Source organism: Streptomyces sp. NPDC016851 (genome assembly GCF_055562795.1).
This window is the reverse complement of sequence record NZ_JBVHEP010000029.1, coordinates 1-56,180: the sequence shown is the minus strand read 5'-3', so window position 1 is coordinate 56,180 and position 56,180 is coordinate 1. Positions and strand designations below refer to the sequence as shown.

48 protein-coding genes and 1 pseudogene (1 of these 49 running past the window's edge) are annotated in these 56,180 nt (G+C 71.2%); 26 read left to right on the top strand and 23 right to left on the bottom strand.

What is annotated here, in order from left to right; translation table 11 throughout:
• Positions 1 to 198 carry the 3' portion of an aminoacyl-tRNA hydrolase gene (locus ACZ3I3_RS34840; protein WP_467371631.1) on the top strand. 564 nt of this gene lie to the left of the window's left edge, so 198 of the gene's 762 nt are visible here — the last part of the coding sequence; the start codon falls outside the window, past its left edge; the stop codon is at positions 196 to 198.
• Positions 199 to 266: 68 nt separating this feature from the next.
• The gene (locus tag ACZ3I3_RS34835) at positions 267 to 713 is read left to right on the top strand and encodes a DUF7144 family membrane protein (RefSeq protein ID WP_467371629.1); all 447 of its coding nucleotides are present in this window, start codon (positions 267 to 269) and stop codon (positions 711 to 713) included.
• 13 nt (positions 714 to 726) lie between these two features.
• Here the strand turns inward: ACZ3I3_RS34835 and ACZ3I3_RS34830 are convergent, their stop codons facing one another.
• The gene (locus tag ACZ3I3_RS34830; protein WP_467371627.1) at positions 727 to 1,266 is read right to left on the bottom strand and encodes a potassium channel family protein; all 540 of its coding nucleotides are present in this window, start codon (positions 1,264 to 1,266) and stop codon (positions 727 to 729) included.
• Positions 1,267 to 1,468: 202 nt separating this feature from the next.
• On the opposite strand from ACZ3I3_RS34830, the gene ACZ3I3_RS34825 reads away from it, so the two are divergent.
• On the top strand, positions 1,469 to 2,908 hold the full coding sequence (locus ACZ3I3_RS34825) for a multinuclear nonheme iron-dependent oxidase (RefSeq protein WP_467371625.1): 1,440 nt from the start codon (positions 1,469 to 1,471) through the stop codon (positions 2,906 to 2,908).
• A 10-nt stretch (positions 2,909 to 2,918) separates the two neighbouring features.
• On the opposite strand, the gene ACZ3I3_RS34820 is transcribed toward ACZ3I3_RS34825, so the two are convergent.
• The 3 genes from ACZ3I3_RS34820 to ACZ3I3_RS34810 form a co-directional block, all read right to left on the bottom strand.
• Complete coding sequence (locus ACZ3I3_RS34820; protein ID WP_467371744.1) at positions 2,919 to 4,325, bottom strand: APC family permease; 1,407 nt, start codon at positions 4,323 to 4,325, stop codon at positions 2,919 to 2,921.
• A gap of 71 nt (positions 4,326 to 4,396) precedes the next feature.
• Positions 4,397 to 5,968, bottom strand: coding sequence for a GMC family oxidoreductase (locus tag ACZ3I3_RS34815; RefSeq protein WP_467371623.1), 1,572 nt, complete (start codon positions 5,966 to 5,968; stop codon positions 4,397 to 4,399).
• A gap of 24 nt (positions 5,969 to 5,992) precedes the next feature.
• Positions 5,993 to 7,459 carry an aldehyde dehydrogenase family protein gene (locus ACZ3I3_RS34810; protein ID WP_467371621.1) on the bottom strand — a complete coding sequence of 489 codons (1,467 nt, stop codon included), beginning with the start codon at positions 7,457 to 7,459 and terminating at the stop codon, positions 5,993 to 5,995.
• 384 nt (positions 7,460 to 7,843) lie between these two features.
• Between ACZ3I3_RS34810 and ACZ3I3_RS34805 the strand changes: the two genes are divergently transcribed.
• The 3 genes from ACZ3I3_RS34805 to ACZ3I3_RS34795 all read left to right on the top strand — a co-directional run bounded on the left by ACZ3I3_RS34805 (position 7,844) and on the right by ACZ3I3_RS34795 (position 11,192).
• Entirely contained in the window at positions 7,844 to 8,632 is a 789-nt protein-coding gene (locus ACZ3I3_RS34805) for a DUF4142 domain-containing protein (protein WP_467371619.1), read from the top strand.
• Positions 8,633 to 8,676: 44 nt separating this feature from the next.
• Positions 8,677 to 9,435 carry a TIGR04222 domain-containing membrane protein gene (locus tag ACZ3I3_RS34800; protein ID WP_467371617.1) on the top strand — a complete coding sequence of 253 codons (759 nt, stop codon included), beginning with the start codon at positions 8,677 to 8,679 and terminating at the stop codon, positions 9,433 to 9,435.
• Between the two features lie 137 nt (positions 9,436 to 9,572).
• A complete protein-coding gene (locus ACZ3I3_RS34795; RefSeq protein ID WP_467371615.1) occupies positions 9,573 to 11,192 on the top strand; it encodes an alpha/beta hydrolase in 1,620 nt (539 codons plus the stop codon).
• Between the two features lie 57 nt (positions 11,193 to 11,249).
• Here the strand turns inward: ACZ3I3_RS34795 and hemQ are convergent, their stop codons facing one another.
• Together hemQ and hemG are read right to left on the bottom strand one after the other, a co-directional pair.
• A complete protein-coding gene (hemQ, locus tag ACZ3I3_RS34790; protein WP_356923345.1) occupies positions 11,250 to 11,993 on the bottom strand; it encodes a hydrogen peroxide-dependent heme synthase in 744 nt (247 codons plus the stop codon).
• A 5-nt stretch (positions 11,994 to 11,998) separates the two neighbouring features.
• Positions 11,999 to 13,462, bottom strand: a complete 1,464-nt coding sequence (gene hemG, locus ACZ3I3_RS34785) for a protoporphyrinogen oxidase (protein ID WP_467371612.1) — start codon at positions 13,460 to 13,462, stop codon at positions 11,999 to 12,001.
• 158 nt (positions 13,463 to 13,620) lie between these two features.
• Here hemG and ACZ3I3_RS34780 point away from each other — a divergent pair, with 158 nt between their 5' ends.
• Together ACZ3I3_RS34780 and ACZ3I3_RS34775 are read left to right on the top strand one after the other, a co-directional pair.
• Positions 13,621 to 14,622 (top strand): DUF4349 domain-containing protein, encoded by a 1,002-nt coding sequence (locus tag ACZ3I3_RS34780; protein ID WP_467371610.1) that lies wholly within the window; start codon positions 13,621 to 13,623, stop codon positions 14,620 to 14,622.
• 27 nt (positions 14,623 to 14,649) lie between these two features.
• A complete protein-coding gene (locus ACZ3I3_RS34775; protein WP_467371608.1) occupies positions 14,650 to 16,041 on the top strand; it encodes an FAD-dependent oxidoreductase in 1,392 nt (463 codons plus the stop codon).
• Positions 16,042 to 16,165: 124 nt separating this feature from the next.
• On the opposite strand, the gene ACZ3I3_RS34770 is transcribed toward ACZ3I3_RS34775, so the two are convergent.
• Positions 16,166 to 16,498 (bottom strand): hypothetical protein, encoded by a 333-nt coding sequence (locus tag ACZ3I3_RS34770; protein ID WP_467371606.1) that lies wholly within the window; start codon positions 16,496 to 16,498, stop codon positions 16,166 to 16,168.
• Positions 16,499 to 16,632: 134 nt separating this feature from the next.
• Here ACZ3I3_RS34770 and ACZ3I3_RS34765 point away from each other — a divergent pair, with 134 nt between their 5' ends.
• Positions 16,633 to 17,451: a rhomboid family intramembrane serine protease gene (locus ACZ3I3_RS34765; protein WP_467371604.1), complete on the top strand. Its 819-nt coding sequence runs from the start codon at positions 16,633 to 16,635 to the stop codon at positions 17,449 to 17,451.
• Between the two features lie 121 nt (positions 17,452 to 17,572).
• Here ACZ3I3_RS34765 and ACZ3I3_RS34760 read toward each other — a convergent pair whose 3' ends face one another.
• Both ACZ3I3_RS34760 and ACZ3I3_RS34755 read right to left on the bottom strand, forming a co-directional pair.
• Entirely contained in the window at positions 17,573 to 18,607 is a 1,035-nt protein-coding gene (locus ACZ3I3_RS34760) for an ABC transporter permease (protein ID WP_467371602.1), read from the bottom strand.
• Entirely contained in the window at positions 18,604 to 19,590 is a 987-nt protein-coding gene (locus ACZ3I3_RS34755) for an ABC transporter ATP-binding protein (RefSeq protein WP_467371600.1), read from the bottom strand. Before ACZ3I3_RS34755 ends, ACZ3I3_RS34760 begins: the two co-directional genes overlap by 4 nt.
• Positions 19,591 to 19,970: 380 nt before the next feature.
• Between ACZ3I3_RS34755 and ACZ3I3_RS34750 the strand changes: the two genes are divergently transcribed.
• Both ACZ3I3_RS34750 and ACZ3I3_RS34745 read left to right on the top strand, forming a co-directional pair.
• Positions 19,971 to 21,125, top strand: coding sequence for a sensor histidine kinase (locus tag ACZ3I3_RS34750; RefSeq protein WP_467371598.1), 1,155 nt, complete (start codon positions 19,971 to 19,973; stop codon positions 21,123 to 21,125).
• Positions 21,122 to 21,778 (top strand): response regulator, encoded by a 657-nt coding sequence (locus ACZ3I3_RS34745; protein ID WP_467371596.1) that lies wholly within the window; start codon positions 21,122 to 21,124, stop codon positions 21,776 to 21,778. Before ACZ3I3_RS34750 ends, ACZ3I3_RS34745 begins: the two co-directional genes overlap by 4 nt.
• Before the next feature lie 145 nt (positions 21,779 to 21,923).
• Here ACZ3I3_RS34745 and ACZ3I3_RS34740 read toward each other — a convergent pair whose 3' ends face one another.
• Complete coding sequence (locus ACZ3I3_RS34740; protein ID WP_467371594.1) at positions 21,924 to 23,138, bottom strand: amidohydrolase family protein; 1,215 nt, start codon at positions 23,136 to 23,138, stop codon at positions 21,924 to 21,926.
• 102 nt (positions 23,139 to 23,240) lie between these two features.
• Here ACZ3I3_RS34740 and ACZ3I3_RS34735 point away from each other — a divergent pair, with 102 nt between their 5' ends.
• Entirely contained in the window at positions 23,241 to 23,708 is a 468-nt protein-coding gene (locus ACZ3I3_RS34735; RefSeq protein ID WP_467371592.1) for a MarR family winged helix-turn-helix transcriptional regulator, read from the top strand.
• 91 nt (positions 23,709 to 23,799) lie between these two features.
• On the opposite strand, the gene ACZ3I3_RS34730 is transcribed toward ACZ3I3_RS34735, so the two are convergent.
• Positions 23,800 to 24,105, bottom strand: coding sequence for a helix-turn-helix domain-containing protein (locus tag ACZ3I3_RS34730; RefSeq protein ID WP_467371590.1), 306 nt, complete (start codon positions 24,103 to 24,105; stop codon positions 23,800 to 23,802).
• 66 nt (positions 24,106 to 24,171) lie between these two features.
• Here ACZ3I3_RS34730 and map point away from each other — a divergent pair, with 66 nt between their 5' ends.
• On the top strand, positions 24,172 to 24,939 hold the full coding sequence (gene map, locus ACZ3I3_RS34725) for a type I methionyl aminopeptidase (RefSeq protein ID WP_467371588.1): 768 nt from the start codon (positions 24,172 to 24,174) through the stop codon (positions 24,937 to 24,939).
• A 164-nt stretch (positions 24,940 to 25,103) separates the two neighbouring features.
• Positions 25,104 to 26,702, top strand: a complete 1,599-nt coding sequence (locus ACZ3I3_RS34720) for a TIGR03086 family metal-binding protein (RefSeq protein ID WP_467371586.1) — start codon at positions 25,104 to 25,106, stop codon at positions 26,700 to 26,702.
• A 102-nt stretch (positions 26,703 to 26,804) separates the two neighbouring features.
• Here ACZ3I3_RS34720 and ACZ3I3_RS34715 read toward each other — a convergent pair whose 3' ends face one another.
• Positions 26,805 to 27,665, bottom strand: a complete 861-nt coding sequence (locus ACZ3I3_RS34715) for a helix-turn-helix transcriptional regulator (RefSeq protein WP_467371584.1) — start codon at positions 27,663 to 27,665, stop codon at positions 26,805 to 26,807.
• Between the two features lie 159 nt (positions 27,666 to 27,824).
• Between ACZ3I3_RS34715 and ACZ3I3_RS34710 the strand changes: the two genes are divergently transcribed.
• From ACZ3I3_RS34710 to ACZ3I3_RS34695, 4 genes and pseudogenes are all read left to right on the top strand, one after another.
• Positions 27,825 to 28,595, top strand: coding sequence for an SDR family NAD(P)-dependent oxidoreductase (locus tag ACZ3I3_RS34710; protein WP_467371582.1), 771 nt, complete (start codon positions 27,825 to 27,827; stop codon positions 28,593 to 28,595).
• Between the two features lie 53 nt (positions 28,596 to 28,648).
• Complete coding sequence (locus ACZ3I3_RS34705) at positions 28,649 to 29,404, top strand: SDR family NAD(P)-dependent oxidoreductase (RefSeq protein WP_467371580.1); 756 nt, start codon at positions 28,649 to 28,651, stop codon at positions 29,402 to 29,404.
• Positions 29,405 to 29,507: 103 nt separating this feature from the next.
• Positions 29,508 to 30,500: an immunity 49 family protein gene (locus ACZ3I3_RS34700; protein WP_467371578.1), complete on the top strand. Its 993-nt coding sequence runs from the start codon at positions 29,508 to 29,510 to the stop codon at positions 30,498 to 30,500.
• 30 nt (positions 30,501 to 30,530) lie between these two features.
• Positions 30,531 to 30,686, top strand: a pseudogene (locus tag ACZ3I3_RS34695) (rhomboid family intramembrane serine protease); the annotation flags it as partial.
• A 1-nt stretch (position 30,687) separates the two neighbouring features.
• Here ACZ3I3_RS34695 and hemE read toward each other — a convergent pair.
• Complete coding sequence (gene hemE / locus ACZ3I3_RS34690; protein WP_467371576.1) at positions 30,688 to 31,755, bottom strand: uroporphyrinogen decarboxylase; 1,068 nt, start codon at positions 31,753 to 31,755, stop codon at positions 30,688 to 30,690.
• Positions 31,756 to 31,856: 101 nt separating this feature from the next.
• Here hemE and ACZ3I3_RS34685 point away from each other — a divergent pair, with 101 nt between their 5' ends.
• The 3 genes from ACZ3I3_RS34685 to ACZ3I3_RS34675 all read left to right on the top strand — a co-directional run bounded on the left by ACZ3I3_RS34685 (position 31,857) and on the right by ACZ3I3_RS34675 (position 34,996).
• Complete coding sequence (locus ACZ3I3_RS34685) at positions 31,857 to 32,531, top strand: DUF3000 domain-containing protein (protein ID WP_467371574.1); 675 nt, start codon at positions 31,857 to 31,859, stop codon at positions 32,529 to 32,531.
• A gap of 323 nt (positions 32,532 to 32,854) precedes the next feature.
• Positions 32,855 to 33,517 carry a response regulator transcription factor gene (locus ACZ3I3_RS34680; RefSeq protein ID WP_003993737.1) on the top strand — a complete coding sequence of 221 codons (663 nt, stop codon included), beginning with the start codon at positions 32,855 to 32,857 and terminating at the stop codon, positions 33,515 to 33,517.
• 186 nt (positions 33,518 to 33,703) lie between these two features.
• Entirely contained in the window at positions 33,704 to 34,996 is a 1,293-nt protein-coding gene (locus ACZ3I3_RS34675) for a ribonuclease D (RefSeq protein WP_467371572.1), read from the top strand.
• 83 nt (positions 34,997 to 35,079) lie between these two features.
• Here the strand turns inward: ACZ3I3_RS34675 and ACZ3I3_RS34670 are convergent, their stop codons facing one another.
• From ACZ3I3_RS34670 to ACZ3I3_RS34660, 3 genes are read right to left on the bottom strand one after another with little or no spacing between them, the layout of a single operon-like run.
• Positions 35,080 to 35,910, bottom strand: a complete 831-nt coding sequence (locus ACZ3I3_RS34670; protein ID WP_467371570.1) for a carbohydrate ABC transporter permease — start codon at positions 35,908 to 35,910, stop codon at positions 35,080 to 35,082.
• Entirely contained in the window at positions 35,907 to 36,857 is a 951-nt protein-coding gene (locus ACZ3I3_RS34665) for a carbohydrate ABC transporter permease (RefSeq protein WP_467371568.1), read from the bottom strand. Before ACZ3I3_RS34665 ends, ACZ3I3_RS34670 begins: the two co-directional genes overlap by 4 nt.
• A complete protein-coding gene (locus ACZ3I3_RS34660; RefSeq protein ID WP_467371566.1) occupies positions 36,857 to 38,170 on the bottom strand; it encodes an ABC transporter substrate-binding protein in 1,314 nt (437 codons plus the stop codon). Before ACZ3I3_RS34660 ends, ACZ3I3_RS34665 begins: the two co-directional genes overlap by 1 nt.
• A gap of 164 nt (positions 38,171 to 38,334) precedes the next feature.
• On the opposite strand from ACZ3I3_RS34660, the gene ACZ3I3_RS34655 reads away from it, so the two are divergent.
• The 4 genes from ACZ3I3_RS34655 to ACZ3I3_RS34640 all read left to right on the top strand — a co-directional run bounded on the left by ACZ3I3_RS34655 (position 38,335) and on the right by ACZ3I3_RS34640 (position 45,272).
• The gene (locus ACZ3I3_RS34655) at positions 38,335 to 40,704 is read left to right on the top strand and encodes a glycoside hydrolase family 2 protein (protein ID WP_467371565.1); all 2,370 of its coding nucleotides are present in this window, start codon (positions 38,335 to 38,337) and stop codon (positions 40,702 to 40,704) included.
• Positions 40,701 to 41,735 (top strand): LacI family DNA-binding transcriptional regulator, encoded by a 1,035-nt coding sequence (locus tag ACZ3I3_RS34650; RefSeq protein WP_467371563.1) that lies wholly within the window; start codon positions 40,701 to 40,703, stop codon positions 41,733 to 41,735. Before ACZ3I3_RS34655 ends, ACZ3I3_RS34650 begins: the two co-directional genes overlap by 4 nt.
• 193 nt (positions 41,736 to 41,928) lie before the next feature.
• Entirely contained in the window at positions 41,929 to 43,146 is a 1,218-nt protein-coding gene (locus tag ACZ3I3_RS34645; protein ID WP_467371561.1) for a thiolase family protein, read from the top strand.
• Positions 43,143 to 45,272 carry a 3-hydroxyacyl-CoA dehydrogenase NAD-binding domain-containing protein gene (locus ACZ3I3_RS34640; RefSeq protein ID WP_467371559.1) on the top strand — a complete coding sequence of 710 codons (2,130 nt, stop codon included), beginning with the start codon at positions 43,143 to 43,145 and terminating at the stop codon, positions 45,270 to 45,272. The genes ACZ3I3_RS34645 and ACZ3I3_RS34640 overlap by 4 nt, the downstream gene beginning before the upstream one ends.
• 105 nt (positions 45,273 to 45,377) lie before the next feature.
• On the opposite strand, the gene ACZ3I3_RS34635 is transcribed toward ACZ3I3_RS34640, so the two are convergent.
• The gene (locus ACZ3I3_RS34635) at positions 45,378 to 46,394 is read right to left on the bottom strand and encodes a PLL family lectin (RefSeq protein WP_467371557.1); all 1,017 of its coding nucleotides are present in this window, start codon (positions 46,392 to 46,394) and stop codon (positions 45,378 to 45,380) included.
• A gap of 83 nt (positions 46,395 to 46,477) precedes the next feature.
• Between ACZ3I3_RS34635 and ACZ3I3_RS34630 the strand changes: the two genes are divergently transcribed.
• Complete coding sequence (locus tag ACZ3I3_RS34630; protein ID WP_467371555.1) at positions 46,478 to 46,849, top strand: PIN domain-containing protein; 372 nt, start codon at positions 46,478 to 46,480, stop codon at positions 46,847 to 46,849.
• 459 nt (positions 46,850 to 47,308) lie between these two features.
• On the opposite strand, the gene ACZ3I3_RS34625 is transcribed toward ACZ3I3_RS34630, so the two are convergent.
• From ACZ3I3_RS34625 to ACZ3I3_RS34600, 6 genes are all read right to left on the bottom strand, one after another.
• Positions 47,309 to 48,808 carry an amino acid permease gene (locus ACZ3I3_RS34625; RefSeq protein ID WP_467371554.1) on the bottom strand — a complete coding sequence of 500 codons (1,500 nt, stop codon included), beginning with the start codon at positions 48,806 to 48,808 and terminating at the stop codon, positions 47,309 to 47,311.
• A gap of 149 nt (positions 48,809 to 48,957) precedes the next feature.
• Positions 48,958 to 50,889, bottom strand: coding sequence for a 1-deoxy-D-xylulose-5-phosphate synthase (gene dxs / locus ACZ3I3_RS34620; RefSeq protein WP_467371552.1), 1,932 nt, complete (start codon positions 50,887 to 50,889; stop codon positions 48,958 to 48,960).
• A 255-nt stretch (positions 50,890 to 51,144) separates the two neighbouring features.
• Positions 51,145 to 52,437: a sugar ABC transporter permease gene (locus tag ACZ3I3_RS34615; RefSeq protein WP_467371550.1), complete on the bottom strand. Its 1,293-nt coding sequence runs from the start codon at positions 52,435 to 52,437 to the stop codon at positions 51,145 to 51,147.
• Positions 52,434 to 53,225, bottom strand: a complete 792-nt coding sequence (locus tag ACZ3I3_RS34610) for an ATP-binding cassette domain-containing protein (protein ID WP_030244550.1) — start codon at positions 53,223 to 53,225, stop codon at positions 52,434 to 52,436. The genes ACZ3I3_RS34615 and ACZ3I3_RS34610 overlap by 4 nt, the downstream gene beginning before the upstream one ends.
• Positions 53,226 to 53,413: 188 nt before the next feature.
• Complete coding sequence (locus ACZ3I3_RS34605) at positions 53,414 to 54,514, bottom strand: ABC transporter substrate-binding protein (protein ID WP_467371742.1); 1,101 nt, start codon at positions 54,512 to 54,514, stop codon at positions 53,414 to 53,416.
• A gap of 133 nt (positions 54,515 to 54,647) precedes the next feature.
• Entirely contained in the window at positions 54,648 to 55,859 is a 1,212-nt protein-coding gene (locus tag ACZ3I3_RS34600) for an ROK family transcriptional regulator (RefSeq protein ID WP_467371740.1), read from the bottom strand.
• Between the last annotated feature and the right edge of the window lie 321 nt (positions 55,860 to 56,180).

Below are 56,180 nucleotides of genomic sequence, written 5' to 3'. Positions count from 1 at the left end.
GACGCGGGCTTCCCGCTCTCCGTACGGACGGCCGACCCGGCCCGCTGGCCCGGACTGACGCGCAGCGGCCTGCCGTTGGTCCGCGACGCGGGGTTCACGGAGATCGCGCCCGGCTCGTGCACGGTGGTCGCGGACCACCCGGCGCTGCGCCGGGAGACCTACGCTCCGGGCGGCCCGGCGGCCACCCGTTCGGAGTAGCCGCAGGCGCGCCGGTCGCGGCCGGGTGCTCCAGTGGGGTTACCAGACAACCCGACCAGGAGGCAGCCATGACCAGCGCCGCGCCCCCTCCCCCCGCTCCGCCCGCCCCCGACGACCGGAGGCCCGGCGGTTCCGGCGACCCCCTGGCGGCCGGGGGTCTCGCTCTCGGCGGCACCCTGATGGTCGTCTACGGCCTGTTCGCGGTGCTCCAGGGCATCACGGCCATCGCCGACGACGAGGTGTACACGAGCTTCGGCGAGTACGTCTTCGAGTTCGATCTGACCGCGTGGGGCTGGATCCACCTGGTCGTCGGTGTGCTCGTGGTGGCGGCCGGGTTCGGCCTGTTCACCGGGGCCGCCTGGGCCCGGGTCGTGGGCGCGGTCGTGGTCGGGCTGGCGCTGATCGCGAACTTCATGTGGCTGCCGTACCAGCCGTTCTGGTCGATCATCATGATCCTGACCGGTCTGTTCGTGCTGTGGTCGTTGTTCAACTACCGCTCCACCCGCGCAGTGTGACGAGCCGCCCGGGTCAGGAGGGCGGCGGACGCCGGTCGCGTGCTGCGACCACCGCGTGCAGCCGGCGCGAGAGCGCGGTGGCCGCCGCCGTGAGGAAGACGAACGTGTACAGGATCTGAGCGACCGCCACCAGGCGGGCCTCCTGCCCGCTCGGGGTGATGTCGCCGTAGCCGACGGTCGCGAGCGTGACGACGGTGAAGTACAGCGCGTCGACGCGGGTGCTCAGGCCGGTGAACTGGCCCGGCCGCTGGGCGAGGGCGTAGTACCCCGACGAGAACACCAGCACGGCCAGGCACATCAGCAGCGGGATCATGACGCCGGGCCGGGTGTGCGGTTTCTCCAGCACGACGTCGCGCACCTGGCGCAGCAGCAGCGCGGCCAGCAGCCCCAGGAACAGGGCGAACAGCGGCCAGCCCAGCCAGGAGCGGTCGTCGCCGAGCCCTTCCAGCGGGAGCAGGAAATAGGCGGTGCCGACGGCGCCCACCAGTCCCCCGGCGGCGGCCCACACCCACCGGGCCGAGGCCGGGGCCGCCTGTTCGCTGCCATCGCTCATGCGTCCGGTCTACGACGCTTCAGGAGGTGGCGCGACCCCGGTGCCTCCGTCGGTGGGGCCGGGGGCCGCCTGCGGAGCCGCTGCCGTCGGGGGCCCGAACCTCAAATGTTCCTCTGAAGGCGCCCGTGGCGGGGTTCGAGGGCGGGCGGCTGGGCCATACCCCCCTCACGTTCGAGGAACCGGCGGTGCGGAGGAGGGGACGATGGAGCGACTGGGGACGGGCATCGGGTGGCGACCGGAGATCGCGGACGCCGTGGAGCGCATGCCGGGTATCGACTGGGTCGAGACCGTGGCCGAGAACGTCTGCCCCGGGCATCTGCCCGACTCGCTGCGGCGGCTGCGCGAGCGCGGCGTCACCGTGGTGCCGCACGGCGTCTCGCTCGGCCTCGGGGGTGCGGACCGGCCCGACGAAGGGCGTCTGGCCGCGCTGGCCGAGCGGGTGGAGGCACTCGGCTCGCCGCTGGTCACCGAGCACATCGCGTTCGTACGGGCCGGCGGTTCCCTGACGGCGACGCCGCACCTGGAGGCGGGCCATCTGCTCCCCGTCCCCCGGACCCGGGACGCGCTCGACGTGCTGTGCGAGAACGTGCGCATCGCGCAGCAGGCGCTGCCGGTGCCGCTGGCCGTCGAGAACATCGCCGCGCTGATCTCCTGGCCGGGCGAGGAGATGACGGAGGGCCAGTTCCTGTACGAGCTGGCCGACCGCACGGGCGTCCGGCTCCTCATCGACGTGGCCAACCTGCACACCAACCACGTCAACCGCGGCGAGGACCCGGCCAAGGCCCTGGCCGAGCTGCCCCTGGAGGCCATCGCCTACGTCCATGTCGCCGGCGGCTTCGAACGCGACGGCGTCTGGCACGACAGCCACGCCCACCCCGTCCCCCGGCCTGTCCTGGACATCCTGACCGACCTCGCGTCCCGCGTGTCCCCTCCGGGGGTCCTGCTGGAACGCGACGAGAACTTCCCGGAACCGGCGGAGCTGGAGGCCGAGCTGGCCTCGATCCGGCGGGCCGTGGAGGCGGGGGCCGTCGAGCGGGTGAAGGCGGAGGTGCGCGCGGCGGGCCACGCGGTCGCCGCGCGGCAGCCGGGGGCCGCGCCCGGCGGCTGGAGCGAGGTCCGCGCCGCCGCCCCCGCGCGCGGCGACGGGGCGACGGAGCAGGGCCATGAGACCGGGGCGGCCGGGGCGACACGGGGCGCCACCGGCCGGCCCGAACACCGGGGCACCGGCGAGGCCCGGCAGCGGCTCGGGGTCGCGCAGGCCGCGCTGCTGTCGGCGCTGGTCGCGGGGACGCCCGTGCCCGAGGGGTTCGACCGGGTGCGGGTGGGCGTACAAGCACGGGCGCTCGCCGCGAAGCGGGCGGACGTCGTGGCGAAGGTCGCGCCCGAGCTGCCCGCGATCCTGGGGGCGGACTACCGTACGGCCTTCCTCGCGTACGCCCAGACGCAGCCGATGACCGGCGGCTACCGGCGCGACGCGCTCACCTTCGCCGAACACCTGCTGTCCGCCGGGCGGCCCGGGGACGCCGCGGCGCGGCGGGAGCTGCGGGAGTGGTGGCTGGAGCGGTCGGGACCCGCGCCCCGATCCCGGCGCCCGGTCCACCGGCTGGCCCGGGCCACCCGGAAGGTGCTGCTGCGGCGTTGACGCGGGGCCGTCACTTCTTCGACACGGCCTCGTCCTTCGGCACCGCGTCACCGGCGGCCGCGTCGCCACGGCCGTAGTGGTGGGTGGTGAACATGTACAGCACGCCGGTGCCGACGACGACCGCACCGCACAGCAGGACGATCCAGTTCTCGTACCACGGCTTCTCCGGGCTGCGGGCCCAGGAGATGTTGACGATGGCGAAGATGCCGTAGGCCAGCGCCCCGATGTTCACCGGCAGGCCCCAGCGGCCCAGGGTGAACTCGCCCGCCGGACGCCACCCCTTGAGCCGGGCGCGCAGCGCGGCCAGCACCACCATCTGGAAGGAGCCGTAGATCCCGAGGATCGCGAACGACACGATGTTGGTGAGGGCGTCCTCGGAGAACAGGGAGGCGAAGGCGATGAGCAGCGGCACGGCCGCGGACACGAACAGCGCGTAGCCGGGCACCGCGCGGGCATGGGCGAACCGCCGCAGCAGCCGGTGCCCGGCGATCATCTCGTCACGGGCGTAGGAGTAGATGAGCCGCCCGGCCGCGGCCTGGAGGCTGATCGTGCAGGACAGGAAGGAGATCAGCACCACGGCCATCACCAGCCGCGCCCCGGTCTCGCCCATGGCGTCGTACAGCACGTCCACCACCGGGTCGGCCACCTCGCCCGAGATGACCGCGTTGAAGTCCGTGACCGACAGCAGCAGCGACATGCAGGTGAACGTGGCCGCCGCGCCGCCGATGTAGATGGTGCGGCGCATCGCCTTCGGGATGACACGGCCCGGGTGGGCGACCTCCTCGGCGGTGTCGCCGCACGCCTCGAAGCCGTAGTACTGGTAGAAGCCGATGATGGCGGCCGCGAGGAACGCCGGCAGGTAGGAGCCGTCGCCTTCGGTGCCGTAGGTGTCGAAGATGACGCCGACACCGTGGTGACGGTGGGTGACCAGCAGATAGATGCCGACGACGAGCGCGCCGATGAGCTCGCCGCCGAAGCCGATGATGGCCGCCAGCGAGAGCGCCTTGGTGCCCATGTAGTTGATGAGGATGGCGACGACGATGAGCACGGCGGTGCACAGCACGGTGGTGTGCACGGTGGCGTCGAAGCCGAAGAGGATGGCGATGTAGGGGCCGGCGCCGTACGCGACGGAGGTGATGGTCACCAGCAGCGCCCACATGTACACCCAGCCGGTCATCCACGCCCAGCGCTTGCCCCACAGCCGCCGGGCCCAGGGGTAGACGCCGCCGGCGATCGGGTACTGGGCGACGATCTCGCCGAAGATGAGCGCGACGAGGAACTGGCCGCAGCCGGCCAGCACGAACGCCCAGATCATCGGCGGTCCGCCGTCGACGATCGCGATGCCGAAGAGGGTGTAGGTGCTCACCACCGGCGAGAGGTAGGTGAAGCCGAGCGCGAAGTTGGCCCAGGGGCCCATGTCCTTACGGAACTCCGAGCCGGGCTCTCCCGAGGAGGTGCCTGCCGCCGGGGCGGGGGGCTGCGAACCGGTCACTTCCGGGCCTCCTGTTCCTCGGGGCCGGGCCGGTCGAGGATCAGGTCGGCGGCGCGTTCGGCGGCGAGCAGGACGGTCACCATCGGGTTGATGGTGGGCATCGTCGGGAACACCGACGCGTCGACGATCCGCACGCCCTCGACGCCGAGCAGTCTCAACTCCGCGTCGCAGACGGCCATCGGGTCGTCCGGGGACCCCATGCGGCAGGTGCCCGCCGGGTGGTAGACGGTGTGCGCCGCGCGGCGGCCGTACTCCGACAGGTCGGCGTCGGAGACGACGTCCGGGCCGGGCGCGACCTCGCGGACGAGCCAGTCGCGCAGCGGGGCGGTGGCGGCGACCTCGCGGGCGACCTTCAGCCCGTCCACGATGGTGCGCTCGTCGTGCCCCTCGGGGTCGGTGAAGTACCGGAAGTCCAGGGCGGGATGCTCGGCGGGGTTCTTGCTGCGCAGCCACATGCGGCCGGTGGAGCGGGCGCGTGGCACGTTCGGCGTCATGCACACCCCGTAGGGCGGCACGGGGTAGCCCAGGCGCTCGGTGTTGACCGTGAACGGCACTTGGTAGAAGTGGAACATCAGGTCGGGGCGCGGCTGGTCCTTGTCGCGGCGCAGGAACAGGCCGGCGTCGGAGTCCATCGCGGAGTTGGGCGGCAGCGGCCCCTCGGTCTCCCAGACGATCACGGACTCGGGGTGGTCCAGCAGGTTCTCGCCCACGCCGGGCAGGTCGGCCCGGACATCGATGCCGAGACCCCGCAGGTCGCCGGCCGGGCCGATGCCGGAGAGCATCAGCAGGCGCGGGGTGTCGATGGCGCCCGCGCACAGCAGGAGTTCGCGTTCGGCCCGCACGGTGGCGGGTTCGCCGTCGGCGCCCCGGACGGCGACGCGGGTCAGCCGGCCCGACTCGTCCGGGAGCAGCCGGTGCGCCCAGGTCTCCAGCAGGAGCGTCAGGTTGGGCCGGTCCAGGACGGGGTGCAGGTAGGCGACGGAGGCGGAGGAGCGCAGGTTGCCCTCGGGCTGGTAGGCCAGGGAGAAGAAGCCGGTGCCGTCGGCGAAGGGCTCGGCGTTGAAGTCGTCGACGACGGGGACGCCGAGGGCGCGGGAGGCGGCGGTGACGAAGTCCTTGGCGATGGGATTGCGGTCGGCTTCGGCGACCGGGACGATCCGGGTGAGCAGCCGGTCGCGGTAGGGCAGGATCGTCGCCGGGTCCCAGCCGGAGCAGCCCCCGCTCACCCAGTCGTCGAGGTCCTGCGGCAACGGCAGGAAGCTGATCAGGGTGTTGTGCGAGGAGCAGCCGCCGAGGACGCGGGCCCGTGAGTGCAGGATGTGGGAGTTGCCGCGCGGCTGCTCGACGGTGGTGTAGCCGTAGTCGAACTCCGAGCCCAGCAGGTTGATCCAGTTGCGCAGGCGCAGGATGCGCTCGTCGCCGATGTCGCTGGGGCCGCCCTCGACGACGCAGACGCGGCAGTCGGAGTCCTCGCTCAGGCGGGCGGCGAGCACGCAGCCGGCGGTGCCGCCGCCGACGATGACGTAGTCGTAGGCGGACTCGGCGCCGTGCGGGGTGGTCGGGGCCATGCGGTGCCCTGCTTTCTGTGTCGTTCAGCCCTTGAACCAGCCGGAGGGTGCGGGGACGAGGTTCTGGTAGATGTGCTTGGCCTCCTGGTACTCGCGCAGCCCGGTGGGGCCCAGTTCGCGTCCGACGCCGGAGCGTCCGAAGCCGCCCCACTCGGCCTGCGGTACGTAGGGGTGGAAGTCGTTGATCCAGACGGTGCCGTGCCGCAGCCGCTGCGCGACGCGCTGGGCGCGGCTCGCGTCGGAGGTCCACACCCCGCCGGCCAGGCCGTAGCGCGTGTCGTTGGCCAGATCCACCGCCTCGTCCTCGGTGCCGAAGCGCTCTACGGTGACCACCGGGCCGAAGACCTCCTCCTGGACGATCCGCATCGACCGGTCGCAGTCGGCGAAGATCGTCGGCAGCAGGAAGAAGCCGCGGCTCAGGCCGGGGTCGTCGGGGCGGGTGCCGCCGGTGACGAGGCGGGCGCCCTCCTCCTGGGCGATGGCGATGTAGCGCTCGACCTTCTCCCGGTGCTCGGCGGAGCTGAGCGGGCCGCTCTCGGTGCCCTCTTCCAGGCCGTTGCCGAGCCGGATGGCCTGCGCGCGGCGGGCGAGGGTCTCGACGAACCGGTCGTGCAGCGAGTCCTGGACGAGCAGGCGCGAACCGGCCGAGCAGACCTGCCCGGAGTGCAGGAAGGCGGCGTCCAGCGCGTAGTCCACGGCGGCGTCGAAGTCGGCGTCCGCGAAGACGATGTTGGGGTTCTTGCCGCCGAGTTCGAGGGCGATGTTGCGCGGTCCCTCGGAGGCGCTTGCCATGATGGACCGCCCGGTGGTCAGGCCGCCGGTGAAGGACACCAGGTCGACCTCGGGGTGGCTGGTCAGGGCCGCGCCGACGGTCGCCCCGGAGCCCAGCACCAGGTTGGCGACGCCGGGCGGTGCGCCGGCCTCCTCGATGAGCCGGATCATGGCGATCGTGGTGAGCGGCGTGGTCTCGCTGGGCTTGAGGACGAAGGTGTTGCCGGCGGCCAGCGCCGGGGCGACCTTCCAGGAGGCCTGGAGCAGCGGGTAGTTCCAGGGGGCGATGAGCGCGCAGACCCCGACCGGCTGGTAGACGACGCGGCTGAGGACGTCCGGCCCGACGTCGACGACCCGGCCGCCGTCCTTGCCCGCCAGTTCGGCGTAGTAGCGGAAGGCGTTCGCCACGTCCTCGACGTCGATGCGGGCCTCGGTGAGGGTCTTGCCGGTGTCGAGGGTCTCGGTGCGGGCGATGTCCTCCTGGTCGCGCAGCAGCAGGTCACGGACGCGCAGCAGGACGTCGGCGCGGTGGCGGGAGGTGGCGTTCGCCCAGTCCCCCTGGTCGAAGGCGCGCCGGGCGGCGCGTACGGCGCGGTCCACGTCGGTGGCGTCGGCCTCGTCGACGGTGGTGACGACGGAGGCGTCGTAGGGGTTGACCACGTCCCGCCGGCCACCGGCCGCCGCCTGTGTCCACTCGCCGTCGATGTACAGCTCACCCACCGCGGGGCCTCCTTCGCATCCGGCTGGTGCCGATCGGCTCGACGGTCAGCAACATGGCCCATCGGGCGTGCGGCGGCCACGGGCCACACCGCCGCGACCGCGTCCCGGTGGCCCAGAGGACCCGGGTGGGCTAGTCACCCGGTCCCGCCCGTCCGCACGCGAGTGTGCCGGGGCTAACACCCGGGTCACGCCCGCCCGGAACCATGGAACGTTTTGAACCTCTTTGCCCCGGCGAGTCCCCCGGCCCGCCTCCCCCAATCGCCCCGCCCTGCCCCCGATACAATGATTCGCCCCTGTACGGAAGTTGACGTAGACCCCGCAGTAACATGTCAACTCCGCACCTGAAGCCCATTAGCGTGCGGTGCCGTACCAGGAGGCACCACCATGCGACCGCGACCGCCCGTCAAGGGCCGAGGCATCGTCAGCGGCACGGGGCTCATCGTCACGTGTCTGACGGCGACGCTCGCCGCGCTGGTCTTCTCCCTCTGGCCGTACACCGACCGGCCGGAGACGGGACCGGACGTGCTGAGCGCCCAGACTCTGCGCACGAGCTACGGCCCGCTGTCCGCGCTCGACCAGGACTTCCTCGTCAAGGTCCGGCTGGCCGGGCTGTGGGAGTTGCCGGCGGGGCGGCAGGCGCAGACGAAGGGGACCACCCCGGCCGTCCGGACGGCGGGCCGGCATCTCGTCGAGGGGCACGGATTCCTCGACGAACGGGTCCGCGAGGTCGCCGCGCGGCTGAACCTCGCCCTGCCGGACGAGCCCAGTGACCAGCAGAAGCAGTGGCTGGAAACCCTGGACGAGGCACAGGGTGCCGAGTACGACCGCCAGTTCGCCAACATCCTGCGGCTGGCGCACGGCAGGGTCTTCTCGGTCGTCGCCCAGGTCCGCGCGAGCACCCGCAACTCGCTGGTGCGCGACCTCGCCGACGACGCCAACACGACCGTCCTGGACCACATCAAGGTCCTGGAGGCCACGGGCTACGTCGACTTCGACGCCATGGCCCGCGACATGGCCGGCGCGAGCACGCCCCCGACGGCCGCCCCCGCTCCGGCCGCACCCTCGATTCCGGCCCCGGACCCGGCCACCACGCTTCCGCCGCCGACGTTCCGCCCGCCACCGGAACAGCGAAACGGAACGTCACATACCGACAACGCTCCGTCCGAATCGTGAACAAGGCATGGTGTTTTCGGGACCGTGTCACATACAAACAACATATGCTCTGGGTTCTTTTCCTGCTGGCGGCCTGGGCCGTGGCCGGCACGGCGTGCACGCGCCTGTGCCTGGCAGCCGTACGCGCCGCGGCCGGCGACACGAACACCGGCCGGATCCATGAACTCACGCTGTACGAGGCCGCGTTCCTCTCCGGCGGGCCCCGGCGGGTCGCCGACGTGACCCTCGTCGCCATGGCGCGCCAGCGCCGGCTGCTCCTGGCCCACACCGGCTGGGCGACGGTCGTCGATCCGCTCGGGCGGGACGAGATGGAGCAGTCGGTCATCGGGGCCATCGGCCCCGAGGGGCAGTCCCGGATAGCGCCGGTGCGGGCCGCCGCCGCCACGGCGGACGCGGTGCGCGGTATCGCCGACCGGCTGGTGCGCGCGGGACTCGCGGTGCCCGACAGCGCCCGTACGACGGTCGCGGCGGCCGTCCGGCAGGTGCGCTCAGCGGCCGTCGCCGTCCTCGCTCTCGGTGTCGCCGCGCTGCTGACGCCCGCTCCGCCGGACATGCCGCGTCATCTGGTCGCCCTGTGGTTCGCGCTGCCGCTCACCCTGACCCTGAGCTCCCTCGCCGTCGCCCGCATCGAGATCCACCCGTACTCGCGCTGGGCGTCCCCGGCCGGCCAGAGACTGCTCGGCGCACTGACCCGCAACGCGGACGGCACGGCCGACGACCGCACGTACCTCACCTCCGTGGCCGTGCGCGGCGTCAGCGCGATCGGCGAACCGGACCTGCGCGCCGCCTTCACGCACCGCTAGCACCTCCCCCGGGACACGACTGACCGGCCGGGGGCGCACAGGGGCATTGGCGCCGACACCGGCGGACGGTGCTTGCCTTCCCCAACCGCCGCACCAAACATCCCTTTCGTCGCCACCGTGCACCGAAGGGATACGCGATGAGAGCCGCCCTCCTCTACTCGGCCGCAGGATCCTTGCTGCTGAGCGCCCTCACCGCCGCCCCGGACACCGACGGCGCGACAGCGGCGGCCGAGCTGCGCGGCACCGCGGTGGCCGCCGCGCGGGCGAAGGCGGCCAGCATCGACTTCGGCCCCTGCCCCGACGCACAGGACCTCCCCGGCAGCATGCAGTGCGGCACGGTCACCGTCCCGCTGGACTACGCCCGGCCCGACGGCCGGCAGATCGAACTCGCCGTCGGCCGCGCCCGGGCCACGCGCAAGGACCCGCACCAGGGCAGGCGCGCGGTCCGCCACCAGGGCTCCCTGGTCTACAACCCGGGCGGTCCTGGCGCCTCGGGCCTGTACTTCCCCCTCGTCGGCCTGCTCCCCGAGTGGAAGCGGATCGCGGCCGCGTACGACCTCGTCGGCTACGCCCCGCGCGGGGTCGGCCGTTCCGCACCGCTGTCCTGCAAGGACCCCGAGAAGTTCTTCAAGGGGCCCACCCAGTCACCGACGCACCCCTCCGAGCCGTACAAGAAGGAACGCATCGCGCAGGCCAAGGCGTACGCGCGCGGCTGCGCCGAGCGGGCCGGCGGCGCGCTGCGGCACTACCACTCGCTGAACAACGCCCGCGACCTCGACGTCCTGCGCGCCGCGCTCGGCGAGGAACGCCTGACGTTCATGGGCTCGTCGTACGGCACGTACTTCGCAGCCCTGTACGCGACCCTGTTCCCCGGCCACGTACGGCGGATGGTGTTCGACTCGGCGGTCGACCCCGACCCGGAGCAGATCTGGTACCGCAACAACCTCGACCAGTCGGCGGCGTTCGAGGGCCGCTGGCGGGACTTCCGGAAGTGGATCGCCCGGCATCACGACGTGTACGGGCTGGGCAGGACCGCGCGGGAGGTGCGGCGCAGCTACGAGCGGGCGAGCGCGCGGCTGGCCGCCGAGCCGGCCGGCGGGAAGGTCGGGCCCGGGCAGTTGCAGCGAGCGTTCCTCCAGGCGGGGTACTACGACGACCAGTGGCCGCACCGGGCGCACGCGCTGTCGGCATACCTCAAGGGCGATCCCGGGCCCCTGGTCGAACAGGCCCAGCAGCACCCGGAGGCCGCCGCCGAGGCGGAGAACTCACGCGCGGTCTACGTCGCCGTCGAGTGCAACGACGCCCCCTGGCCGACGGACTGGGAGGTGTGGGACCGGGACAACACCCGGCTCGCGCGGCTGGCGCCCTTCGAGACCTGGGACAACGTGTGGACGAACCTGCCCTGCGCCTACTGGGAGGGGCCGCGGCAGCGGCCGCTCGACGTCGGCACCGGGCCGGGGGAACTGCCGCCGACGCTGATCCTGGCCGCCGAGCGGGACGCCGCCACGCCGTACGACGGGGCCCTCGAACTCCGCCGCCGCCTCAAGGGCTCGGTCCTGGTGACGGAGCGGGACGCCGGCGCGCACGGCCTGGCGGGCGGACCGAACGCCTGCGTCAACGGCCATGTGGAGGCGTACCTGCTGGAGGGCCGGCTGCCGGGACGGCGCACGGACTGCGCCGCGCATCCGGAACCCAAGCCGCAGCCCCAGCCGCGGTCGCAGTCCCAGCCACGGTCGCAGTCCCAGCCGCAGCCGTAGCCCCAGCCGCGGTCGGCGGCCCCGGAGCAGCCCGGGGCCGGCGGACCGCTCGGCTGATCAGGCCAGACCCGCGACCAGCTCGGCGATGTCCTTGCGGCGGCCCGTGAAGAACGGGACCTCCTCGCGGACGTGCCGACGGGCCTCCGAGGCGCGCAGGTGACGCATCAGGTCGACGATGCGGTACAGCTCGTCGGCCTCGAAGGCGAGGATCCACTCGTAGTCGCCGAGGGAGAACGAGGCGACCGTGTTGGCGCGCACGTCGGGAAAGCCGCGGGCCATCTTGCCGTGGTCGGCGAGCATGCGGCGGCGGTCCTCGTCGGGCAGCAGGTACCAGTCGTAGGAGCGCACGAAGGGGTAGACGCTCACGTAGTTCCGGGGCGTCTCGTCGGCGAGGAACGCCGGGATGTGCGAGCGGTTGAACTCGGCGGGGCGGTGCAGCGCCATGTTCGACCACACCGGCGTGAGCGCCCGGCCCAGCCTCGTGCGGCGGAAGAGGTTGTACGCCTCCTGCAGCGCGTCGCTGGTCTCCGCGTGCCACCAGATCATGAGATCGGCGTCGGCGCGCAGGCCCGAGACGTCGTACGTGCCGCGGATGGTCACGTCCTTGGCGGCGAGCTGGTCGAACAGCTCCTGGACCTCGTCGGCGTACCCGGCGCGGTCCTCGGGGAGGACGTCCTTCAGCTTGAAGACGGACCAGAGCGTGTAGCGGATGACCTCGTTGAGGTCCTTGGCCAGCTTGCCCTTGTTCGGGATGCGGTCGGGCTCGGCGCTGGAGGCCGTGGTGGAGGCGTCGTCACTCATGTTCCTCATTCTCCCGCTCCGCCGTGCAGGCTCTGCACCGGGTGGGCGGTGAGCTCCTGCACACCCCGCAGGTCACCGTGGATCTGGTCGACGGCGGCGTACGCGCTCGCGATGCACGCCGGGATGCCGACGCCGTCGTAGGGCGCGCCGCACACGGCAAGGCCCGGGAGCTTCGCCACGTGTTCGCGGATGCGGGCCACGCGCGCGTGGTGTCCGACGGGGTACTGGGGCAGGCCGTCGTCCCAGCGGGTGACGCGGGTGGCGACGGGTGCGGCGTCCAGGCCGGTGGCCGCCTTCAGGTCCTGGCGGGAGACCTTCACGAGCTCGCTGTCGTCGCGCTGGAGGATCTCCGTCTCGCCGTACCGTCCGACGGAGGTGCGCAGGACGACGAGGCCGGGGTTGTCGCCGGCGATCCAGCCCCACTTCTGCGAGGCGAACGTGGACGCCTTGATGGTGCGCCCGTCCACCGGCGGCACGAGAAAGCCGCTGCCCTCGGGCAGGCCCGCCTCGGCACGGCGGTAGGCCAGGGTGACCAGCGCCATGGAGGCGTACTCGACGCCGCCGAGCTCGGCGGCGGCTCCCGGGGACTCCGTGCGCAGGAGCCGGGCGGCGGCGGGGGCCGGGACGGCGAGCACCACCGCGTCCGCGCGCAGCACCCGCTCCCCCGCGACCACGCGCCATCCGCCGTCGGCCGCGCTGTGGCTCAGCTCCGTGACCGGCGTCCCCGTGAGGATCTCGCCCCCGCGGGCCCGCACCGACTCGGCCACCGCGAGGGGCAGCGTGCCGACGCCGCCCTGGATGCCCATGAACACCGGGCCGGTCTGCTGAGCGGCGGCCGCCTTCGCCTGGATCTCGCGGACCCCCTCCGTCAGGGAGACGTGGCCGCGGGCCGCCTGGAAGAGCTGCGGGACGGCCGAGCGCATCGAGATGCGGTACGCGTCGCCCGCGTAGACACCGCCCAGCAGAGGTTCCACCAGGCGGTCGACGACCTCGCGGCCGAGGCGCTCCGCCACGTACTCCCCGACGGCCACGTCGTCGCCGACCTCCGTGCGGGGCAGTTCGGCGTCGCGGTCGATGCGGGCGAGGCCCTCCTCGGACAGCACACCCGACAGGGCGGCGGCGGTGCCGGGCACGCCCATCACATGGCCCTTGGGCATGGGGCGCAGCGCGCCGCGGGTCCAGATCGAGGCCGTCGCCGTCGCGGGCGGCTGGAGCCGGTCGGCGAGGCCCACCTCCCGGGCGAGCGCCACCGCCTCGGGGCGGCGGGCCAGCATCGACTCGGCGCCGAGGTCCACGCGCGCGCCCGCGACCTCCCCGGGCAGCAGCTTGCCGCCCACCCGGCCGGAGGCCTCCAGCAGGGTCACCCGCGCCCCGCGCTCCAGCAGCCGGTGCGCCGCGGCCAGTCCCGCGATGCCCGCCCCGATGACGACGACCTGCCCCATGCCCGCACGGGCTTGAACTTCGCGCATGCCCCCAGCTTCTCAGACCCCACTGACAGCGCTCCCGCGCCCCGGTGTCCGGTACGAGTCCCGACCGTGACCGCATCGGAACCGTCCCGGACCAAACGTCCGGCACCGCCCGGGCGTCGAAGAAGCGTCAGCCGAACCGATCCCCGGGGGATGCCCACATGCGCACACGACGATCCGTCCGCCACCCCGTCCCGGCGCTCGCAGCGCTCCTGCTGGCCGCGGCTCTCGCGCTCACCGGATGCAGCGGCGCGGGAGAGGACTCCGCCGGCAGCAGTGCCGCCGACCGGGGAGTCGCCGCCCCGCACGCGAACGACAAGGCCGGCGCGAACGAGGCCGCCCCCGGCGGCGCCGGAAGCGGAGCCAGGGCGACCGCGCCGGCGAAGCTCCCCACGGCCCACATCATCCGCACGGCCTCGCTGACCGTGCAGGTCAAGGACGCCCCGAAGGCCCTGGAGGAGGCCCGCACCAGCACCGAGAACGCGGGCGGTTACGTCGGAAACGAGACCACCACCCGGGACGCGGAGGGCCGCGAGCGCACCCGGGTCGTGCTGCGTGTGCCCGTCGAGAAGTACGACGAGGTCCTCACCGAGCTGGAGGGCGCGGGCAAGCTCCTCGACCGCAGCGCCAAGGCGGAGGACGTCACCGACCAGGTCGTGGACGTGGAGAGCCGGATCAAGTCCCAGCGCGCGAGTGTGGCCCGGATCCGCAAGCTGATGGACCAGGCCACCAAGCTCAGCGACGTGGTCACCCTGGAGGGCGAGCTGAGCACCCGCCAGGCCGACCTGGAGGCGCTGCTCGCCCGCCAGGAGTCCCTGAAGGACCGCACGAGCCTGGCCACCATCACCCTGTCGCTGTCCGAGACCCCGGTGAAGAAGCAGGCGAAGGACGACGACCCGGGGTTCGTGGACGCGCTCGCGGGCGGCTGGAACGCGTTCGTGACGATGCTGCGCTGGCTCGCGGTGGCCCTCGGCGCGGTCCTGCCGTTCGCGGCGGTGGCCGCCCTGCTCGCGCTGCTGTGGCTGCGCGTCGTCCGTCCCCGCCTCCCGCGCCGCCCGCGCCCCGCGCCCGCCATGAGCGCCCTGGGCCCGCTTCCCACGGCCCGGCCGGCCCCGGGGTCCACGCCCGCGCGCACTCCTGACGAGCCTGCCGAGCAGGACTGAAATGCCCTGCTCCCGTAGCGTGTTCGCATGAACATGAGCCGTACGCGCAGGGAGCGACTGGTCGTGATCGGCGGCGACGCCGCGGGGATGTCCGCGGCGTCGCAGGCGCGCCGTCTGAAAGGCCCCGACGAGCTGGAGATCGTGGCGTTCGAACGCGGCCACTTCACGTCGTACTCGGCGTGCGGCATCCCGTACTGGGTGGGCGGCGACGTCACCGACCGGGACCGGCTCATCGCCCGCACCCCCGAGGAGCACCGCGCGCGGGACATCGATCTGCGGCTGCGCACCGAGGTCACGGACATCGACCTCGACGGGCAGCGGGTACGCGCGCGTGACGTCGACTCCGGCGCCGAGTCCTGGACCTCGTACGACAAACTCGTGATCGCGACCGGTGCCCGGCCGATCCGGCCGGACATGCCCGGCATGGACGCGCCCGGGGTGCACGGCGTGCAGACGCTGGACGACGGCCAGGCGCTGCTCGACACGCTGGCACGCACGCGTGGCCGCCGCGCGGTGGTCGTCGGGGCCGGCTACATCGGCGTGGAGATGGCCGAGGCGCTCATCAACCGCGGCTACGAGGTGACGGTCGTCAACCGCGGCAGCGAGCCCATGTCGACTCTCGACCCCGACATGGGCCGCCTGGTGCACAAGGCCATGGAGGGCCTGGGCATCACGATGGTGAACGACGCCGAGGTCACGGGAATCGTGACCGGGGACGACGGCCGGGTCCGGGCGGTGGCCACGCAGGACCGCGACTTCCCGGCGGACGTCGTCGTGCTCGGCATCGGCGTCCGCCCCGAGACGAGTCTCGCGAAGGCCGCCGGCCTCCCTCTCGGCACCCACGGCGGCCTCCTCACGGACCGCTCGATGCGGGTGCGCGGCCACGAGGACATCTGGGCGGGCGGCGACTGCGTCGAGGTCCTCGACCTGGTCTCCGGCCAGGAACGGCACATCGCGCTCGGCACCCACGCCAACAAGCACGGCCAGGTCATCGGCACCAACGTGGGCGGCGGCTACGCCACCTTCCCGGGCGTGGTCGGGACGGCGGTCAGCAAGGTCTGCGACCTGGAGATCGCGCGCACGGGACTGCGCGAGAAGGACGCCCACCGCGTGGGCCTGCGCTTCGAGGCGGTCACCATCGAGTCGACCAGCCGCGCGGGCTACTACCCGGACGCCTCCCCCATGACGGTCAAGATGCTCGCCGAACTGCGCACGGGCCGCCTCCTCGGCGTCCAGATCGTCGGCCGGGAGGGTGCGGGCAAACGGGTCGACATCGCGGCGGTCGCCCTCACGGCGGGCATGACGGCAGAACAGATGACCACCCTGGACCTGGGCTACGCCCCACCGTTCTCCCCGGTCTGGGACCCGGTGTTGGTAGCGGCCCGCAAGGCGGCGGCGAAGGTGCGCAGTTCTTTGTAGAGGACGGTGGAGCCAGGCACCTCAGGGGCGCGGGGCTGTATCAATGTGCGGCTCCGCCGCGTGGGCGCGAACGACCACGACGAACCCGCACCCGGCAACGAATCCGCACCCCTACGGCGAGCCCCTACGCGGTCCCAGCCGTTCCAGTGATCCGGTCGATGGCCTGCCGCGCCTGCTCCGCCGGCGGCCGCGACGGCAAGGACGACACCGACGCCGAAGCCGCCGTCACCGCCGGCGGCTGCTCCCCCGCCGGCTTCGCGTGGGACGCCACCCGCGTCGACCGCAACCGGTGGCTCACCGCCTCCTCCAGCGTCACGGGCCGCCGCATCTGGGCCGCCAGCCGCCCGGCCTCCTGGCCGAGGCGGGCCACGTCCTCCCACGGCAGCCGCACCACCAGCGTCAGCTCCGCCTCGCCGTCGGGCAGGGCGTGCATCGGAGGAGTAACTCGGTCGTTCATCGCCTGTTCCTCACGTCGGCCCCGCGACCCGCCTTCCCCGCGCCGCGGGCGGTTGCCGACACATACGCACGCCCTGACCGCTGCGTTCACCGGCCGGACCGATTCACCGGCGACGCCCCGGGCACACGTGGGGCGTGGTCATTCCCGTTCATGACGTGAACCCGGTGCGACGCACCCCCTGGGTGACGTACGCGCTGCTCGCCGCCTCCATCGTCGTGTTCCTGCTCACTCCCGGCATGGCCGGTTCCGTCGTCGGCGAGAGCAGCCTGGCCCAGCTGTGCCACCTCCAGGCGTTCCTCGACCAGTACGCGGCGGTCCCGCGGGAGCTGATCCACCACCGGATGCCCCGGCTGGTGCCCACGGGCGACATCGGGGTGGGCCCGCAGGGAGCCGGCTGCGTGGTCGGTCCGCCGCCCTACGGCAAGTCGCCGGAGCTGAGCGTCCTGACGGCGATGTTCCTGCACGGCAGCTGGCTGCATCTGCTGGGCAACATGCTGTTCCTGTGGATCTTCGGCAACAACATCGAGGATCGGATGGGCCACATCCGCTTCCTCCTGTTCTACGTGGCCTGCGGCTACGCAGCCGCGTATGTTTTCGCCCTCGTGAACGCCGACTCGGCCGCCCCTCTGATCGGCGCTTCCGGGGCGATCGCCGGGGTCCTGGGCGCCTATCTGGTGCTCTACCCGAAGGCCCGGGTCTGGGTACTGGTGCCCTTCCTGATCTTCCTGCCACTGCGGTTGCCGGCGTGGATCGTGCTCGGCTTCTGGTTCGGGCTCCAGGCGGTGTACTCCTCCGGCGAGGGCGTCTCCGACGCCGGCACTGTGGCCTACCTTGCGCACGTCGTCGGCTTCGTCGCGGGCATGCTGCTGGCGTGGCCGCTGCGGCCCGGCACCCCGCCGCCTCCGGAGCCGCGGGGGCTGCTGCTCGGGAGGCGGGCGCGGCCGGGATGGTGAGAACGGCAGCGCCGACTCGACGCAAGGAGAGAGTCATGCGCTCCGACGAGCACCAGGATGACGAGGCAAGGGCCCGGTTTCAGCCCGCAGGTGCCCCTGACTCCTCTCCCCTGCCGGGACGTCACAGCAGGCGCTTGCGGCCCCAGAAGATGATGAAGGTGACGACGGCGGCGGCGACGGCGAGCATGATGCCCGCTCCGAGCCACTGCATCGTGTGCATCTGGGAGATGGGGAGGTAGTCGATGGACCAGCCGATGACGTGCTTGGACTCCAGGCAGGCGGTGTGTGCCCGGTCGTTGTCGATCTTGTCGAGGCAGGCGGTCCAGTCCAGACGGGCTCCGGAGCTGGTGAGGAAGTAGGTGCCCTCGCCCTGCTGCACCGCCCCGGCGGGCAGCTTCGGCCGTGCGGCGCCGGGTCCGACTCCCTTGTCCGTGCTGACCGACAGGAGGTTGCCCAGGTCCAGCCGGAAGCGGTCCCAGACGACCCCGATCGCCACGACGATGCCGAGCGTGACCACCATCGACACCAGCGTGCGGCGCAGGAGCATGCCGACCGCTGCGCCCACGACGAACGTCAGCAGGGCGTAGGCCACCGGCATCACCCAGGTGACGTCGAAGAACGCGCCGCTGGTCCACTCCAGTGTGTCGGACCGTCCCTTGACCGGGCTCCACCACCAGTTGAAGACGGCGGCGAGTATCGCGGTGGACAGTGCGATCAGCGCGGCGGGCATGGCGATCTTCGTGGTGAGCCAGCGCAACCGGCTGACGGACTGCGAGGTCACCAGTTTGGCGGTGCCTGATTCCAGGTCGCCCGCGATGAGCGGGGCACCGAGCAGGACACCCGTGAGGAGAGGGACGTAGCCCAGGTATCCGCCGAAGCTGAAAAGCCGGGCCGTGTACTTCTCGGAATCGGGCGGCAGGCCATCGGACTTCTGCGGGTGCGCGTCCAGGTGGTCCACCACCTGCCCGCGCAGAAAGACCATCACGGCCGCGCACAGGAGGGTGAGGGCGATGAGGGTCCAGAACGCGGCGCGGTGCTGGCGCCAGACGAGCCAGGCCGTACCGCCGAGCCTCGGGCCGGCCTGCCGGGAGCCCGGTGCGTTCTGCGGGCGCCCGGCGGGCGCCGTGTGGGCCAGGTCGTCAGTGAGCGTGGTCATGCGGTCACAGCCTTCTGCCGGTCGCGGGCGATGATGTCGTGGATGTCGCCGACGCGGGCGCTGGGGGCGATCAGCGAGGGCGCGTCGGGTGCACGCAGATAGGCGAGCAGCAGCTCTTCCAGGGTGGGAGGCGTGACCGGCCCGCCGGACGTGATCGGAGCGCCCAGCCGCACCAGGACGCCCGGCCGGCCCTCGCCGCGGTGGGGCTCGATGACGGTGTGGGGTGCGACGGCGGGCATCGAGCCGCCCCCGGGGATGTCGAGCAGGGCGTGTGCGGCGCGTAGTTCGTCCACCTCGCCCGCGAGACGGAGACCTCCGTTCGCGACGACGAGGAGGTAGTCGCAGATGTACTCCAGCTCGGCGAGCATGTGCGAGGACACCAGGACCGTGGTGCCGTGCTCGGCGGCCTCCGCCGTCAGCGTGGCCATGAGTTCGCGGCGCACCAGCGGGTCCAGATCGGACATCGGCTCGTCGAGGATGAGCAGGTCGGGGCGCTTCCCGAAAGCCAGGGCGAAGGCGACGCGGGTGCGCTGCCCGCCGGACAGCGTGCCGATCCTCGCTTTCAGCGGCACCCGGCCCGCGTGGACGATGCCCTCGGCGACCTCCTGGTCCCACTGGGGGTTGAGCTCACGGCCGAGGCGCAGGGTCTCGGCCACGGTGAAGCGCCTGAACAGCGGCTTCTCCTGGGTGAGGAACGCGGTGCGCAGGACCGACTCCGTCGACCCCGGTGCCGCGCCGAACACCCGCAGGCTGCCGGCCGTCGGCCGGATCATGTTGGTGGCCAGTCCCATCAGGGTGCTCTTGCCGGCGCCGTTGGGGCCGACGAGGCCGCAGACCCGCCCGGCCGGCAGCCGGAAGGAAACGTCCCGCAATGCCCAGCCGCGCCGGTACTGCTTGCCGAGCCCATGGGCCTCGATCGCCGATTCGCCGACGGGGGGTGCGAAACCCGTTCCGTTTCCGCGATGCGTCCCTGGGTGGTCCATGTGTGGCTCCTGTGCGTGTGAGGGGAGGGCCGGCCCTGTGCGTGTGGGGAAGAGCGCCGGCTGGGTACGGTCGACCACTGCCGGGAAGCCGCCGACGCGGGCTCCAGATCCTCCGGGGCTCCCCACTAAGGTGATGTCGGCCGTGATCATGACGTGGTCCTTGCGTGATGAATGGCGAACGCCGCCCGGTGACCACGACTCTCCTCCGCGGCGTCTCGCGGCGGATCGGGTGAAAGACAGATCATGCGAGGCCGGCTCCGACTTTCGGCCGGTCCGCCGGAAGGACGGTGAGAGAGATGGTGCAGGCGGCGGACGAAGCGCCCACACCCACGGCAACAAGGGAGACGGGACGTTCGCAGTTACCGCCCGGCACGGAGTGGATGCTGCCCGTCACGGCGTGGATGCTGCTCGGCGGAGCCCTGGTCGGCCTTGTCGTGCTCGACTGGGCAGGCGGCCTCTACTGGATCCCCTACCACGGCCCCGCCAAGCTGATCGGCGCCCTCGTGATCGTCGCTCTCGCCGTCGTCTCACCCCGGCTCGACAGCCGGGCGCTGCCGGTGGCCGCCTGCGTGTGCGCGGTCGGGTCGCTGTGCCTCTCGGTCTGGATACACCTGGAAATGGTGGGCGCCTCGCAGCCGTTGGGATTCGCCGAGCCGGCGGCGCTCGTGTGGCTCCTGCTGCTTGTCGCCCGACGAGGGAAGCCCTCGTGGGGGGTGCTCGCCGTCCCTCTGCTGGGCATGGCGATCGTGCTGCGGCCGGTGTCGGTCTCGGTGCGGCAGTCCACCACCATCATGGCGCTGCTCTTCGCCCTGGCAGCGGTCACGGCGCTGGGCATCGGCCTCGGCATGCGCCTGCTCCTGGCGGACCGGCGGCGGCAGGCGGCGGCCCTCCGCCTTGAGCAGCGGACAGCGTTCGCCAGGGACCTGCACGACTTCGTCGCCCACCACGTGACCGGCATCGTCGTGCAGGCGCAGGGAGCCCAGGCGATCGCCGGCCGGCGGCCCGAGCTCGTACCGCCCGCGCTGCAGCGGATCGAACAGGCGGGCTCGGAGGCACTGACCTCGATGCGGCACATGGTGGGGATGCTGCGTGACGCCGACGGCGACGTGACACTGACGCCGCTGGCGGGCATCGGTGAAGTGCGTACGCTCGTCGAGGAGTTCTCGGCCGTCGGCGGCGCCCCTGCTCGGCTCGAACTGGAGGGGAACCTCGACGACCTGCCGGTCGAGGTGTCCACCACCGCGCACCGGGTGGTGATGGAGGCCCTCACCAACGTACGCAAACACGCCCACGGGTGCACCGAGGTGCGGGTGCGTGTGGACCGCTCGGGAGACCGGCTCACCGTACGGGTCAGCGACGACGGACGGCCGCGTCACCTCTCCCAGAGCGGCTTCGGGCTGAAGGGCTTGGCCGAGCGGGTGGGCCTGATCGGCGGAAACGTCGAGGCGGGCCCGGTGACGGCCGGCGGCTGGGCCGTCGAGGCGACGCTCCCCGTCTCCCCGGCCGCCTCCCCGGCGAAGGCGGCGGCGTCATGACGATCCGTGTGCTGATCGCCGACGACCAGGCCATGGTCCGTGCCGGGTTCGCGATGATCCTCGCTGCGGAAGACGACATCGAGGTCGTCGGCGAGGCCACGGACGGGGTACACGCAGTGGAACTCGCCGAGCGCAACCGGCCCGACGTGGTGCTGATGGACATCCGCATGCCCCGCATGGACGGGCTGGAGGCACTGCGCAGACTGACCCGCCCCGGCACCGTTGATCCGCCGAAGGTCGTCGTGGTGACGACGTTCGACGACGACGAGTACGTCCACCGCGCTCTGGGCGAAGGCGCCTCCGGATTCCTGATCAAAGACTCGGGCCCCGCCCTCCTCGTCGAGGCCATCAGGGCGGCCGCCTCCGGCGAGGCGCTGGTCAGCCCGGCTATCACCGTCCGGCTGCTGCGGCGCCTCAACAGCGCCGTGCCCGCCCCCCGGGAACCGCACACCGCACTGTCCGCACGGGAGAACGACCTGGTGCGCCTGGTGGCCAGAGGGCTGACCAACGCCGAGATCGCCACCGAACTGACCATCTCGGTCGGCACGGTGAAGACTCATCTCTCCAACGTGCAGATCAAGCTCTCAGCCCGCAACCGTGTGGAGATCGCCGCTTGGGCCTGGGAATCCGGGGTCGTCGACGGGCGAGGGTGAGAAAGCGGGCGCGCTCGTAGAGCGGGCTCGTGGAACAGTTGAGCTTGGCGGATCGCGCGTCGATGACGGCGGTCGGCTGCTCGAACGCCTCGCTCCGGGTCACCGCCGCCATGGGCGTCCCTCCCTCGAAGGGGTGGGACCGCGGTCATGCCGCCAAGCGGGTGCCGCGGCGCCAGACGGCACGGGTGTTGAGGGTGTCGCTGATGTTGCTGGTCGGGTCGCCGTCGACCAGCAGGAGGTCGGCGCGAAGGCCCTCGGCGATGCGGCCCCGGTCGCTGAGGCGGAAGCGGCGGGCCGTGGTCGCCGTGGCCGCGCGCAGGGCCCGTGCGGGTGTGAGACCGGCCGCCACCAGGTATTGCAGTTCGTGGTGCAGGCTCGCTCCGTGTGCCAGGCCCCCGAAGAACGTCTCGGGCATGGAGACGTCGGTGCCGGCCAGCACGTCGACACCGGCGGCGTCCAGCGCGCGCACGGTGTCGTACACGTCGTGGAGCTTGCCCTGCGGGTAGCGGTTGTAGCTGGAGCGCAGGGTCCGGTCCCAGTCGGCGTCGAGGCGTGCGGCGACCCGGGGGTCGTCGGCGAGCTCGCTGCCGGTGATTCCCATCATCGAGGCGTTGAGGGTGACGCAGGGGATGACGAACATGCCCGCGTCCTTGATCAGCCTGATGATCTCGGCGGTGTGCGGCTGGTCCATGAACACGTGGGTGACGCCGTCGATGCCGGCTTCGGCGGCCGTCCTGGTGGCCTCCAGGGTCAGCGCGTGGGCCACGGTCAGTGCGCCGTACTTCTTGGCTTCGGCGACACCGGCGTGCACGGTGGCCTGGTCGAGCGCGGGCAGCCCAGGGTGTCCCTCCACGCTGCCGTCGTCGATCATGAACTTGATGAAGTCGGACCCCCGGGCGAGGAGCTGAGGCACGAAGGCGGCGGCCTCTTCGGGTGTGGTGGAGAGGGGCATCAGGGGCATCACCGGGGGTAGGTCCCACTTGGGCCGGAACCCTTCGGGCATCAGCTCGCTCGGGTGACCACCGGGCGGTGTGATGGCGAAGCCGGAGGAGCGCACGTCGGCCTGTGTGTCGTCATCGGTGATGGCCCCCCGGTTCTCCCGGGTGTTCATCCCCTGCATCTCCAGTTCGGTCGTCACCCCGAACCGCAGGGCGAGCGCCAGGGAGCCCGGGGCGGAGTGGACGTGGGCGTCGATGAGTCCCGGCAGCAGTGTGGCGCCGCTGCCGTCGACGATCTCGCTGCCCTCGGGAGCGTCGCCACCGACGCGGGCGATCCTCCCGCCGTCGATGACCACGGTCCGCACGCCGACCGCCTTCTCCCCGTCGAAGATCTGCGCGTTGGTGATCGCGGTGAGCGCCATGGCGGTCCGCCTCATTCCCTAGCTAGTTCAAGATTTACATACCCGATGCTATGTACTTATTGAATGGTATGCAAATGTGCCGGGCGGACCTAGACTCGGCACATGAGCAGCACGTCCTCCTCCGAGCAGCCCCCCGACGACCCGGCGCTGGACCAGATCGGCCCGGCGCTGTCCCGTCTGCGGCGCCGCGCACCGGCATCGGGCAAGGACCTCTCGCGCAACCTCGTGCTCAACGTCATCGCCGACGCGCCGGGCGAGACGACCGTCGGCGGGCTTGCCGCCGAGATGGGCGTCGCGCAGCCGGTGGCCAGCCGGACCGTCGCCGCCTGCATAGCGGACGGGCTGCTGCGGCGGGCGGCATCCCAGTCCGACGGACGCCGCACCGTGCTCGAACTCACCGAGCACGGCGAGGCCGAACGCAACCGCTTCGCCGTCGAACAGCGGGAAGCGTTCCTGGAGATCACCGCCGCCTGGTCACCGGAGGAACGGACCCAGTTCGCCCGGCTCCTGACTCGATACGCAGCCGACGCCACCGCCTGGTCCAGGAAACAGACCACAAGCAGCGATTGAACGAGCAGCGCCCCGAGACCGAGTCACGGCCAGGAGCCGAGGCGTCGATCGCACTGTCGGGCGAGCTGCCGCCGACTCTCCGAGTGCGGCGTCACGAAGCCAGCAATGGATGCCGTGCGACAGGCAGGACCGACTGATCCTCGACGGTTCGCTCCGCCTGGCTGATCTCGGCCCAGACGGCGTCGAGAGACAGGCCGAGGGTGTCGGCGATCGCTGCGATGGTCGGGAAGGCGGGGGTGGCCACACGGCCGGATTCGATCTTCCGCAGAGTTTCCGGCGAGATGTGCGAAGCGAGCGCCACGTCCAGCATCGAGCGGCAGCCCCGGGCTCGGCGGAGCAGGGCGCCAAGGCGCTGTCCGCGTTCTACCTCGGCGGGGGTGAGCGGCAACCTGACCATGACCCCATTCTAATACCGGTACAGTAATACCGGGATAGTTATTGGAACATAGGTGAGAGGCCCCCCATGATTGAGATCCTGAACTCCGCGCAGCTCGAGCGGGCGAGGGACACCGGCGCCCTGGTCGGAAACATCCTGCACACGCTGAAGCAGCGCAGCACGGTCGGGACGAACCTGCTGGACATCGACCAGTGGGCCAAGGAGATGATCATCGAGGCGGGAGCGCAGTCCTGCTACGTCGACTACGCGCCTTCCTTCGGGCGCGGCCCGTTCGGGCACTACATCTGCACGGCCGTCAACGACGGAGTGCTCCATGGGCGGCCTCACAACTACACGCTGGCAGACGGGGATCTGCTGACTCTCGACCTCGCCGTAGCCAGGGGCGGGGTGGCCGCGGACGCCGCGATCAGCTTTCTGGTGGGCAAGGCCAGGCCGGCGGAGAGCGTCGCGATGATCGAGACGACCGAACGTGCACTCGCCGCCGGCATCGCCGCCGCCAAGCCTGGGGCCCGTGTCGGCGACCTCTCCCACGCCATCGGCACGGTCCTCAGCGAGGCGGGCTACCCGATCAACACCGAGTTCGGAGGCCACGGCATCGGCTCGACCATGCACCAGGACCCACACGTCGCGAACACCGGACGGCCCGGCCGCGGATACAAGCTGCGCCCCGGACTGCTGCTCGCCCTGGAGCCCTGGGTCATGGCCGACACTGCCACACTCGTCACCGACGCCGACGGCTGGACGCTGCGCAGCGCGACAGGCTGCCGGACCGCGCACAGCGAGCACACCATCGCCATCACCGACAGCGGAGCCGAAATTCTCACCCGACCGTAAGGGGGGTAGCGCCGAGTCCGCCAGATGCGGTTGCCGTTCGGGTGATGAGGGTGTCCACGAGCTGGTCCGCGGGGCCGACCGCCGGACGCGCAGGCAGAACACCGGTGCTACCTGTCTGCGCCCAGCCGTCGGGCGGAAGCCGGGTGCCTGTTGACTCTCCCTGCATGGGAGACCCAAGGGTGGAGCGCATGCACGTCGGTGACAACACGCTCTGGAGTATCGGGGAGGTCGCCCGGAAGACCGGGCTGTCGGTGAAGCTGATCCGGCACTGGTCGGACGCCGGGGTCGTTCACCCGGCACGTCGGACTCCGGCCGGCTACCGGCTGTACGGCACCGAGGCACTGGCCCGGCTGCAGCTGGCGCAGACACTGCGAGGGCTGGGCCTGGGGCTGGCGACGATCCGGGACGTACTGGAGCGCGAGAGCACCCTTTCAGAGGTGGCCGCGACGCACATCGACGCGCTGGAGAAGCAGATCCGCACGCTGCGAACGCAGCAGGCCGTGCTGCGCTCCGTCACCCGCCGCAACACCACTGCCGAGGGGCTCACCACCATGACCGAGCTGGCGCGCATGTCCGCCGCCGAACGCCGTGCCATCATCCAGGGCTTCGTCACCGACACCCTGGGAGAACTGGACGTACCCACCTACCGCCGGGGCCTGCTGGCGGCCACCCCTGACCTGCCCGCCGATCCCACCGACGAGCAGGTCGACGCCTGGCTCGAACTAGGCGAACTCGTCAGGAATCCGGCTCTGCGCGCCAGTGTGCGCCGTATGGCCCGCTACGCCGCCGAACACCACCCAGGCGAGCACGACGACAGCGCGTTGCGGGACGCAGAGCAGGCGACAGACGACTGGCTGCGGCGAGTGGAGACAGCGAGGGCGCAAGGCATCGCCCCGGACTCGCCGGCAGCCGATCCCGTCGTCACCGCCATCGTGGCGACCTGGATCCCCACGCAGGCCGCTCCGGACGGAAAGGAGCTCGTCGACGACGCGCAGGCCAGAAGCCTGCTCCTCGAGCAGCTCGAAGTCGCCTCCGACACCCACGTGGAGCGGTACTGGCAGCTGCTGTGCATCATCAACGGCTGGCCCGTGCGGCCCAGCATGGCGGCAGCCGGCCGATGGCTGACTGCGGCACTGCGGGCGCATCCTGAACCCGGTGCACGAGCCGCGCAACTCGCCCAGTTGTACGACGGTGGGCAGGACGTGTGGGAACCGACGGGCGTGCTCCACGCCTGTGACGAAGTCCTGGACGCCGTCGGCGGGCTCGTCTCCGCGGTGGAACCGGACCAGTTCGACCGGCCAACGCCCTGCGCCGACTGGGACGTTCGCACCCTCCTCAACCACCTGGTCTGGGAGAACCTGCTGTGGGCCGGCCTGGCCGACGGAGCTCCCCGTTCCGACTTCACCGCCGACCACCTCGGGGATGACCATGTCGCGGCATTCCGTACCGCATCCCAGGCCGCACGATCGGCCTTCAGGCGCCCGGGCATGCTCGAGCAGCGCTACGGGCCCGCTCCCGGGCGACGGCTCGTCGAGCAGTTGGTGATCGAGATGCTGGTCCACGGCTGGGACCTGGCCCAGGCCATCGGGCACCCCTACGACACCGTTCAGCACGTCGCTGAGACAGCCCTCCCCGTCGTACGCGAGATCTACGGCGACCTGCCCCGTACTACCGCCGGTTCCTTCGCTCCGCCGCAGCCGGTCCCCGATGACGCCGGCCCACTCGACCGTCTCGCCGCCTACCTGGGCCGCTCAGTCACATGACGAACGGCCAGCGCGACCACATTCCCGTGTACGCCCAGGAGGTACGCCTCGCAGCTCTGCATCGAGTTGACCACTGACCCGAAGAACTGCGCGGCGCTTCGGTCAGGGCGAACTCTGCGGGTGAGGTCGGCGCAGGGTGGCGTGGAGGGTGCCGAGCAGGCCCAGGGCCTGGGCGCTGAGGCTGCCCGGTTCGGCGTGGTAGATGACGAGCTGCTGGCCGGGCGCGTCGGTCACGTCGAAGGCCTGGTAGGTGAGAGTGAGGGGACCGACGTCCGGGTGGCGCAGGTGTTTGGCGTCCTGGGTCTTGCCGCGCACAGTGTGAGCCTTCCAGAGGCGGGTGAACTCCCGGCTGTGCTCGGTGAGGGTGCGGACCAGCGCGCGCAGCCGTGGGTCGTTCGGGTCGAAGCCCGCTGCGTGGCGCAGGTTGGCGACGGTGGCCTGGGCTGCCCGGTCCCAGTCCGTGTAGAAGTGCCGGCCCGCGGGGTCGAGGAACGTCATGCGTGCCAGGTTGTCCGCCGGGTCGAACGGGGCGTAGAGGGCGTCGGCCAGGGCGTTGGTGGCGAGGATGTCCAGGGTCCGGTCGAGGACGAACGCGGGGGTGTTCGGGTAGCCGTCCATCAGTTGGCGCAGTGCTGGACTGACCTGCTCGGCGGTGTGGGCGGCGGGCTGGTGGCTTGGTGTGGCCCCGGCCAGTCGGTACAGGTGCGCGCGGGCGTCGGTGCCGAGCCGCAGCGCGCGGGTGAGTGCGTCGAGCACCTGGGGTGAGGGGTTGCGCTCGCGCCCCTGTTCCAGGCGGGCGTAGTAGTCGGTGTTCACTCCGCTCAGGACGGCGACCTCCTCGCGGCGCAGTCCGGCGACCTTGCGGGTCCCGTAGCTCGCCATGCCGACGTCCTGCGGCCCCAGGTCGGCGCGGCATGCGCGGAGGAAGTCGCCCAAGTGGTTGTCGGCCGTGCGTTCAGGCATGCGTACCAGGGTAGGCGGGGCCCGGCGCTCTGCCTGGGTGTGCCGCACCCAGGCAGAGCGCAACCTGGCCGATGGCCGGCTGCCTGCCCATGCTCGGTGGGGCGCTACCAACGCGAGGGAAGCGCACTGATCGAGCAGTACGAAGGGGAGGAGCCCGCCATGAACGGGACCCTTGGAGGCGACCGGCAGGCCGCCGAGTTCGCCGGAAAGGTCGCCGTCGTCACAGGGGGCGCGCGGGGCGTGGGCAGGGAGACCGTAGCGCTGCTGAGCGCTCGCGGCGCCCATGTCGTCGCCGTCGACCTGCGCCCGGAGACCGAGACCTTGCCGGACGAATTTCCCGGCGTCCTGCCGGTGACCGGTGACGTGACGCGGGAGGAGACCGCCGTCCAGGCCGTTGAGCGGGCCATCGACGCCTTCGGCGGGCTGGACATCCTGGTGAACAACGCCGGGCGCACCCTGAACAAGCCCGTCACCGACACCACCGCCGAGGACTGGGACGCGGTGATGGCGGTCAACGCCCGCGGCTCCTTCTTCTTCGCCCGCGAGGCCTTCCGGGCCATGAGGGCCCGCGGTGGCGGCGCCATCGTCAGCACCGGCTCCTACACGTGCACCGTCGCGCTGCCCGAGGGCGCCGCCTACAGCGCCTCCAAGGGCGCTCTGGCCCAGCTGACCAAGGTGCTCGCGGTCGAGGGCGGGCCCTTGGGCATCCGCGCCAACCTCGTCGCCGCGGGTGTGATCGAGACCGACTTCCTCGACACGTTCCGCTCCGACAGTCGCGCATACCTGGCGTCCTTCGCCGACGCACAGCCCCTGGGCCGCGTGGCGCAGCCCGCGGAGATCGCCGAGGTCCTGTGCTTCCTCGCATCACCGCGCTCCAGCTTCGTCACGGGAGCCGTGGTCGCCGCCGACGGCGGCCTCACCGCGCTCTGATCCGGCACACGGGACACCGAGCACACCAGACAGGAATCGAGGGAATGATCGCCATGACGGGACGCCTGACAGGAAAGACAGCGCTGATCACGGGCGCGACAGGAGGCATCGGGCGGGCCACCGCGGAGCTGTTCGCCCGCGAAGGAGCACGTCTCGTGGTCACCGATGCCTCCGCCGACGCCGCGGCGGACCTGGCGGCACGGCTGGAGAGCGGTGGCGCCCAGGCCATGGGCATCGGCCTGGACGTGTCGTCGGCACAGCAGTGGAGCGAGGCCATCCCCCAAGTCGAGCAGCGCTTCGGAGGGCTGGACGTGCTGGTGAACATCGCGGGCATCGTGGACTGGCCCGGCGTCGAGGACACCGATCAGCAGGCGTGGGATCGGGTGATCGCGGTCAACCAGACCGGCACCTGGCTGGGCATGAAGACCGCCATGCCGCTGCTGCGCGCCAGCGGCAACGGCTCGGTGGTCAACACCTCGTCCGTCCTGGGGCTGATCGGCAGCGGGGCCGCCGCCGCGTACCAGGCGTCCAAGGGCGCGGTACGCCTGCTGACCAAGACCGCCGCGGTGGAGTACGCGACTCAGGGCGTGCGCGTGAACTCCGTGCACCCGGGGGTCATCGCCACTCCCATGATCCAGGAGATCCTCGACGACGAAGGGGACCAGCAGCCCGACATCGTACGCACCCCGATGCGGCGCGCCGGCCGCCCCGAGGAGATCGCCCCCACGATGCTGTTCCTGGCCAGCGACGAATCCTCGTTCGTCACCGGGGCGGAGTTCGTCGTCGACGGCGGGCTCACCGCACACTGACCCGACGGCTCCTCGCACCCGACAGACGCGGGCGACCAGTGCTGTCAGTGCCCGTTGATAACGTGCTTCGTCCAGTCGTGGAGTTCATGAAGGGACGGGGTACGTGCGGAATGTGCCATGCCATCAGGTCGGCGAGCAGCGGTTGGCCGAGGCGCTCGACGACATCGACGGGCGGGCCTACACGCGGTGGCACTCGCTGCGGTACGGCAGCATCTCGCCGACGCTGATCCGGGCCATGGCGGACGAACTGCTCGACCATGTCGCCGCGCGAACGGTGACGGAGCCGGGGCTCGACGCTGCGGCCGGCACGGTCGCCGTCACCGCCGCGGAGTGTGTGCACGGAGTGCTGAGCATCATGTGCTTCCCGAGCGGGGACCAGGAACTCCGGTTCCCCCTCGTCGGGGAGCGGATCAGCACGGACCCGGACGACGACGAGTTCGGGGACGGGCCCATCACCTTCCGGGACGTCGTCAAGGAGGCGCCCACCGCGCGGACATGGCTCGACATGTTCGAGATGTGTGTCGTCAGCGGGCATGTGTGGGACTGGGAGCGGGTCACCGGGCTGCTGCTGCGCGGCGACTACGCGCCCGCCATCCGTGACGGCGTGCCCTACAACCGGTACACCTCCGTCTCCGACCCCGCCGACCTCGCCGCCATGGACGCCCTGTGCCCCTATCTCACCGAGGCGGCCGGGCATCTGCCCCGCGACTGGCCTACGGTTCCGCTGCGCAAGCCGGACGCCGGGGAGCGCACGGAGGCCGCCCGGCGGCTCGACGAGGTCGGCGACGCACTGAGCGCGGACCAGCGGCTGCTCCGCGTACTCCTCGACGACGACCAGCACGCCTTCGAGGACGCCCTCGTCGCCCGGCTGGTCGCGTACCGGGAGAGCGTCGAGGCCGATGCCGGTGATCCCCCGCCCCGGTCCCTCCTCCCCCTCGGCACCCTCGCCCTGGCCTGCCTCGCCGTCCAGGTCCATGGGTGGGAACTCGGTGTCCGGTCCGGATATCTGCCGTACGGTCTGCTGGGATCGCCGGACGCGCCGCGCCGGGCGGCGGAGGGAAGCCGGAACAATGTGGGCTGCTGGGCCGCCAAGTAGGCCAGTACTGGCGGGCCACCCCGGCCGAGGATCTCGGACGCCGGCACGGTGGCGTACGCGAACACGTCGTGGGTTTTGTCGCCGGCATGCTGATCGCCTGGCCGCTGCGCCCCGGCACACCACCGCCGCCGGAGCCGCCCAGCATCCTATTTCGGCAGGCGGGCGCGGCCCCGGCACAGCTGGTGAGTCAGCGGGCGGTGTGCGTGTGCACGTACTCCACGAGCCGCGTCAGCGCGTCCGGGTCCGTGGACGGCATGACGCCGTGGCCGAGGTTGAAGACATGGCCCTCGAGGTCCTTCGCCGAGTCCAAGACCTCGCGGGTCTTCGCCTCGACGGCCTCCGTCGTGGCGAACAGCACGGTCGGGTCGAGGTTGCCCTGGAGCGCCTTGCCGGAGCCGACGCGGCGGGCGGCCTCGTCCAGCGGGACGCGCCAGTCGACGCCGACGACGTCCGCGCCGGCCTCGCCCATGAGCCGCAGCAGCTCACCGGTGCCGACGCCGAAGTGGATGCGCGGGACGCCGTAACCGGCCACGGCCTCGAAGACCTTCGCCGACGCGGGCAGCACCGAGCGCCGGTAGTCGACGGGGGCGAGCGCCCCGGCCCAGGAGTCGAACAGCTGCACCGCCGAGGCGCCCGCCTCGATCTGGACCTTCAGGAAGGCGGCCGTGATGTCGGCGAGGCGGTCGAGCAGGTCGGCCCACAGCTCGGGGTCGCCGTACATCATCGCCTTGGCGTTCTCGTACGTGCGGGACGGGCCGCCCTCGACGAGGTAGCTCGCGAGGGTGAACGGGGCGCCGGCGAAACCGATCAGGGGCGTGGCGCCGAGCTCGCGGGTGAGCAGGCCGATGGCCTCGGTGACGTAGGAGACGTCCTCCGGGGTCAGGTCGCGCAGCTGGGCGAGGTCCGCGCGGGTGCGGATCGGGCGCTCGACGACCGGGCCGACGCCTGGCTTGATGTCGAGGTCGATGCCGATGGCCTTGAGCGGGACGACGATGTCGCTGAAGTAGATCGCCGCGTCGACGCCGTGCCGGCGCACCGGCTGGAGCGTGATCTCGGTGACCAGCTCGGGCCGCATGCAGGACTCGAGCATCGGAATGCCCTCGCGCACCTTGCGGTACTCCGGCAGTGAGCGCCCGGCCTGCCGCATGAACCACACCGGCGTGTGCGGCACGGGCTCGCGCCGGCAGGCCTTGAGGAAGGCGGAGTCGTACGGGGCGGACGGCTGCTGGGCCCGGGGGGCGTCATTGGCACTCACGGGCCAAGTTTCGCACGCCCCCGATGGGCGTGATTCAGCCCCTGGAGGGGCGCGGGGTGTCTAGCCCGGCACGCGGGCTCCCGTCCCCGTAACCTTCCGGCATGGCTGCGGCTCAGGGACGACTGTCGGACGGCGCTGGCGGAATGGACGAAGCGAAGGACACCGAGAAAGACCGGCGGGAGGCGGACACCGCCCCGCTGCCCTTCCGGGCCGCCGTCGACGCGCTCAAGGCGGCGCGGCTGCGGCCCCAGATCGAGGTGGAGCCCACGCCTGCGCCGAAGCGGCTCGCCCCCCATGCCTACGCGCTGGAGGCCGCGGTCGTCGACGGCGACCAGGACCTGGCCGACGGCCGGCTGGTGCTGCTGCACGACCCGGCGGGACACGACGCCTGGCAGGGCACGTTCCGGCTGGTGACGCTGGTGCGCGCGGAACTGGAGCCGGAGATGGCCGCGGACCCGCTGCTGCCGGAGGTGTGCTGGTCCTGGCTGACCGGCGCGCTCCAGACGCGCGGGCTGACCTACGGGGAGCCGAGCGGAACCGTCACGCGGGCGAGTTCGCACTACTTCGGTGGCCTGTCCGCGCGTCCGGCCGCCTCGCAGATCGAGATCCGCGCCTCCTGGACGCCGCGCGAGGGCCTGGGCGGGGTCCCGGACACGGCCGCGCACCTGGCGTCCTGGTGCGATCTGCTCGCCCAGGTCGCGGGGCTGCCGCCGGCCGTCCCGGGCGACGCGTCGGTGGTGACGCTGCCGCAGCGGCGAGGCCCGCAGTCCCGCTGATCGAACCCGTTCCGACCCCGTACTGATCGAACCTGTACGGGGCGGTCAACGCTGCCCTGTCGACGATCACACCTGAGTCCCCCTCTTGGCCGAATCACTTTGTCGATACGGCCACTTTCGACCGCGTACCGACGCAGACCGAAACCGTTCGACCTTCGAATGATCGACCGCGTGTCCGAATTGCACGGATTGTTATCACCGATTCGTGATCATTCTCTAAAGGCGGACGGGTTGGGTGCCGAAGACGACTGTGACCTTGAAAGCACGGTTCGTCCCGGCTTCACCCCCACGAGCCGGCCCCGTCCCGCACCCCAGGAGGCCTGGTGTCCGTTCTCCTCGAGCAGCCCGCAAGCCTGGTCGCCTACCGCCCGAACAAGCCGACCGCCATGGTGGTCGTGGCCGACCCGCGCGTCCGCTCCACCGTCACCCGCCACCTGTGGGCGCTCGGTGTGCGCGATGTCATCGAGGCCTCGTCCATCGCGGAGGCTCGTCCCCGCATCGGCAACCCCCGCGACATCTGCGTCGCCGACGTCCACCTGCCCGACGGCTCCGGCCTCACCCTGCTGTCGGAGACCCGCGCCGCGGGCTGGCCCAACGGGCTCGCCCTCTCCGCCGCCGACGACATCGGCGCCGTGCGCAACGCGCTCGCCGGCGGTGTGAAGGGCTACGTCGTCACCGGCACGCGCACCAACGTCGGGCTCCCCACCCGACCGGGCGCCGCCCCCATCGGCGCCGCCGCCGCGCGCCTGCACCGCCGCCCCCCGGGTGCCCCGAGCCACCCGGGCGGCTACCGCGAACTGTCCGGCCGCGAGGTCGAGGTGCTGCGGCTGGTCGCGGAGGGCCAGTCGAACAAGGCGATCGGCGTCTCGATGGGCCTGTCCGCGCTGACCGTCAAGAGCCACCTCGCCCGCATCGCCCGCAAGCTCGGCACGGGCGACCGCGCCGGGATGGTCGCGGTGGCCCTGCGGACCGGAATCATCCACTGACCCGCTCCACGATGACCCTTTGTGATCATTCACTCACGTGAACGGGACCGGCGGCGGCTCCCGATCGTGTCACTCACGGTTCGCGAACCCGACACTTCCCCGACCTGACTGGTTTGCGACCCCCCGGCGCCCGTCGACGGAACGTTCCGTCGACGGGCGCTGTCCATACACGGATACCCTTGACATGTGACCGACGCCCACGAGACCGCAGCAGACAGCTCACTGCGAACCACCGGAGGCGCTCCTCCGGACGACGACGGATCTTCTGCTACGGAGGCGCCGATCCCTTTGCTGGAACCGCGCGAGGGCATTCCGCCCGTGATCGCGGACGAGGCCGCCCTGGCCCGGATGATCGCCGCCTTCGAGGCGGGCTCCGGACCGGTCGCCGTCGACGCCGAGCGGGCGTCCGGCTACCGCTACGGCCAGCGCGCCTACCTGGTCCAGCTGCGCCGCCAGGGCGCCGGAACGGCTCTCATCGACCCCGTCGCCTGCCCCGACCTGTCCGCCCTCGGCGAGGCCCTGTCCGGCGTCGAGTGGGTGCTGCACGCCGCCACCCAGGACCTGCCCTGCCTGCGCGAGATAGGCATGGTGCCGACGCGGCTGTTCGACACGGAGCTGGCCGGACGGCTCGCCGGGTTCCCCCGGGTCGGCCTCGGCGCGATGGTCGAGGGCGTCCTCGGCTTCGTCCTGGAGAAGGGACACTCCGCCGTCGACTGGTCGACCCGGCCGCTGCCCGAGCCCTGGCTGCGGTACGCGGCGCTGGACGTCGAGCTGCTCGTCGACCTGCGCGACGCGCTGGAGAAGGAGCTGGACCGGCAGGGCAAGCTGGAGTGGGCGCGCCAGGAGTTCGACGCGATCGCCTCCGCCCCGCCGCCCGAGCCGCGCAAGGACCCCTGGCGGCGTACGTCCGGCATGCACAAGGTGCGCCGGCGGCGGCAGCTGGCCGTCGTACGGGAGCTGTGGCAGACCCGGGACCGGATCGCGCAGCGGCGGGACGTCTCGCCGGGCAAGGTGCTCGGGGACGCGGCGATCGTGGAGGCCGCGCTGGCGATTCCGGCCAACGTGCACGCGCTGGCCGCGCTGAACGGTTTCGGACACCGGATGAGCAAGCGGCAGCTGGAGCAGTGGCAGGCGGCCGTGGACCGGGCGAAGGCGTTGAGCGAGGCGCAGTTGCCGCAGCCGGGGCAGCCGGTGACCGGGCCTCCGCCGCCGCGGGCCTGGGCGGACAAGGATCCTGTCGCCGCGGCGCGCCTCAGTGCGGCCCGGGCCGGGGTTTCGGCGCTGGCCGAGGAGCTCTCCATGCCGCAGGAGAATCTGATGACGCCGGACACGGTTCGGCGGGTGTGCTGGGAGCCGCCGGCGGTGGTGGACGCCGAGTCCGTGGCGGCCGCGCTCGCCGGGTACGGTGCGCGGCCGTGGCAGGTGGAGCTGGTGACGCCGGTGTTGGTGGAGGCTCTGTCCGTCAAGGACACCCCCTAGCCGCCGTAGAACTTTTCGTCGTACGGCGGCTGCGGGTTGTTTGTGGTTGTTCGCGCAGTTCCCCGCGCCCCCAAACAGGTCGCTTACTTCGTGGCGCCTTGCGTGAAACCGTTGTAGATGAACCGCTGGAGGAACAGGAAGACGATCAGCGTCGGGGCGATGACGAGGATCGCGCCGGCCGAGATGGTCTCCCAGTGGGCTCCGAAGGGGCCCTTGAAGCGGAACAGGGACGTCGATATCACGCCAAGATCTTCGGAGGGCATGTAGAGGAAGGGGATGTAGAAGTCGTTGTAGACGTTGATCCCCTTCACGATCACGACCGTCGCGATCGCGGGCTTGAGCAGCGGGAAAATGATCTTTCGGTAGACCGTGAAGGCGTTGGCGCCGTCGATGCGGGCCGACTCGTCCAGTGAGACGGGGATGGCCCGGACGAACTGCAGGAAGATGTAGATCGACACGATGTCCGTGCCCATGTAGAGCGCGATCGGCGCCCAGAGGCTGTCGAACATCCCGAAGCTGTTCACGATCTGGAAGGTGGCCACCTGGGTGGTCACCCCGGGGACCAGCGCGGCGACCAGGAACAGGGCCAGGACGAGCTTGCGGAAGCGGAACCGGAAGCGATCGATGGCGTACGCCGTCATCGAGCCGATGAGGACCGTGCCCCCGACGGCGACGACCAGGATCAGCGCCGTGTTGCCGAACGCCGAGAGCATCCGGCCGTCCTGGAACGCCGTCACGTAGTTGCCGAAATTGAGCGGGTCGTCGGGCAGCGTGAGGGCGCCGCTGTCGTCCGCCATCTCCCCGGAGGTCTTCAGCGAGGTCAGGAAGACCACGGTGAGCGGCAGGAGCACGACCAGCGTCGCGAGGACCAGGGACAGGTACACGAGGGCACGGGCCACGGCACGGCGCGTCATACGAGGTCCACCTTGTCGTCCGGGACGAGGCGCCGCTGCACCCAGGTCACCGCCAGGATGATCAGCAGCAGCACGACGGCCGCCGCCGAGGCGAGGCCCGTCTTGTTGAACTGGAAGGCCAGCTTCACGGTCTGGATCACGAAGGTCTCGGTGCCGGTCGCGCCGCCGGTCATGATGTACGGGATCTCGAAGACCGACAGCGACCCCGAGACGGACAGGATCACCGACAGGCTCAGCACGGGCCGGATCCCGGGCGCGATGATGTGACGGAACTGCTGCCAGCGGTTCGCCCCGTCCAGCTCGGCCGCCTCATACAGCTCCCCCGGGATGGACTGGATCGCGCCGAGGAAGAGGACGAAGTTCAGGCCCAGATAGCGCCAGACGGAGACGCCGGCGAGGGAGACGTTGGCCGACGTGGGTGTGCCGAGCCAGGACCGGTCACCGTCGTGGCCGAACAGGCTCAGGATCGCGTCGAGGGTGCCGCCGTCCTGGAAGAAGTACAGGAAGACGAACCCGATCGCGACGCCGTTGATCAGGTACGGGAAGAAGAGCACGCCCTTGAAGAAGCTGCGGAAGCGGACGTTGAAGCTCAGGACGGTGGCGAAGTAGAGGGCGGCGCCGATCTGCACCACGGACGCGGCGAGGTAGTAGCCGCTGACGAAGAACACCTCGAACAGCTCGGGCCGGGTGAAGAGTTCGGTGTAGTTCTCGGCGCCCGTGTAGCGCAGCTCGGGGCTGACACCGTCCCAGTCGGTGAAGCTGTACGCGACCATGTTGACGATCGGCGCGTAGGTGAAGGCGATCAGCAGGGCGAGCGGGGCGATCAGGAACAGCCAGGGGGTCACGCCCCGCCACCGCCGCGGCCCGCGCGCGGCGGACGGCGGTGGCGGCCCGGCGGGCGCGGCCTGCGACACCGGCCGCGCCGCCTTCCGGGTGGTGTCCGTCATCAGGACCCCAGGTTCTTCTGCGCCTCGGTCCACTTCTCGCCCAGCCCGGTCAGGAAGTCGTCCAGGCTGCCCTTGCGGGCACCGCGGGCGAGGTCGACGAGCTCCTGGCGGTAGTCGGGCTTGTAGATGCCGACCTCGGACTGGTTGTCAATGGACTTGACCTCGGCGCCCTTGGTGTCGTCGAGGTCGAGGAGCTTCACACCCGCCTCCTGGTACGGCCCCAGGATGTCGGGCAGCGGGGCGTCCTTGAGGGGCGAGAGGGCGAGGTTGGCGTCCGCGTAGCCGGACTTGTCGGTGAACCAGTCGATCCAGGCGCGGGCGGCGGCCTTGTGCTCGGAGTTGACGTTGACGGCCTGCTGGTAGTCGGGCGAGGTCACCGCGCAGAACGTGCCGTTCTTCTGGGCGGGGAACGGCATGAAGCCGATGTCGGCCGGGTCGGTGCCGGCCTGCTTCGCCGCGTCCTGCATCTGGATGACCGCCCAGGAGCCGAGCCACATCGTGGCGATCTCGCCCTTCGCCAACTTGGGCTTGGACGCCTCCCAGTTGGTGGTCGTCGGGTCCTTCTCGATGAGCCCTTCGCGCACGATGTCGTACAGCAGCGTGTCGGCGGTGCGCAGATCGGCGCCGTCGGCCCAGGGGTTGCCCTCGGCGAGCTTCGTGGTGGCCTGCTCGTCACAGCCGACCGAGCCGTTGACCTGCGTCCATTGGGTGAGCGGCCACATGTCCTTGAAGTTGGTGTAGTACGGGATCGCGTCGGTCTTCGACTTGATCGCCTTCAGGTCGTCGAGGAATTCGGCCGGCGTCGTGGGCCAGTCGGTGATCCCGGCCTCGCTCCACACCTTCTTGTTGTAGATGAAACCCGGGACCGCGCCGAGCGGGCTCTGGCCGTAGACCTTGCCGTCGACGGTCGTGTAGTCGGTGAAGCGGTACTTCTTGCTCCGATCGGCCTGGGTGCCGAGGGAGGCGAAGAACTTCGGGTAGTCCTTCTTCTCGATCACGGCCGGGATCATCAGGACATCGCCGTAGTTCTCCGTGTTCATACGGATCTTGACCTCACCCTCGTAGTCGGTGAGGCCGTCGAACTCGACCTTCACCTTGGGGTAGGTCTTGTTGAACTCGGCGGCGTACTTCTTCATCGTCCCGTCCTGCACGAGGTCGGTCCGGTGGGTGAGGACGGTGATGGTCCCTTCGACCTTGGCGGGATCGCCGGGGGCCTCGGCATCCGCGCCCTTGGAGGTGCCTCCGGTGCCGGTACAGCCCGAGGCCAGCAGGGCTGCGCCCACGGCGAGGGCGAGGACGGTACGGCGGTTCATGTGCATCAGCTCCGTTCGCGGAGAGGAACTCGGGACGGAAGAGCACGTGCGGTATGGCTGGTTCGGCACTCTGACAGCGCTTTCTCAACCGGTAAAGTCCCATTCCCGCCAACGCTGCGAAGACCTGTACACGACTCGTCACTGGACCGGTTAAGGGAGTGCGCATGCTGGAGGCCACACCGCTCGGCGACGGATGGATCCTGCGGCACGGGCCGGACCCGCTCCCGGCGTCCGTGCCGGGCTGCGTGCACACCGACCTGATGGCGGCCGGGGTGATCCCGGACCCGTTCCTGGGCCTGGGCGAGTCCGAGGTGGCGTGGGTGGGGCGCCGGGACTGGACGTACGAGCGCGAGCTCACGAGCGCGTCCGCGCAGGAGCAGACCGACCTGGTCTTCGACGGGCTCGACACCGTCGCCGAGGTCTCCCTGGACGGGCGGCTGCTGGGGAAGGTGCGCAACATGCACCGCTCGTACCGGTTCGACGTGACGGGGCTGTCCGGGCGGCTGTCCGTGCGGTTCGTCTCCGCCTACGCCGAGGCCGAGGCCGTACGGGGACGGCTGGGCGAACGGCCCGCCGCCTACGCCGAGCCGTACCAGTACCTGCGCAAGATGGCCTGCTCCTTCGGCTGGGACTGGGGGCCGACCCTGGTGACGGCCGGGATCTGGCGGCCGGTGCGCCTGGAGCACTGGTCGACGGCCCGGATCGCCCGGGTGCGTCCGCTGGTCACCGTCGAGGAGGGCGAGGGCGTCGTCGAGTTGGCCGTGGACGTCGAGCGGACCCGGGTCGAGGCGCCGCTCGCCCTGGAGGCGACGGTGGGCGGGGTGCGGGCCCGGGCGGAGCTCGACGGGGCGGGCGGGGTGGTTCGGCTGCGCGTACCGGACGTCCGGCTGTGGTGGCCGCGCGGCTACGGCGAACAGCCGCTGTACGACGTCGAGTTGCGGCTGCTGCACGGCGATGCCGCGCTGGACGTGTGGCGGCGGCGGATCGGCTTCCGGACCGTCGGGCTGGACCGGCGGCCCGACGCGCACGGCACCGGCTTCACCCTCGTCGTCAACGGCGAGCGGCTCTTCGCGCGGGGCGTCAACTGGATCCCCGACGACGTCTTCCCGTCCCGGATCACCCGAGAGCGCTACCGGGAGCGGCTGGAGCAGGCGGCCGGGGCGGGCGTGGACCTCGTACGGGTCTGGGGCGGCGGGATCTACGAGAGCGAGGACTTCTACGACGCCTGCGACGAACTCGGGCTGCTGGTCTGGCAGGACTTCCCGTTCGCGTGTGCGGCCTACCCGGAGGAGCAGCCGCTGCGCGGCGAGGTGGAGGCCGAGGCCCGGGAGAACGTCGTACGGCTGATGCCGCACCCGTCGCTGCTGCTGTGGAACGGCAACAACGAGAACTTGTGGGGTTTTCGGGACTGGGGCTGGGAGCCGCGGCTGGCCGGGGGCTCCTGGGGCGAGGGGTACTACCTGGGCCTACTGCCCCGCGTGGTGGCCGAGTTGGATCCGACACGGCCCTACACGGCGGGGAGTCCCTGGTCCGGGTCCTGGGACCGGCATCCGAACGATCCGGCGCACGGCACGCACCACTCCTGGGAGGTGTGGAACCGTGCGGACTACGCCGACTACCGGCTCAGCGTGCCCCGGTTCGTCGCCGAGTTCGGCTGGCAGGCGCCGCCCGCGTACGCCACGCTGCGGCGGGCGCTGCCCGGGGAGGAACTCGCGCCGGACTCCCCCGGCATGCTGCACCACCAGAAGGCCGACGACGGCAACGGGAAGCTGGAGCGGGGGCTGGCCCGGCACTTCGCCGTGCCGAAGGGGGACTTCGACCGCTGGCACTACCTGATGCAGGTCAACCAGGCACGTGCGGTCGCGGCCGGGATCGAGCACTGGCGCTCGCACTGGCCGGTGTGCGCGGGCACGGTCGTCTGGCAGCTCAACGACTGCTGGCCGGTGACGTCCTGGGCGGCGATCGACGGCGACGGACGGGAGAAGCCGCTGTACCACGAGCTGAGGCGGCTGTACGCGGACCGGTTGCTGACGCTCCAGCCGCGGGACGGCGGGCTGGTGCTGGCCGTCGTCAACCAGGCGGCCGGGGACTGGACGCCGGCGCTGACCCTGCGGCGGATGTCCGTCGGGGGCGAGGTGCTGGGGCAGGCGGCCGTGGAGGTGACGGCCGGGGGGCGGGCGGTGGTCCGTGTCGAGGTTCCGCGCGAGCTGACGCCCGACGGGCCGAAGGAGTTCCTGGTCGCCGACGCGGAGGGGCTGCGGGCGGTGCACTTCCCGGTGCCGGACCGTGAGGTCCCCTACCCCACGCCGGAGTTCGATGTCTCGCTCGCCTCCGAAGGCATCACCGTCACCGCCCGCACCCTGGTCCGGGACCTGCTGCTCCAGGCCGACCGGCTGGATCCGGGGGCGCGGGCCGACCGGGGGCTGGTCACGCTGCTGCCGGGCGAAGAGGTGACCATCGGGGTGCGCGGCTGGAAGACCCCGGACGCGGAGCGTGCCCGTGCGGCCCTGTACTGCGTGGAGCCCACCCGATGACGGCGACGCCGGCCCCCCGCGTCACCATCAAGGACGTCGCCGCGCGCGCCGGCGTGTCCAAGGGGGCCGTGTCGCTCGCGTTCAACCACAAGCCCGGGCTGTCGGAGGCGACCCGGGACCGGATCTTCCGGGCGGCGCGGGAGCTGGGCTGGGCGCCGAACCTCACGGCCCGGACGCTGGCCGGTTCGCGCGTGGACGTGGTGGGACTCGCGGTGTGCCGTCCGGCGCGGTCGCTCGGGCTCGAACCCTGGTACATGGAGTTCGTCTCGGGCGTGGAGAGCGTCCTGGCCGAGCACTCCTGCTCCCTGCTGCTGAGACTCGTACGGAATCTGGACGAGGAGCTGGGGGTCCAGGAGGCGTGGTGGCGAGGGCGGCAGATCGGCGGGTCGATCCTCGTCGACTTCCGGGCCGACGATCCCCGGGCCGCCCTGGTGGAGCGGCTCGGGCTGCCGGTGGTCGCGGTCGGGCATCCCTCGCTGACCGGCGGGCTCACCTCGGTGTGGACCGACGACGCGACGGCCGTGACGGAGGCGGTGCGGTATCTGGCGGCGCTGGGGCACCGGCGGATCGCCCGGGTGGGCGGGGCGGCGGCGCTCGGGCACACGGCCATCCGGACGGCGGCGTTCGACGAGGCGGCGGGGGCGCTGGCGCTGGCCGGGGCGTGGCAGGTGGCGACGGACTTCTCCGGGGACGCGGGGGCGCGGGCGACGCGGTCGCTGCTGACGGCCGCGCCGCCGGACCGGCCGACGGCGATCGTGTACGACAACGACGTGATGGCGGTGGCGGGGTTGTCGGTGGCGGCGGAGATGGGGTTGCGGGTGCCGGAGGATGTGTCGCTGCTGGCCTGGGACGACTCGCAGCTGTGCCGGTTGACGCACCCGACCTTGTCGGCGATGAGCCATGACGTGCATGGTTTTGGGGCGGAGGTGGCTCGGACCTTGTTCTCGGTGATCACGGGGGGTGAGGGCGGGTCGCACCCTGTGCCGACGCCTGTTCTGACGCCTCGGGGGTCCACTGCGCCGCCTCGGTGAGCGCCGTAGGGGGGTGCGGGTGCGTTGTGGCTGGTCGCGCAGTTCCCCGCGCCCCTAAAAACAGGGCGCTGCCCTACCGGAGTTTTGTGTGACCTTCGCCGCTCGCCATGTCAGGACTGGGCAGCTACGTTACTCATAAGTAGCATGGGATGAGCAAGCGCTCAGCGTCCTGGACCCCTGGAGGAGAGCCATCGTGCCTCGTACCGTCAGGGACGTCGTCTTCGTAGACGGCGTCCGCACCCCGTTCGGCAAGGCGGGCCCGAAGGGCATCTACCACGAGACCCGTGCCGACGACCTCGTCGTGAAGGCGATCCGGGAGCTGCTGCGCCGCAACCCCGGCCTCGACCCGAAGAAGATCGACGAGGTCGCCATCGCCGCGACCACCCAGATCGGCGACCAGGGCCTCACCATCGGCCGTACCGCGGGGATCCTCGCCGGTCTGCCGCAGTCGGTCCCGGGTTACTCCATCGACCGCATGTGCGCCGGTGCCCTGACGGCCGTGACCACGGTCGCCGGTTCCGTCGCCTTCGGCGCCTACGACGTCGCCATCGCCGGCGGTGTCGAGCACATGGGCCGTCACCCCATGGGCGAGGGCGTCGACCCGAACCCGCGGTTCGTCAGCGAGAAGCTGGTCGACGAGTCGGCCCTGTTCATGGGCATGACCGCGGAGAACCTGCACGACCGTTACCCGCAGATCACCAAGCTGCGCGCCGACGAGTACGCCGTGCGCTCCCAGGAGAAGGCCGCCAAGGCGTACGCCAACGGCAAGATCCAGGCCGACCTGGTGCCGGTCTCGGTGCGCCGCACCTCCCCCGAGGCCGGTGAGACGGGCTGGGGCCTGGTCACCGCCGACGAGCCGATGCGCCCGGGCACGACCCTGGAGAACCTCCAGGGCCTCAAGACCCCGTTCCGCGTCCACGGCCGGGTCACCGCCGGTAACGCGGCCGGTCTGAACGACGGCGCCACCGCCTCGGTCATCGCCTCCGAGGAGTTCGCGCGGGAGAACGACCTCCCCGTGAAGATGCGCCTGGTCTCCTACTCCTTCGCGGGTGTGGAGCCGGAGGTCATGGGCTACGGCCCGATCCCGGCGACGGAGAAGGCGCTGGCCCAGGCCGGCCTGTCCATCTCCGACATCGGCCTGTTCGAGATCAACGAGGCCTTCGCCGTCCAGGTCCTGGCCTTCCTCGACCACTACGGCATCGCCGACGACGACGAGCGCGTCAACCAGTACGGCGGCGCCATCGCCTTCGGCCACCCGCTGGCCTCCTCCGGCGTCCGTCTGATGACGCAGCTGGCCCGCCAGTTCGAGGAGCAGCCGCACGTCCGCTACGGCCTGACGACCATGTGCGTCGGCTTCGGCATGGGCGCGACGGTCATCTGGGAGAACCCGCACTTCGAGGGGGACAAGTGAGCACCACCGCCGAGCTTCTGAAGCAGGCTTCCGAGCTGTTCCCGGACGAGGTCGTCACGCAGGCGCACGTACGCCACTTCGACCTCCCCGCGGGTGCCGGGCGCTTCGCCCTGATCACCCTGGACAACGGCCTGGACCACACCAAGCCGACCACCTTCGGCCCGGCCTCGCTGGCGAACCTGAACGCCGCGATCGACCAGGTGGAGAAGGAGGCCGCGGACGGCGAGATCGTCGGCGTCGGCATCACCGGCAAGCCGTTCATCTTCGCGGTCGGCGCCGACCTCAAGGGCGTGGAGATCCTCAAGGAGCACGAGCACGCCCTCGCCATCGGCAAGGGCGGCCACGAGGTCTTCAAGCGGCTGTCCAAGCTGGCCGTGCCGACCTTCGCGTACTACAACGGCGCCGCGATGGGCGGCGGTGTCGAGGTCGGTCTGCACTGCTCCTACCGGACCGTCTCCGCGGCCCTCCCGGCGTTCTCGCTCCCCGAGGTCTTCCTCGGCCTGGTCCCGGGCTGGGGCGGCTGCACGCTGCTGCCGAACCTGATCGGCGCCGACAAGGCCGTCTCGGTGATCATCGAGAACAGCCTCAACCAGAACAAGCAGCTCAAGGGCAAGCAGGTCTACGAGCTCGGGATCGCCGACGCGCTCTTCGAGGGCGCGGACTTCCTGGAGCAGTCGCTGATCTGGACCGCCTCCGTCCTCAAGGGCGAGATCGAGGTCGAGCGCCCGGTGATCGACCGCGGCGAGGGCTGGGACCAGGCTGTCGCCAAGGGCCGCTTCATCGCGGACTCCAAGGTGCACGGCGCCGCTCCGGCCGCCTACCGCGCGCTGGACATCATCGCCGCCGCCAAGAACGGCGACCTCCAGCAGGGCTACGACGCCGAGGACAAGGCGCTCGCCGACCTGATCATGGGCGGCGAACTGCGGGCCGGCATCTACGCCTTCAACCTGGTGCAGAAGCGCGGCAAGCGCCCGGCCGGTGCCCCGGACAAGAACCTGGCCCGCCCGGTCACCAAGGTCGGTGTCGTCGGCGCCGGTCTGATGGCCAGCCAGCTCGCGCTGCTGTTCCTGCGCCGCCTGGAGGTGCCGGTCGTGCTGACCGACATCGACCAGGAGCGCGTCGACAAGGGTGTGGGCTACGTCCACGCCGAGATCGACAAGCTGCTCGGCAAGGGCCGCATCAACCAGGACAAGGCCAACCGCCTCAAGGCGCTGGTGACCGGTGTCCTGGACAAGGCCGAGGGCTTCGCGGACGCGGACTTCATCATCGAGGCCGTGTTCGAGGAGATGGGCGTCAAGCAGAAGGTGTTCGCGGAGGTCGAGGCGGTCGCCCCGGCGCACGCGATCCTCGCCACCAACACCTCCTCGCTGTCGGTGTCGGAGATGGCCTCGAAGCTGAAGAACCCCGAGCGGGTCGTCGGCTTCCACTTCTTCAACCCGGTCGCCGTGCTGCCGCTGCTGGAGATCGTCCGCGGCGAGCAGACCGACGAGGCCTCCCTGGCCACGGCGTTCGGTGTCGCCAAGAAGCTGAAGAAGACCGCGGTGCTCGTCAAGGACGCCCCGGCGTTCGTCGTGAACCGCATCCTGACCCGCTTCATGGGCGAGATCCAGAACGTCATCGACGAGGGCACCCCGGTCGAGGTCGCCGAGAAGGCGGTCGAGCCCCTGGGCCTGCCGATGTCGCCGCTGGTCCTCCTGGAGCTGGTCGGCCCGGCGATCGGCCTGCACGTCTCCGAGACGCTCAACAAGGCGTTCCCGGACCGCTTCACGGTCTCCCCGAACCTCAAGGCGGTCGTCGAGGCGGGCAAGCGCGGCTTCTACGTCTACGACAGCGGCAAGCCCGAGCTGGACCCGGAGGTCGCCGCGCTGCTGAAGCAGGGCGACAGCGTCCTGACGGAGGAGCAGGTCCGCGACCGCGTCCTGGACGCGGTGGCGCAGGAGATCGGGCTCATGCTCGACGAGGGCGTCGTCGCCGAGGCGCAGGACATCGACCTGTGCCTCATCACGGGCGCCGGCTGGCCCTTCCACCTGGGCGGCATCACGCCGTACCTGGACCGCGAGGGCGTCTCCGAGCGGGTCAACGGCAAGAGGTTCCTGGCGCAGGGCGTGGCGAGCGTCCCCGCGTAACGCGTAACCCCTGAGGGGGCGGGGCGTCCGGATCGTTACCGTACGCCCCGCCCCCTTCCGCATGCCGCCACGGCTAAGTGACGAGGCATCGGAAGGAACGGGGTGTCAGATCTCCCGCCAGGCCTCCAGGGCGAGCCCCGGCTCGTCCTTGCGGCGGGTGAGCAGCAGCTGCCCGGTCGACGGGGAGAGGGAGGCCGCGACGACCTCGTCGTGCTCGTCGAGCGCCAGCGACACCGTGGCGCCGGCGGGCAGTTGGGGGCCGGACTCGGTCCACCAGGCGCCGGCGGACTCCAGTTCGGTCGGATAGGCGGCGAAGGCGACCCGGCCGCTCGAGGACCGCTGGGCGAGCACGGTGCAGTCGTGCCCCTCGATCTCACAGCGCACGGCGGACACGGGCCCCGGCCCGGCGGAGGCGATGAGCGTGACCGGCTTCTCCCCCGGGCGCCAGGCGCACAGGTCGCCGGAGATGTCCGTGAAGAAGAGGGTGGTGTGCTCGGCGGACGTGGAAAGGGCCCGAAGCGTCCCCGCCCGGACCGCCACCTCCACGCCCTCGGTCCGCACCGGCGTCTTTCCGTGTTCCTCCTGCCGCCAGTGGACGATCCCGCCCGGCACGGCCGCGTACACCTCGACCAGCCCCGACTCCCCCGTCACGGCGGCCAACTCCCCCTCGACGTCGTGCCCCTCGAGGTCCTGCCAGGGCCCCCAGCCGCCCTTCACCTTCTGGTTGCGCAGACTCACCCCGCCGCCACTGTTGCGGACGAAGACGTAGGCGCGCCCCGCGGAGTCCACGGCGACGGCCGGCGGGCCCGTCCGGTCGCCCTTCTTGTCAGGGTGGCCGATCGGGACCCAGTCCAGGGGCGCGAGCCGGGGGCGGAAGTGGGTGGAGTGCACGAGTCCCGACTCGCCCGGCACGGTGGGCCGCCAGGCGGCCAGATGGGCGTAGCCGTCGGCACCCTGGCCGACCGCGGCGCCCGGGTGCAGTTTCTGATCGCCGCCGACGGTCCGCGGGGCGTCCCACGAGCCGGCGGGGGCGCGTTCCGCACGGCACAGGACGGCGTCGCCGGAGGGCAGGTAGACGGTGAGGCGGCCGTCACGGCCGCGGATGAGCCAGTCGCCGTTCACCAGTTCACTTTACGCGGGCGGGTCGGCCGGCCGCCCCGCCCGCCCCCCTGCCTGGCCGGGATCCGCCGTGCGACCCTGACGACATGAACAGCAACGCTCCCCTGCTTGTCGTCGTCGACGCCGCGAATGTCGTCGGGTCGGTGCCGGACGGTTGGTGGCGGGACCGGAAGGGGGCGGCGGAGCGGTTGCGGGACCGGTTGGCCTCGGACGGGGTGCCGGGGGTGGACGGGCCTGTGGAGGTCGTGCTCGTGGTGGAGGGGGCGGCGAAGGGGGTCGAGTCCGTGGCCGGGGTGCGGGTTGAGTCGGCGGCGGGCAGCGGGGACGATCACATCGTGGACGTGGTCGCCGGGGCCGGGGTGCGCCCGGTGCTGGTGGTCACGGCGGACCGGGAGCTGCGGAGGCGGGTCGGGGAGCTGGGGGCGGAGGTGACGGGGCCGCGGTCGGTACGGCCGTAGGGCCGGGCTTTGTTGCGGGCTGCTGCCGGCGGCTGCCCAGGCGCGGGGCGCTGCCCAACCCGGCGCCGCAGGGTGCTGCCCGCGGCTGCCCGGGGTGCGGGACGCTGCCCAACCTCGGCGCTGCGGGGTGCTGCCCGCGGCTGCCCGGGGCGGGGCGTTGCGCAGCCCGGCGGAGCGGGGTGCCGCTGCGCCCACCCGTGCCGCCCCAGCGGCACGACTGCCCGCAGCTAGGCGCGCCCGCACCCGCGTACGCACGGAAGGGGACGTGTCGGGGGGTGTCCGCCCGCAGCGGTTGGCGCGTCAACGCGAGTTAGTCGGTGTCCGACCCCATCGCGCCGTTCCGAGGACGGGCACCCCCCGGCGCGGCCCCGACCCACCACCCGGCCGCAGGCGCAAGCGGCGCACCCCCACCGAACCAGCCACAGGCCGCCGCAGGCACCCCCGCCCAACCGCCGGAGGCTAGAGCGTCTGCTCGGGCCTGGTTTCTTCGCCCTTCGCCAGGCGGCTGTGCGTGCGGCCGTACAGGAAGTACACGACGAACCCGGCGGCCATCCAGATGCCGAACCGCACCCACGTCTCGGCGGGCAGGTTGATCATCAGCCACAGCGAGGCGCACACCGACAGGATCGGGATGACCGGCACCCAGGGGGTACGGAAGGCCCGGTGCAGGTCGGGGCGGGTCCTGCGGAGGACGAGCACACCGATGGCGACCACGACGAAGGCGAACAGCGTGCCGATGTTCACCAGGGCGGCGAGCTCCGTCAGCGGAGTGAAGCCGGCCAGCACCGCGATGACCACACCCAGCAGGATGGTCGGCCGGTGCGGGGTCCTGAACCGCGGGTGGACGTGCGAGAAGAACCGCGGCAGCAGCCCGTCACGGCTCATCGCGAAGAACACCCGGGTCTGCCCGAGCAACAGGATCATGCACACCGTCGTCAGACCGACCGCGGCGCCGAAGCTGATGAACCCCGCGTACCAGGGATGCCCCGTGGCCTTGAACGCGTCGGCGAGCGGCGCGTCGACGGACAGCCGGCTGTAGTGCTGCATGCCGGTGACGACGATCGACACGGCGACGTACAGCGCGGTGCAGATGAGCAGCGAGCCGAGAATGCCGCGCGGCATGTCACGCTGCGGGTTCCGGGTCTCCTCCGCCGCCGTGGCCACGACGTCGAAGCCGATGAACGCGAAGAACACGACCGAGGCGGCGGTGAAGATGCCCATCACACCGAAGTTGGAGGGCGCCCAGCCGAACATGAGCTGGATCAGCGGGGAGTCGAGACTCGCCCCGGCCTCCACGGGCTGCTCCTTCGGGATGAACGGGTCGTAGTTCTCGCCCTTGATGAGGAACGCCCCCGCGATGATCACGACGAGGACGACCGTCACCTTGATGGCGACGACGAGCGACGTGATCCGCGCGGACAGCTTCATGCCGAGGACGAGGATGCCGGTGAGGACGAGGACGAGCGCGGCGGCGAGGATGTCGAAGCCGAAGACGTCGGAGCCCTCTCTGCTGCCCAGGGCCGCGGGCATCTCCCAGCCCGCGTTGTCCATGAGCGACTGGATGTAGCCGGACCAGCCGACGGCCACCACCGCCGTACCGAGCGCGAACTCCAGGACCAGGTCCCAGCCGATGATCCAGGCGGGCAGCTCACCGAGGGAGGCGTACGAGAACGTGTAGGCGGACCCGGCGACCGGGACCGTCGACGCGAATTCGGCGTAGCAGAGCGCGGCCAGCGCGCACGCGACGCCGGCCGCGACAAAGGCCAGAGCCGTCGCGGGCCCGGCGTTGTTCTTCGCGACTGTTCCGGTGAGGACGAAGATGCCGGTGCCGATGATCACGCCGACGCCGAAGACGGTCAGATCCAGCGCGGACAAGGATTTCTTGAGCGCGTGCTCTGGCTCCTCGGTGTCGAGGATGGACTGCTCGACCTTCTTCGTCCGGAAGAGGGTACTGCTCACGGGGTTACCTCCCACGCTCGTCGTCCTCGCCATGATCGAGAGGTGGCACCGTTCGTATGCCCCGGCACGGACGGATTCACGCCAATGGGCCGGTTCCACCACCCTTCACGGTGGCGGAACCGGCCCATTCAGCGGTACCGGGACGTCAGTCAGTCGCGCGCGGGCTCCACGGAGTCGACGGCGTCGGCCGCGGAGCGCTCGTACCGGCCGTCCAGCTTGGCGACCAGCCCGGTCACCTGCCGGGCGATGTCGGGTGCGGTGAGGCCGATCTCGGCCATGACCTCGGCGCGCGAGGCATGGTCGAGGAAGCGCGGCGGGATGCCGAAGTCGCGCAGCGGCACGTCGACGCCCGCGTCACGCAGCGCCTGCGCGATCGCCGAACCGACACCACCGACCCGGCTGTTGTCCTCGACGGTGACGACCACGCGGTGCTGCTCGGCGAGCGGGGCCATGGCCTCGTCGACGGGTTTGACCCAGCGCGGGTCGACGACGGTGGTGGAGATGCCCTGCTTGTCGAGCAGGCCGGCGATCTCCAGGCACATCGGCGCGAGGGCGCCGACGGAGACCAGCAGCACGTCGGGCCGGTCGGTGCCGGGCTCGCGCAGCACGTCCATGCCGCCGACGCGCCCCACGGCGGGAACGGCGGGGCCGACGGCGCCCTTGGAGAAGCGGACCACGGTCGGCGCGTCGTCGACGGCGACGGCCTCCCGCAGTTGCGCGCGGACCTGGTCGGCGTCACGCGGCGCGGCCAGCCGCAGCCCCGGCACGACCTGGAGGATCGACATGTCCCACATGCCGTTGTGGGACGCCCCGTCGGTGCCGGTGACACCGGCCCGGTCCAGGACGAAGGTCACCCCGCACTTGTGCAGGGCCACGTCCATCAGCACCTGGTCGAAGGCGCGGTTGAGGAAGGTGGCGTACACCGCGAACACCGGGTGCACGCCGCCCGTCGCCAGGCCCGCGGCGGACACGGCGCCGTGCTGCTCGGCGATGCCGACGTCGTAGACCCGCTGGGGGAACCGCTTGGCGAACTTCTCCAGGCCCACCGGCTGGAGCATGGCGGCGGTGATGGCGACGATGTCCTCGCGCTCCTCGCCGAGCTTGACCATCTCCTCGCCGAACACGGACGTCCAGTCGGCGCCGGAGGAGGCGATCGGCAGGCCCGTGTCGGGGTGGATCTTGCCGACGGCGTGGAAGCGGTCGGCCTCGTCCTGGAGGGCGGGTTGGTAGCCGCGGCCCTTCTCGGTGAGGCAGTGCACGATGACCGGCCCGCCGAACCGCTTGGCCCGCGCGAGGGCGGACTCCAGGGCCTCCAGGTCGTGTCCGTCGATCGGGCCGACGTACTTCAGGCCAAGGTCCTCGAACATGCCCTGGGGGGCGATGAAGTCCTTGAGGCCCTTCTTGGCGCCGTGCAGCGTGTCGTAGAGCGGGCGGCCGACGACGGGGGTGCGCTCCAGCACCTCCTTGGTGCGGGCCAGGAACCGCTCGTAGCCGTCCGTCGTCCGCAGCGTCGCGAGGTGGTTGGCGAGGCCGCCGATGGTCGGCGCGTAGGACCGCTCGTTGTCGTTGACGACGATGACGAGGGGCCGGTCCTTGGCGTCGGCGATGTTGTTCAGCGCCTCCCAGGCCATGCCGCCGGTCAACGCCCCGTCACCGATCACGGCGACGACGTGGCTGTCGCGCTCGAGGAGCTCGTTGGCCTTGGCGATGCCGTCGGCCCAGCCGAGGACGGTCGAGGCGTGCGAGTTCTCGATGATGTCGTGCTCGGACTCGCCCTGCGAGGGGTAGCCGGACAGGCCGCCCTTCATCTTCAGCTTCGAGAAGTCCTGACGGCCGGTGAGCAGTTTGTGCACGTAGGACTGGTGTCCGGTGTCCCAGAGCACTTTGTCCTTGGGCGATTCGAAGACCCGGTGCAGGGCGATGGTGAGCTCCACCACGCCGAGGTTGGGGCCGAGGTGACCGCCGGTCTTGGAGACCGCTTCGACAAGGAAGCTCCGGATCTCCTCCGCCAGCTGGTTCAGCTCTTCCAGGCTGAGCCGGTCCAGATCGCGCGGTCCCCTGATACGGGTCAGCAGCGGCACCCGTGCCTCCTTGCAGTAGAGCTGTTCGAGCAGTTGCCGGGCTTGTCGAGTCTAATGTTCCGCCCCTGAGGACTGCGCCGAGGCCGTGCGTCATTCGTCACGCATTCGGCTGTACCCAACTTGTGCCACACCTACGACACAACTGTGCCCGGCACCTCACGGTGCCGGGCACAGTCATGTCCCCGAGGGGCGCGGGGAACTGCGCGACGAGCCACAGCGCACCCGCGGCCGGCGACCCGGCGCAGCCCTACGGCGCTACGCGCGCCCCGCGGTCTTCTGCGTCTTGCGCGTCACCGCGTCGATCACGACCGTGGCCAACAGCACACCACCGGTGATCATGTACTGCACCGGAGAGGCGATTCCCTCCAGGGCGAGCCCGTACTGGATCGACACGATCACCAGCACACCGAGCAGCGCGTTCCACGTGCGGCCACGACCGCCGAACAGCGACGTACCGCCGATCACCGCGGCCGCGATCGCGTTCATCAGCAGGTCACCGCCACCGGCGCCCTGGTTCGCCGCGGCGATCTTCGACGCGATGAACAGGCCGCCGACCGCCGCGAACGTGCCGGAGATCGCGAACACCGAGATCCGGACCATCTCCACGTTGATGCCGGCCCGTCGCGACGCCTCGACGCTGCCGCCGAGCGCGAACACCTTCCGCCCGTACGCCGTGCGCCGCAGCACGAAGTCCGTGACCAGCAGCACCACGATGAAGATCACCACGGCCAGGGGCAGGCCCTTGTACTGGTTGAAGACGATGGCGACGGCGAACGAGACGATCGCCAGCAGCACCGTCCGCACGATGGTCTCGCTCAGCGGCCGCGACGGCACGCCGACGGCCTCGCGGCGCCGGTTGCCGAGGAAGGAGCTGAGGAAGAACCCGGCGGTCACCACGGCGGCCAGGCCGTAGGCGGCGGCCACGTCGGAGAAGTAGTAGCTGGTCAGCTGGGCCACGACCCCGTCCGGGTCGAGGTTGATCGTGCCGTTGTCGCCGAGGATCTGGAGCATGAAGCCGTTCCAGAACAGCAGACCGGCCAGGGTCACGGCGAACGCGGGGACGCCGATCTTCGCGAAGAAGAAGCCGTGCAGCACGCCGGCGACCGTGCCGGTGACGATGGCCAGCACGAAGGCGAGCCACTCGTTCATGCCGTTGGTGACGTTCAGCACGGCGAAGCTCGCACCCGCGACACCGCTGACCGAGCCGACCGACAGGTCGATCTCGCCCAGCAGCAGCACGAACACGATGCCGACGGCGATCATGCCCGTGCCGACCATGGCGACGGACATGTCGGACAGGTTGCCCGCGGTGAGGAAGTTGGAGTTCAGGCTCGTGAAGATGATCCAGATGATCGCCAGGCCGATGACGACCGGGATGGAGCCCAGGTCGCCGGACTTCATCTTGCGCTTGAACTCGGTGACGTAGCCGGCGAGCCCCTGCTCGCGCACGAGCAGCCGGGGGTCGACGACCGTGACGGCGGCCTTGGCCGCCTCGGGGTTCTCGACGACGTGGTCGTCCGGAGCCGCGGAGGTCTTGTCGATGCTCACTTGGAACCCTCCCCGTTCGTGCGCGCCGCACGGCGGGTCACGGCGTTGTCGGTGGCGCCGGTGATGGCGGAGATGATCTCTTCCTGCGAGGTCGACTTGACCTCGAAGACGCCGTTGTTGCGCCCGAGGCGCAGCACGGCGACCTTGTCCGCGACGGCCTTCACATCGGCCATGTTGTGGCTGATGAGGATCACGGCGTGACCGCGCTCGCGCAGCCGCTCGACCAGGTCGAGGACCTGCGCGGTCTGCTCGACGCCGAGGGCCGCGGTGGGCTCGTCGAGGATCACCAGCTTGGGCTCGCCGAGCATGGACCGGGCGATCGCCACGGTCTGGCGCTGGCCGCCGGAGAGCGAGGCGATCGGGATGCGGACACTGGGGATGCGGATCGACAGCGTGTCGAGCAGCTCGCGGGAGCGGCGCTCCATCTCCACCTCGTCCAGGACACCGCGCTTGCGGATCTCCCGGCCCAGGTAGAGGTTGCCGACGACGTCGATGTTGTCGCACAGCGCGAGGTCCTGGTAGACGGTCGCGATCCCCAGGTTCTGGGCGTCGTGCGGTTTGTTGATCTGGACGGACCTGCCGTCCCATTCGATGACGCCCTCATCGATGGGGTGCACGCCGGCGATCGTCTTGACCAGCGTGGACTTTCCGGCTCCGTTGTCGCCCACCAGGGCGACCACTTCACCGGCGTGGACCTCAAGCTCTACGTCGGTGAGCGCCTGTACGGCACCGAACCGCTTGGAGACCCCGCGCAACGCCAGCACGGGCGTAGCGGACACGTGAACCATCTCCTTCGCCGCCTGACCCGGCGGGAGGTTGTGCAGAAGTGTGGGAGGAGTGATCACTCCGGCGCCCCGCATAGCTTGCGGGGCTGGTGTGGCGGGGCGCCGGAGGAACTCAGGAGCAGCGGGTCCCGTACGGGGGTGACGGGAGCCCGGTTCGGACTCCCGTGCCCCTCAGGGGACTTCGTGGCTGCTTACTTGAGACCGATCTTGTCGCAGGCGGCCTTGTACTTGCCGGAGCAGATCTCGCTCACGGTGTAGATGCCGTCCTTGATCACGGTGTCGTTGATGTTGTCCTTGGTCAGCGAGACGACCGGGACCAGGACGGACGGGATGGCCTTGGTGGTCGGGCTGTCGACCTTGTCCTTGGCGATCGAGTCGAGCGACTTGCCCTGGGCGAGGGCGACGGCCATCTCGGCCGCGACGTCCGCCTCCTGCGGGTAGGGCTTGTAGACGCTCATGTACTGCTCACCGGTGACGATGCGCTGCACGCCCGCGAGTTCGGCGTCCTGGCCGGTGACCGGGATGTCGGCGATGCCGGCGGCCTTCAGGGCCGTGATGATGCCGCCCGCCATGCCGTCGTTGGCGGAGTAGACGCCGACGATCTTGTCCTTGCCGAGGGCGGAGATGGCGCCCTCCATGTTGGCGTTGGCGTTCTCCGGCTTCCACTCCTTGGTGTCGTACTCGCGGCCGATCTTCACCTTGCCGTCGAGGACGGAGTGCGCGCCCTTCTTGAACTGGGCGGCGTTCGGGTCGGTGGACGACCCGTTCATCATGACGATCTGGCCGTCCTTGGCCTTGTCGCCCAGGGCCTTCAGCAGGGCCTCGCCCTGGGTCTTGCCGACGGTCTCGTTGTCGAACGAGGTGTAGGCGTCGATCGGCCCCTCGGCCAGGCGGTCGTAGGCGACGACCGGGATGCCCTGGTCCTTGGCCTTCTTCACCGAGCCGGCGATGGCCTTGGAGTCCACCGCGTCCACGATCAGCACATCGACCTTGTTCGACACCATGGTGTCGACCTGCTGGTTCTGCTTGGCGGCGTCCTGGTTGGCGTTGGCGTAGACGACCTCGCCCTTGCCGTTGGTGAGTTCCTTGACCTTCTTCTGGATGAGCGGCCGGTCGAACTTCTCGTAACGGGCGGTCGCGTTCTCCGGAAGGAGCAGGCCGACCTTGATGTCGTCGCCCTTCTTGGCGGACCCCGTGGAGTCGGCGTTGTCGCCCGACTCCTTGGCGCTGCCACAGGCAGCAAGCGAAACGGCCATCGCACCGGCGGCAATCGCAACAGCGGCGCGACGCATACGCGTGTTCACTTCAGAAACCTCCCTGACGAGGCCGCGACATTGCGGCCGAGGTGGCTGGAAGTCAACTCGGCCACACGTGCGACGTCAAGAAGTAAATCCTTAACGAGATGGCAACGGTGCCATCCGTTCTCTAAGTGAAGGCAGGGGTCGCCGCCTGCAGTGCCCCGACGGCGGTCCCGTCCAAAAGGGTTGAATCACCCATCTCGCTGAGGGCCAGCGCGAGCGCTCCGAGCACCTCCGCACGGCCGCCGAGCGCCCCGGGGAGAACGGACAGCTGGCGTGCCGCGCTCGGAATGGCGTAGCGGCCGACGGACTCCCGGATCGGCCCGAGCACCAGCTCACCGGCCTCGGCGAGATCACCGCCGAGGACCACGCGGCTCGGGTTCAGCAGGTTGCAGAGATTGGCGACTCCACTGCCGATGTGGCGGCCGACGTCGGCGATCACCCGACGGCAGCCCGGGTCTCCGTCCCGCGCGAGCCGTACGACGCCTTCCATCGTCAGGTCGGTGCCGTGGCTGGACTGGAGGAGCGGGAGCACGTAGCGCGCGGCCGCGAAGGTCTCCAGGCAGCCGCGGTTTCCGCAGCGGCAGACGGGGCCGGATTCGTCGAGTGTAATATGTCCGATTTCTCCTGCGGTACCGCCCGGACCGCGGTAGATCTTGCCGTTGATCACCAGGCCGGCGCCGACACCGCTGGCGACCTTGATGTACGCCAGGTCGCGTACGCCGCGGCCGCTGCCCCAGACCATCTCGCCGAGGGCGCCGAGGTTGGCGTCGTTGTCCACGTGCACGGGGACGCCGAGGCGGCCGTGGAGCTCCTCGGCGGGCTTGGTCCCCGTCCAGCCGGGGAGGATCGCGGTCGAGCCGAGGGTGCCGGACTCGACGTCGATGGGGCCGGGCACGCCGAGGCCGACGCCGGCGATCTTGGTGCGGTCGACGGCGGTGGCCTCGATCAGCCGGCTGACCAGCTGTTCCGCCCGGTCGAAGCCCTGGGTCGACGAGGCGTCGACGTCGAGGGGCTCGGACTCCTCGGCGAGCACCTGGTGGGCGAGGTTGCCGATGGCGACGCGCAGGTGGGTGTGGCCGAAGTCGACCCCTATGACGATGCCGGCGTCCCCGCTGAGGGACACGCTGCGGGCCCTGCGGCCGCCCGCCGAGGTGGGTGTGACCTCGACCGTGCCGCCTTCCTTCAACTCCCGGACGATGTTGGACACCGTCGCGGCGGACAGGCCCGTCGTCCGGGCGATCTCGGCCTGGGTGAGGGAGCCCGCCAGGCGCACGGCTCGTACGACCCGCTCCAGGTTGGCTCGGTGCAGCGACGACTGCGACCCCGGAGTCTCCACGACGACCTCCTGCGCGCGGGGCCGCATCGATGAGGCCCCGTCCATGTCCAACTAGTGAACTCTAAGCTGAGCCGTTCGGGTTGCCTCCCGTCAAGAGGTTGAGCCGATTCCTCGGTGTGTGCGGGTGGTCGCGGAGGGCTACGAGTGCCTCCGGCGGTTGGGCGGGGGTGCCTGCGGCGGCCTGTGGCTGGTTCGGTGGGGGTTCGCGTAGCGCCTACCGGGGTGCGGTGGGTCGGGGCCGCGCCGGGGGGTGTCCGTCCTCGGAACGGCGCGATGGGGTTGCGTACCGACTAACCGTCCGTTGACGCGCCAACCGCTGCG

What these genes read in the sequence shown, in the direction of transcription:
- ACZ3I3_RS34835 (WP_467371629.1), top strand. Translation starts at nt 267, where the DNA reads ATGACCAGCGCCGCGCCCCCTCCCCCCGCTCCGCCCGCCCCCGACGAC.
- ACZ3I3_RS34830 (WP_467371627.1), bottom strand. Translation starts at nt 1,266, where the DNA reads ATGAGCGATGGCAGCGAACAGGCGGCCCCGGCCTCGGCCCGGTGGGTG.
- ACZ3I3_RS34825 (WP_467371625.1), top strand. Translation starts at nt 1,469, where the DNA reads ATGGAGCGACTGGGGACGGGCATCGGGTGGCGACCGGAGATCGCGGAC.
- ACZ3I3_RS34820 (WP_467371744.1), bottom strand. Translation starts at nt 4,325, where the DNA reads ATGGGCCCCTGGGCCAACTTCGCGCTCGGCTTCACCTACCTCTCGCCG.
- ACZ3I3_RS34815 (WP_467371623.1), bottom strand. Translation starts at nt 5,968, where the DNA reads ATGGCCCCGACCACCCCGCACGGCGCCGAGTCCGCCTACGACTACGTC.
- ACZ3I3_RS34805 (WP_467371619.1), top strand. Translation starts at nt 7,844, where the DNA reads ATGCGACCGCGACCGCCCGTCAAGGGCCGAGGCATCGTCAGCGGCACG.
- ACZ3I3_RS34800 (WP_467371617.1), top strand. Translation starts at nt 8,677, where the DNA reads ATGCTCTGGGTTCTTTTCCTGCTGGCGGCCTGGGCCGTGGCCGGCACG.
- ACZ3I3_RS34795 (WP_467371615.1), top strand. Translation starts at nt 9,573, where the DNA reads ATGAGAGCCGCCCTCCTCTACTCGGCCGCAGGATCCTTGCTGCTGAGC.
- hemQ (WP_356923345.1), bottom strand. Translation starts at nt 11,993, where the DNA reads ATGAGTGACGACGCCTCCACCACGGCCTCCAGCGCCGAGCCCGACCGC.
- hemG (WP_467371612.1), bottom strand. Translation starts at nt 13,462, where the DNA reads ATGCGCGAAGTTCAAGCCCGTGCGGGCATGGGGCAGGTCGTCGTCATC.
- ACZ3I3_RS34780 (WP_467371610.1), top strand. Translation starts at nt 13,621, where the DNA reads ATGCGCACACGACGATCCGTCCGCCACCCCGTCCCGGCGCTCGCAGCG.
- ACZ3I3_RS34775 (WP_467371608.1), top strand. Translation starts at nt 14,650, where the DNA reads ATGAACATGAGCCGTACGCGCAGGGAGCGACTGGTCGTGATCGGCGGC.
- ACZ3I3_RS34770 (WP_467371606.1), bottom strand. Translation starts at nt 16,498, where the DNA reads ATGAACGACCGAGTTACTCCTCCGATGCACGCCCTGCCCGACGGCGAG.
- ACZ3I3_RS34760 (WP_467371602.1), bottom strand. Translation starts at nt 18,607, where the DNA reads ATGACCACGCTCACTGACGACCTGGCCCACACGGCGCCCGCCGGGCGC.
- ACZ3I3_RS34755 (WP_467371600.1), bottom strand. Translation starts at nt 19,590, where the DNA reads ATGGACCACCCAGGGACGCATCGCGGAAACGGAACGGGTTTCGCACCC.
- ACZ3I3_RS34750 (WP_467371598.1), top strand. Translation starts at nt 19,971, where the DNA reads ATGCTGCCCGTCACGGCGTGGATGCTGCTCGGCGGAGCCCTGGTCGGC.
- ACZ3I3_RS34745 (WP_467371596.1), top strand. Translation starts at nt 21,122, where the DNA reads ATGACGATCCGTGTGCTGATCGCCGACGACCAGGCCATGGTCCGTGCC.
- ACZ3I3_RS34740 (WP_467371594.1), bottom strand. Translation starts at nt 23,138, where the DNA reads ATGGCGCTCACCGCGATCACCAACGCGCAGATCTTCGACGGGGAGAAG.
- ACZ3I3_RS34735 (WP_467371592.1), top strand. Translation starts at nt 23,241, where the DNA reads ATGAGCAGCACGTCCTCCTCCGAGCAGCCCCCCGACGACCCGGCGCTG.
- ACZ3I3_RS34730 (WP_467371590.1), bottom strand. Translation starts at nt 24,105, where the DNA reads ATGGTCAGGTTGCCGCTCACCCCCGCCGAGGTAGAACGCGGACAGCGC.
- map (WP_467371588.1), top strand. Translation starts at nt 24,172, where the DNA reads ATGATTGAGATCCTGAACTCCGCGCAGCTCGAGCGGGCGAGGGACACC.
- ACZ3I3_RS34720 (WP_467371586.1), top strand. Translation starts at nt 25,104, where the DNA reads ATGGGAGACCCAAGGGTGGAGCGCATGCACGTCGGTGACAACACGCTC.
- ACZ3I3_RS34715 (WP_467371584.1), bottom strand. Translation starts at nt 27,665, where the DNA reads ATGCCTGAACGCACGGCCGACAACCACTTGGGCGACTTCCTCCGCGCA.
- ACZ3I3_RS34710 (WP_467371582.1), top strand. Translation starts at nt 27,825, where the DNA reads ATGAACGGGACCCTTGGAGGCGACCGGCAGGCCGCCGAGTTCGCCGGA.
- ACZ3I3_RS34705 (WP_467371580.1), top strand. Translation starts at nt 28,649, where the DNA reads ATGACGGGACGCCTGACAGGAAAGACAGCGCTGATCACGGGCGCGACA.
- ACZ3I3_RS34685 (WP_467371574.1), top strand. Translation starts at nt 31,857, where the DNA reads ATGGCTGCGGCTCAGGGACGACTGTCGGACGGCGCTGGCGGAATGGAC.
- ACZ3I3_RS34670 (WP_467371570.1), bottom strand. Translation starts at nt 35,910, where the DNA reads ATGACGCGCCGTGCCGTGGCCCGTGCCCTCGTGTACCTGTCCCTGGTC.
- ACZ3I3_RS34665 (WP_467371568.1), bottom strand. Translation starts at nt 36,857, where the DNA reads ATGACGGACACCACCCGGAAGGCGGCGCGGCCGGTGTCGCAGGCCGCG.
- ACZ3I3_RS34660 (WP_467371566.1), bottom strand. Translation starts at nt 38,170, where the DNA reads ATGAACCGCCGTACCGTCCTCGCCCTCGCCGTGGGCGCAGCCCTGCTG.
- ACZ3I3_RS34655 (WP_467371565.1), top strand. Translation starts at nt 38,335, where the DNA reads ATGCTGGAGGCCACACCGCTCGGCGACGGATGGATCCTGCGGCACGGG.
- ACZ3I3_RS34650 (WP_467371563.1), top strand. Translation starts at nt 40,701, where the DNA reads ATGACGGCGACGCCGGCCCCCCGCGTCACCATCAAGGACGTCGCCGCG.
- ACZ3I3_RS34630 (WP_467371555.1), top strand. Translation starts at nt 46,478, where the DNA reads ATGAACAGCAACGCTCCCCTGCTTGTCGTCGTCGACGCCGCGAATGTC.
- ACZ3I3_RS34610 (WP_030244550.1), bottom strand. Translation starts at nt 53,225, where the DNA reads ATGGTTCACGTGTCCGCTACGCCCGTGCTGGCGTTGCGCGGGGTCTCC.
- ACZ3I3_RS34605 (WP_467371742.1), bottom strand. Translation starts at nt 54,514, where the DNA reads ATGCGTCGCGCCGCTGTTGCGATTGCCGCCGGTGCGATGGCCGTTTCG.